Source organism: Steroidobacter cummioxidans, from assembly GCF_003104955.1.
Genome location: NZ_LSRW01000021.1, coordinates 57,672 through 115,342, shown reverse-complemented (window position 1 = coordinate 115,342; position 57,671 = coordinate 57,672). Strand labels below are relative to the sequence as shown.

Annotated in this window: 50 protein-coding genes (2 of these 50 cut by a window edge); 19 read left to right on the top strand and 31 right to left on the bottom strand. The window is 62.2% G+C overall.

Going from position 1 to position 57,671, the window contains the following annotated elements:
* From D0550_RS13205 to D0550_RS13185, 4 genes are all read right to left on the bottom strand, one after another.
* Nucleotides 1–1,554, bottom strand: the 5' portion of a protein-coding gene (locus tag D0550_RS13205; protein ID WP_116809656.1) for a TonB-dependent receptor domain-containing protein. It extends 1,041 nt beyond the left edge of the window; only the first 1,554 of its 2,595 coding nucleotides appear in the window; its start codon is at nt 1,552–1,554; its stop codon lies beyond the left edge, outside the window.
* Between the two features lie 233 nt (nt 1,555–1,787).
* Nucleotides 1,788–2,606: a hypothetical protein gene (locus D0550_RS13195; protein ID WP_116809655.1), complete on the bottom strand. Its 819-nt coding sequence runs from the start codon at nt 2,604–2,606 to the stop codon at nt 1,788–1,790.
* Nucleotides 2,607–2,625: 19 nt separating this feature from the next.
* Nucleotides 2,626–3,684, bottom strand: a complete 1,059-nt coding sequence (locus tag D0550_RS13190; RefSeq protein ID WP_153067146.1) for an MBL fold metallo-hydrolase — start codon at nt 3,682–3,684, stop codon at nt 2,626–2,628.
* A 30-nt stretch (nt 3,685–3,714) separates the two neighbouring features.
* Nucleotides 3,715–4,596, bottom strand: coding sequence for a hypothetical protein (locus D0550_RS13185; protein WP_153067145.1), 882 nt, complete (start codon nt 4,594–4,596; stop codon nt 3,715–3,717).
* Nucleotides 4,597–4,722: 126 nt separating this feature from the next.
* On the opposite strand from D0550_RS13185, the gene D0550_RS13180 reads away from it, so the two are divergent.
* From D0550_RS13180 to D0550_RS13160, 5 genes are all read left to right on the top strand, one after another.
* Nucleotides 4,723–6,057, top strand: coding sequence for a helix-turn-helix domain-containing protein (locus tag D0550_RS13180; protein WP_116809652.1), 1,335 nt, complete (start codon nt 4,723–4,725; stop codon nt 6,055–6,057).
* On the top strand, nt 6,041–6,970 hold the full coding sequence (locus tag D0550_RS13175; protein WP_161965807.1) for a peptidylprolyl isomerase: 930 nt from the start codon (nt 6,041–6,043) through the stop codon (nt 6,968–6,970). Before D0550_RS13180 ends, D0550_RS13175 begins: the two co-directional genes overlap by 17 nt.
* 35 nt (nt 6,971–7,005) lie before the next feature.
* Entirely contained in the window at nt 7,006–8,184 is a 1,179-nt protein-coding gene (locus D0550_RS13170; protein ID WP_206606254.1) for a HupE/UreJ family protein, read from the top strand.
* A 213-nt stretch (nt 8,185–8,397) separates the two neighbouring features.
* Nucleotides 8,398–11,070 carry a TonB-dependent receptor domain-containing protein gene (locus tag D0550_RS13165; RefSeq protein ID WP_116809649.1) on the top strand — a complete coding sequence of 891 codons (2,673 nt, stop codon included), beginning with the start codon at nt 8,398–8,400 and terminating at the stop codon, nt 11,068–11,070.
* Nucleotides 11,071–11,078: 8 nt separating this feature from the next.
* Complete coding sequence (locus D0550_RS13160; protein WP_153067144.1) at nt 11,079–12,890, top strand: CocE/NonD family hydrolase; 1,812 nt, start codon at nt 11,079–11,081, stop codon at nt 12,888–12,890.
* A gap of 2 nt (nt 12,891–12,892) precedes the next feature.
* On the opposite strand, the gene D0550_RS13155 is transcribed toward D0550_RS13160, so the two are convergent.
* Nucleotides 12,893–13,591 carry a GntR family transcriptional regulator gene (locus tag D0550_RS13155; RefSeq protein ID WP_116809735.1) on the bottom strand — a complete coding sequence of 233 codons (699 nt, stop codon included), beginning with the start codon at nt 13,589–13,591 and terminating at the stop codon, nt 12,893–12,895.
* Between the two features lie 81 nt (nt 13,592–13,672).
* On the opposite strand from D0550_RS13155, the gene D0550_RS13150 reads away from it, so the two are divergent.
* From D0550_RS13150 to D0550_RS13110, 10 genes are all read left to right on the top strand, one after another.
* The gene (locus D0550_RS13150) at nt 13,673–14,434 is read left to right on the top strand and encodes a CapA family protein (RefSeq protein ID WP_206606253.1); all 762 of its coding nucleotides are present in this window, start codon (nt 13,673–13,675) and stop codon (nt 14,432–14,434) included.
* Nucleotides 14,431–14,766 carry a hypothetical protein gene (locus D0550_RS35465; protein ID WP_206606252.1) on the top strand — a complete coding sequence of 112 codons (336 nt, stop codon included), beginning with the start codon at nt 14,431–14,433 and terminating at the stop codon, nt 14,764–14,766. The genes D0550_RS13150 and D0550_RS35465 overlap by 4 nt, the downstream gene beginning before the upstream one ends.
* Nucleotides 14,754–15,239 (top strand): TRAP transporter small permease, encoded by a 486-nt coding sequence (locus tag D0550_RS13145; RefSeq protein ID WP_153067143.1) that lies wholly within the window; start codon nt 14,754–14,756, stop codon nt 15,237–15,239. Before D0550_RS35465 ends, D0550_RS13145 begins: the two co-directional genes overlap by 13 nt.
* Complete coding sequence (locus tag D0550_RS13140) at nt 15,236–16,528, top strand: TRAP transporter large permease (RefSeq protein ID WP_116809734.1); 1,293 nt, start codon at nt 15,236–15,238, stop codon at nt 16,526–16,528. Before D0550_RS13145 ends, D0550_RS13140 begins: the two co-directional genes overlap by 4 nt.
* A complete protein-coding gene (locus D0550_RS13135) occupies nt 16,525–17,622 on the top strand; it encodes a 2-hydroxyacyl-CoA dehydratase family protein (protein WP_161965806.1) in 1,098 nt (365 codons plus the stop codon). The genes D0550_RS13140 and D0550_RS13135 overlap by 4 nt, the downstream gene beginning before the upstream one ends.
* Nucleotides 17,623–17,713: 91 nt before the next feature.
* Complete coding sequence (locus D0550_RS13130; RefSeq protein ID WP_116809645.1) at nt 17,714–19,888, top strand: CaiB/BaiF CoA-transferase family protein; 2,175 nt, start codon at nt 17,714–17,716, stop codon at nt 19,886–19,888.
* Nucleotides 19,885–21,180 carry a 2-hydroxyacyl-CoA dehydratase subunit D gene (locus D0550_RS13125; RefSeq protein WP_116809644.1) on the top strand — a complete coding sequence of 432 codons (1,296 nt, stop codon included), beginning with the start codon at nt 19,885–19,887 and terminating at the stop codon, nt 21,178–21,180. Before D0550_RS13130 ends, D0550_RS13125 begins: the two co-directional genes overlap by 4 nt.
* 29 nt (nt 21,181–21,209) lie before the next feature.
* Complete coding sequence (gene dctP, locus D0550_RS13120) at nt 21,210–22,217, top strand: TRAP transporter substrate-binding protein DctP (protein ID WP_206606251.1); 1,008 nt, start codon at nt 21,210–21,212, stop codon at nt 22,215–22,217.
* A complete protein-coding gene (locus D0550_RS13115; protein ID WP_116809642.1) occupies nt 22,214–23,425 on the top strand; it encodes a CaiB/BaiF CoA transferase family protein in 1,212 nt (403 codons plus the stop codon). Before dctP ends, D0550_RS13115 begins: the two co-directional genes overlap by 4 nt.
* A gap of 71 nt (nt 23,426–23,496) precedes the next feature.
* Complete coding sequence (locus D0550_RS13110) at nt 23,497–24,180, top strand: TetR/AcrR family transcriptional regulator (RefSeq protein ID WP_161965805.1); 684 nt, start codon at nt 23,497–23,499, stop codon at nt 24,178–24,180.
* Here the strand turns inward: D0550_RS13110 and D0550_RS13105 are convergent.
* Entirely contained in the window at nt 24,150–26,498 is a 2,349-nt protein-coding gene (locus tag D0550_RS13105) for a TonB-dependent receptor (protein ID WP_116809640.1), read from the bottom strand. The genes D0550_RS13110 and D0550_RS13105 overlap by 31 nt on opposite strands.
* A gap of 254 nt (nt 26,499–26,752) precedes the next feature.
* Here D0550_RS13105 and D0550_RS13100 point away from each other — a divergent pair, with 254 nt between their 5' ends.
* Entirely contained in the window at nt 26,753–27,955 is a 1,203-nt protein-coding gene (locus D0550_RS13100) for a cytochrome P450 (RefSeq protein ID WP_116809639.1), read from the top strand.
* Here the strand turns inward: D0550_RS13100 and D0550_RS13095 are convergent.
* From D0550_RS13095 to D0550_RS13050, 10 genes are all read right to left on the bottom strand, one after another.
* On the bottom strand, nt 27,952–28,734 hold the full coding sequence (locus D0550_RS13095; RefSeq protein ID WP_116809638.1) for an OmpA family protein: 783 nt from the start codon (nt 28,732–28,734) through the stop codon (nt 27,952–27,954). The two genes, D0550_RS13100 and D0550_RS13095, sit on opposite strands and share 4 nt — an antisense overlap.
* Nucleotides 28,731–30,350, bottom strand: a complete 1,620-nt coding sequence (locus D0550_RS13090; RefSeq protein WP_153067142.1) for a hypothetical protein — start codon at nt 30,348–30,350, stop codon at nt 28,731–28,733. Before D0550_RS13090 ends, D0550_RS13095 begins: the two co-directional genes overlap by 4 nt.
* A gap of 14 nt (nt 30,351–30,364) precedes the next feature.
* Nucleotides 30,365–32,539, bottom strand: coding sequence for a TonB-dependent receptor (locus D0550_RS13085; protein WP_206606250.1), 2,175 nt, complete (start codon nt 32,537–32,539; stop codon nt 30,365–30,367).
* 202 nt (nt 32,540–32,741) lie between these two features.
* Nucleotides 32,742–33,380: a LysR substrate-binding domain-containing protein gene (locus tag D0550_RS13080; RefSeq protein WP_161965804.1), complete on the bottom strand. Its 639-nt coding sequence runs from the start codon at nt 33,378–33,380 to the stop codon at nt 32,742–32,744.
* Nucleotides 33,341–33,676 (bottom strand): LysR family transcriptional regulator, encoded by a 336-nt coding sequence (locus D0550_RS13075; protein ID WP_116809733.1) that lies wholly within the window; start codon nt 33,674–33,676, stop codon nt 33,341–33,343. The genes D0550_RS13080 and D0550_RS13075 overlap by 40 nt, the downstream gene beginning before the upstream one ends.
* Nucleotides 33,669–34,955 (bottom strand): MFS transporter, encoded by a 1,287-nt coding sequence (locus D0550_RS13070; RefSeq protein WP_116809634.1) that lies wholly within the window; start codon nt 34,953–34,955, stop codon nt 33,669–33,671. The genes D0550_RS13075 and D0550_RS13070 overlap by 8 nt, the downstream gene beginning before the upstream one ends.
* A complete protein-coding gene (locus D0550_RS13065; RefSeq protein ID WP_116809633.1) occupies nt 34,952–36,064 on the bottom strand; it encodes a 5-methyltetrahydropteroyltriglutamate--homocysteine S-methyltransferase in 1,113 nt (370 codons plus the stop codon). The genes D0550_RS13070 and D0550_RS13065 overlap by 4 nt, the downstream gene beginning before the upstream one ends.
* A gap of 42 nt (nt 36,065–36,106) precedes the next feature.
* Nucleotides 36,107–37,957: a feruloyl-CoA synthase gene (locus D0550_RS13060; RefSeq protein ID WP_170134671.1), complete on the bottom strand. Its 1,851-nt coding sequence runs from the start codon at nt 37,955–37,957 to the stop codon at nt 36,107–36,109.
* A gap of 5 nt (nt 37,958–37,962) precedes the next feature.
* Entirely contained in the window at nt 37,963–38,835 is an 873-nt protein-coding gene (locus D0550_RS13055) for an amidohydrolase family protein (RefSeq protein WP_116809632.1), read from the bottom strand.
* Entirely contained in the window at nt 38,832–40,973 is a 2,142-nt protein-coding gene (locus D0550_RS13050) for a 3-hydroxyacyl-CoA dehydrogenase NAD-binding domain-containing protein (RefSeq protein ID WP_116809631.1), read from the bottom strand. The genes D0550_RS13055 and D0550_RS13050 overlap by 4 nt, the downstream gene beginning before the upstream one ends.
* A 106-nt stretch (nt 40,974–41,079) precedes the next feature.
* Here D0550_RS13050 and D0550_RS13045 point away from each other — a divergent pair, with 106 nt between their 5' ends.
* Nucleotides 41,080–42,045 (top strand): LysR family transcriptional regulator, encoded by a 966-nt coding sequence (locus tag D0550_RS13045; RefSeq protein WP_116809630.1) that lies wholly within the window; start codon nt 41,080–41,082, stop codon nt 42,043–42,045.
* Here the strand turns inward: D0550_RS13045 and pobA are convergent.
* The gene (gene pobA, locus D0550_RS13040; RefSeq protein ID WP_116809731.1) at nt 41,987–43,156 is read right to left on the bottom strand and encodes a 4-hydroxybenzoate 3-monooxygenase; all 1,170 of its coding nucleotides are present in this window, start codon (nt 43,154–43,156) and stop codon (nt 41,987–41,989) included. The genes D0550_RS13045 and pobA overlap by 59 nt on opposite strands.
* A gap of 144 nt (nt 43,157–43,300) precedes the next feature.
* On the opposite strand from pobA, the gene D0550_RS13035 reads away from it, so the two are divergent.
* Nucleotides 43,301–44,194, top strand: a complete 894-nt coding sequence (locus D0550_RS13035; RefSeq protein WP_116809629.1) for a helix-turn-helix domain-containing protein — start codon at nt 43,301–43,303, stop codon at nt 44,192–44,194.
* Nucleotides 44,195–44,220: 26 nt separating this feature from the next.
* Here D0550_RS13035 and D0550_RS13030 read toward each other — a convergent pair whose 3' ends face one another.
* The 14 genes from D0550_RS13030 to D0550_RS12965 all read right to left on the bottom strand — a co-directional run bounded on the left by D0550_RS13030 (nt 44,221) and on the right by D0550_RS12965 (nt 57,479).
* Nucleotides 44,221–45,219 (bottom strand): aldo/keto reductase, encoded by a 999-nt coding sequence (locus D0550_RS13030; RefSeq protein ID WP_116809628.1) that lies wholly within the window; start codon nt 45,217–45,219, stop codon nt 44,221–44,223.
* Nucleotides 45,220–45,275: 56 nt separating this feature from the next.
* Nucleotides 45,276–46,235, bottom strand: a complete 960-nt coding sequence (locus D0550_RS13025) for a Gfo/Idh/MocA family oxidoreductase (protein ID WP_116809627.1) — start codon at nt 46,233–46,235, stop codon at nt 45,276–45,278.
* A complete protein-coding gene (locus D0550_RS13020) occupies nt 46,232–47,077 on the bottom strand; it encodes a class III extradiol dioxygenase subunit beta (protein WP_116809626.1) in 846 nt (281 codons plus the stop codon). Before D0550_RS13020 ends, D0550_RS13025 begins: the two co-directional genes overlap by 4 nt.
* Nucleotides 47,077–47,469, bottom strand: a complete 393-nt coding sequence (ligA, locus tag D0550_RS13015; protein ID WP_116809625.1) for a protocatechuate 4,5-dioxygenase subunit alpha — start codon at nt 47,467–47,469, stop codon at nt 47,077–47,079. The genes D0550_RS13020 and ligA overlap by 1 nt, the downstream gene beginning before the upstream one ends.
* Nucleotide 47,470: 1 nt before the next feature.
* Complete coding sequence (locus D0550_RS13010) at nt 47,471–48,361, bottom strand: amidohydrolase family protein (protein WP_116809624.1); 891 nt, start codon at nt 48,359–48,361, stop codon at nt 47,471–47,473.
* Between the two features lie 8 nt (nt 48,362–48,369).
* Nucleotides 48,370–49,392, bottom strand: a complete 1,023-nt coding sequence (locus D0550_RS13005; RefSeq protein WP_116809730.1) for an amidohydrolase family protein — start codon at nt 49,390–49,392, stop codon at nt 48,370–48,372.
* Complete coding sequence (locus tag D0550_RS13000; protein WP_116809623.1) at nt 49,389–50,282, bottom strand: NAD(P)-dependent oxidoreductase; 894 nt, start codon at nt 50,280–50,282, stop codon at nt 49,389–49,391. The genes D0550_RS13005 and D0550_RS13000 overlap by 4 nt, the downstream gene beginning before the upstream one ends.
* Nucleotides 50,279–51,370 carry a 4-oxalomesaconate tautomerase gene (locus tag D0550_RS12995; RefSeq protein ID WP_116809622.1) on the bottom strand — a complete coding sequence of 364 codons (1,092 nt, stop codon included), beginning with the start codon at nt 51,368–51,370 and terminating at the stop codon, nt 50,279–50,281. The genes D0550_RS13000 and D0550_RS12995 overlap by 4 nt, the downstream gene beginning before the upstream one ends.
* Before the next feature lie 11 nt (nt 51,371–51,381).
* Nucleotides 51,382–52,065, bottom strand: coding sequence for a 4-carboxy-4-hydroxy-2-oxoadipate aldolase/oxaloacetate decarboxylase (locus D0550_RS12990; protein ID WP_116809621.1), 684 nt, complete (start codon nt 52,063–52,065; stop codon nt 51,382–51,384).
* Between the two features lie 96 nt (nt 52,066–52,161).
* A complete protein-coding gene (gene mhpT / locus D0550_RS12985) occupies nt 52,162–53,367 on the bottom strand; it encodes a 3-(3-hydroxy-phenyl)propionate transporter MhpT (RefSeq protein ID WP_116809620.1) in 1,206 nt (401 codons plus the stop codon).
* Nucleotides 53,368–53,520: 153 nt separating this feature from the next.
* Complete coding sequence (locus tag D0550_RS12980; protein WP_116809619.1) at nt 53,521–55,611, bottom strand: TonB-dependent siderophore receptor; 2,091 nt, start codon at nt 55,609–55,611, stop codon at nt 53,521–53,523.
* A gap of 83 nt (nt 55,612–55,694) precedes the next feature.
* Nucleotides 55,695–56,150: a tRNA adenosine(34) deaminase TadA gene (tadA, locus tag D0550_RS12975; protein ID WP_116809618.1), complete on the bottom strand. Its 456-nt coding sequence runs from the start codon at nt 56,148–56,150 to the stop codon at nt 55,695–55,697.
* A complete protein-coding gene (locus tag D0550_RS12970; RefSeq protein ID WP_116809617.1) occupies nt 56,140–56,757 on the bottom strand; it encodes a carbonic anhydrase in 618 nt (205 codons plus the stop codon). Before D0550_RS12970 ends, tadA begins: the two co-directional genes overlap by 11 nt.
* A gap of 92 nt (nt 56,758–56,849) precedes the next feature.
* Nucleotides 56,850–57,479, bottom strand: a complete 630-nt coding sequence (locus D0550_RS12965; protein WP_116809616.1) for a TetR/AcrR family transcriptional regulator — start codon at nt 57,477–57,479, stop codon at nt 56,850–56,852.
* Nucleotides 57,480–57,582: 103 nt separating this feature from the next.
* On the opposite strand from D0550_RS12965, the gene D0550_RS12960 reads away from it, so the two are divergent.
* A protein-coding gene (locus D0550_RS12960; RefSeq protein ID WP_116809729.1) for an efflux RND transporter periplasmic adaptor subunit crosses the window boundary here: on the top strand, nt 57,583–57,671 show its start. It continues 1,123 nt past the right edge of the window; only the first 89 of its 1,212 coding nucleotides appear in the window; it begins with the start codon at nt 57,583–57,585; its stop codon lies beyond the right edge, outside the window.

The window sequence follows — 57,671 nt, the reverse complement described above, 5'->3', positions numbered from 1 at the left end:
GTAGTGGCCGCCCAATGCCTGCCTCGCGCTGAGCCAAGGATCGAAACGAAGCTCGTTCGCGACCCAATTCTGACGCGTCGACCAGGTGCGATCGGCGTAGTAGTAAACGCCGCTGGTGCCGGTGAGGTGCTCACCGCTGTAGAGCAGTTGCAACTCTTCGCTCAGCTCCTGCCGGTCTTGCGCCGAGAATGCCTGATACAAGTGATACGGCGTGCCATCGAAGTCGTGCCCCATGTAGGAATCAATCTGCCGATAGCCGCTGATCGATTTGGCGTGCACCCGCTCGCTCACGTCCCAGTTCAATTCGAGCGTACCGCCGCTGGACACGTAGCTGTTTTGTCGAACAGGCCGATTGGCCGCCGATTTCCACCGCTCGGATGCGCCATAGCTCCACGCCGGATCGATAGGCATGCCGACCGCCTCGTAGATGCAAGGACTGTTCGGTGCCCTGCCGACGAAATTGTCGGGCGGCTGAGCTCCCGGGCACACGGGATTGAGTTGCCAGGTGACCCCCGGCGTGCCGTTGCTCTTTTGAACGGCGTACTCGCCGATCAACAACGCGTCGAAATGTTCATTCGGCCGCCACAGCAAATCCCCTCGGAGCACTCGATCACGCTGATCGCCGAAGGCGAAGTTGCCGTCGATACTATCGACGTAACCGTCTCGATTCAGCGTCGCCGCCGTGAACTTGGTCAGCAGTGTCTCGCTCAACGGCAGATCCATGTCGACCAGCAGATCGGTTCGATTCGCCGAGCCGGTGGTCGCCTTGATGCGCAGACCCTGCTCTTCACGCGGCTTGCGAGTGACGTATTGAATGGCACCGCCGATGGCGTTCTTACCGAACGTCGTGCCTTGCGGCCCGCGCAACACTTCGAGCCGCTCGATTTCCACCACGTTCATCAGCAGCCCGGCAGAACCGCTGCGGACGACGCCGTCTACGTACACCGCAACGCCGGGCACGCCACGAACGCGAAATGCGCCATTGGTGCGACCGAAGAAATTTCCGCCGTTCACCGCAACGCCGGGGGCGCGAGCGTTCAGGTCCTCGGTGCTTTGTATCCCGCGTGCTTCGATCTCATTGGCATCGATGGAGGTCACCGCCAATGGCACCTGCTGCAGACTCTCCTCACGGCGGCGGGCTGTCACGATGACTTCGGCAATCGACACGCTGCGCCAGATATCCTCTGTAGCAGTAGCGGCATCAGCCACCTTTTCCGTTACAGATACGAGGGTCGGTGGCTGCTCTGTTTTCACGGCTCGCGTGCGTCGACGGATGGCGACGCTGCCATGGCCATCGACCACGAACTCCAGATCCGTTTGATCGAGCAGCTGCGCCAACCCCTCCTCGACGGTGTAATAGCCGCGCAAGCTACGCCGCACATCGGCACCGATGATGTCCGAGGGATACAGCAGATGATGCTTGGCCTGACGCGAGAATTCGCGCAAGGCGTCGTCGAGACCTTGGGAAGGGATATCGAAGCGCAGCTTGCCCGCACTGTTGGGAAGCGCAATGGAACTCGCGGCCAGCAGCATCACGGCTGCCAGCGCACGCACGCTCCCTGCGCCGCCGGCCGTCCCGTGACGTGACCGATCGCCTCGACGCAACGTATCCCCCGACGTTAACCGGCGTCTGCGTTGCTTATGCAAAGTCGCGTGCAATCGTCAGCGGCGGCTCGAACGACAACATACACTCATTGGTCGGGCAACAGAACCCTCCAGCGCAGCGGGTCGAGCAACGCATTCGTAATGCGTGGGTCCACGGTTCGATTCTGCGCTGTCGCTATCGATCAAGTCTCGCCGCAGGCCGTTGGCCGCCACTTCGAGCCATCCGGCTCTTTGCGGAACTGCGTGCTCCAGATCAGCGGCTCGCGCAGATACTGCGGATCGTCGATCTGCGTCGTGACCACGATCCACGGTGTGCCATTGAGCTCGAACCGATCGAAGAACTCCGTCATCACTGCCTGCTCGCTGTAAGGCATGCCGTTCTTCTGTAAATAGCCGGGACGCATTTGCGTAGTAATCACGCGCAGTGCCGGCCGCCCTGTTCGGGCGGGTGCCGCGAACTGTCGCAGATGCACCGTTTCGTTCCAGCTGCCCACGGATTGACCCTGCCAGCTCAACTCCGAGTTGGGCGCGGCAGCCTTGAACGGGATCGTTCGCGTCTGCGTGCCGGCCGAGAAGTCGATCTGCAATGTGTCGTCGTTCTGCCAACTGATGTGCAGGCGACCGGGCGAGCGGATATTGCCAGCGGCGCCATGCGGTCGACATTCCTGTCCGGCCGCCTTGTCAGCGTCGAGATCGAACGAGGCCGCGGCCTTACGAGCTGCGTCGTTGACGGGCAAGCTGCCGATGAAATTCTTCGGCGGCATGGTCATGCGCTCGAGCCAATCTTCGGTCACCACGGACACCCAATAACCCGTGAGATCGAACGGAGCCGCTCCCCGTGCGGACTTCGGTGGCGTGGGCTGCCCCGGTGCGCCCGCGGGCGCGGCACCTCTGTTTCGATTCTGCGCGGACACATCGCCACTCGGCATCGCAAGCGCCAGCGTCAGCGCGCCGACACTCATGACCATCCAACCAGCGCCGCGAATCGGCATCGAGCTCATAACAATCTCCGTAGTCGTGTCAGGGCGACGCCGTCGCAGGGGCCGGGCTGGATTTGTCCGTCGTCGCGCTCAGCTCGCGATACACCGCTTCGACGAACTGACTCGTGGTCCAGCCGCGCGGGGCCGTGCCATAGATGCCGTCGTAATCGAGCGTGGGCCGCGCGGCTTTCACCTGCTCGAGCGTCATGCCGCGTTTGATCAGATCGGCGATACGGTCGCGGATGATCGTGAGCATGTCGCGATAGATGACGACGCTGTATTCGTCCGCAATCGGCCCGTACGCCGGCACCACCAACGTTCCACCTTGCGCATTCATCACGGGCACCGCGAGATCGATGATGCGGTTCAACGCATCGATCGTGCCCTGCAAGCTGCCGCCCCGCTCCTCCGGCTGGATCACGGGATAGCTGTCGGGCGTGAAGATCTCGCCGGCAACGACCACGTCGGAGCCTCGGAAGAATACGACGCTGTCGCCCTCCGTCGCGGCTGCCGGGTGATGGATCAAGATCACCGGCTCACCGTTCATGTGCAGATCCATGGTGCCGGTGTAATAAACATCCGTCGGCCAAGCTTCTTCCGGGCTGGTCGCATTGCCGATGACGCCGCTCATCCGATTGAGCACGCCTTCGTGTCCCTTGATCGATGCCACATTGATCTCGCCGCGATCGCCGATGAACTTGCCCACCTTGGTCACCGGCACGTTGCCGCCGGCATGATCCGGCAGAAAGCTGGTGTTCAGGATGATGCGAATCGGCTCAGGCGTGACTTTGCGAATCGCTTCGATCAGCTTCGCGCTGGTCGCAGACGTCTGTGTATCGACCACGACCACGCCATCGGGTCCGATCTGAAAGACCGCGTGTGCGCCGCCGCCGGCTGCACCGATCAGATATACGTTGCCTTTCACGTGCATCACATCGAGCTCGCCGGCGAACTCGGCGGGCTGAGCACCCTTCGCGTTTTTCGCCGTGCGCGCCTTTTGCGCGTGCGCAGGCAATCCAACCATGGCAACCGACAGCATCACCATCGCAGCCAGGCGACGCAGTCCGACCGCCGATGCAGGCTTGTTGTTACAACTCACAATGCGCTCCGTGATCTAACTGGGTCGCGGTCAGAAGGGATTTGCCGGCTCGCCCCACTGGGGCAACTGCGCGGGCAACAGTTTCTTTAGCTCCAGCTGATATTCCGGGTAGAGCTGGGCCGCACCACCGTTGGTGACCTGCGTCGGAAAGCCGGTCTTGTCGCTGAATTCCTTGAGCATGGGATTCATGCCCGGAGGCAGCCAGTGCGCGACGAAGCCTTGCGGGCGCTCCACTTCTACGCGCGCGGCACAGGTGTACGGATTGATCCACAAGCCCGGCGCGAGCACCCAATTCCAACTACGCACGTACGGCTCGGTGAGATAAACAGGATCCTCGACCGCGCTGACCCAGGTCAGCACGTTGTCGTGGCGAATCAGGAACTCGGTGAGCTTTCCGTTCGCGCTGCGCGGAATGCCGTTGCGACGGATCCAACCCTCCTTCAAATGCGTGGTCTTCACCACCAGCGTGTCGCCATCCCACACGCCCGTGGAAAACCCTTCCCACGTATGCGGCGCGTTCGGTGACGGATGCGGACGGCCATCGAGCCAGATGGTGCGCACCGGGTTCATCCACCCGAGCATGATGTGATACGCGACGACCTTGAATGAATTCGGATCGGTCGTGGTCCAGATACGAATGTGCGCCGGGCCGTGCGGACCATAGTCAGCCGGATGTGGCGCGCATTGATGCTCGGGCACGGACCATTTGTTTGCATCCCAGGTCTGGGCACGCAACAGCGCCGCCTCATTGATCGGCAGCGCCGTAAAGTCACCGATGTCCGGGCCACCGCCGCGATCGAGTCGGTCCTCGTGCATCTTCTGACCCCACGCGCCGGTGAGGTCGAGCTCCGCCGCTGCCGGTCCGGCCAGCAGCGCCAGCACCAGCAATCCCCCCGCCATTCTTCTCTGCATAGGATGGGCATCCACTGTCGTCGTGTCTTGCCGTTGAAACGCAGGGCATGCGGCACTGTCGACATTTAATGTCTGTGCCGGGCGCGTGCAACGTTAGAAGCGTAGGAACACGACAACCTCGCCCGCATGACCGCAGCCGACCCCATCCAGCAACTGGCCGAGCGCTTTCGCGCCGCCAACCTCCCAGGCAAGCCCAGCACGCTGAGCCGGCTGTTCGACTATCTCCTCGCGCGCTCCGTCGCCGGTACACCGCCGAAAGAAATCGAGATCGCGATCGATGTGTTCGGCAAGGACGAATCGTTCGCGGTCGCCCAGGACTCGACCGTGCGGGTGTATGTCCACAAACTGCGGCGCAAGCTCGAAGAGTTTCATGCGCAAGCGGGATGCGACGAAGCGGCACGGTTGGTACTGCCCAAGGGCGAATATCGAATCGTCCTCGAGCACTTGAATGCACCGCCCGCCGAAATCGTTGAGCCAGCAGAGCAGCCACCGCCGCGCGTTGAGCGCCGCGACTGGTTCAATCTGCGCAACTCGATGGTTGCCACGGCTGGATGTTTGTTACTCGCCTGCGCTGGCCTGCTCGGCTTCCATTTACGCGCCAGCGTGCCTGCGAGCGAGCTGGATACCGTGCGCGCAAATCCCATCTGGGCAAAGGTGCTGGGCGACAACCGGCCGATCGTCGTAGTCGTCGGTGACTACTACATCTTCGGCGAAACGGATCCCCGCTCCGGCGCAGTACAGCGCATGGTGCGCGAGTTCTCGATCAACTCGGCACGCGAGCTGGAGGAGCAACTGCAATCCGACCCGCGGCTGAACGGTCGTTACGAAGACCTGGATCTCGCCTACCTGCCAACCTCGACGGCATTTGCGATGCGCGATGTGCTCACGACTCTCGCCGCTCCCGGTCAACCTCAACAGCGAGTGCAGATGGTGCTCGCCTCGGATCTGACGACCGACATGCTGCGTTCATCGCACATTATCTATATCGGCTACATCAGCGGCATGCGTCAGCTGCAGGAGCTCGCTTTCCAGCGTTCCCGGCTGAGCGTGGGCTCGTCGTTCGACGAGCTCATCGACAAACGCACCGGTCGGCGCTACGTGAGTCAGGCCGGACGCCTGCCCGAAGCCGGTTCGACTTATCGCGACTACGGCTTCTTCTCCAGCTTTCCCGGTCCCACCGGCAATCGCTTCGTGATTATCGCCGGAACCCGTGATGTCGCGGTCATGGAAACCGCCGAGGCTCTGACGCGCGCCTGGCCGCTGGCGGAGCTGGCGCGCTCGATCCAAAGTGAATCGTTCGAAGCGCTGTATGAAGTCGCCGGGCTGAACCGCTCGAATCTCAGCGGCCGCTTGCTATTCAGTGCCGCGCTCGGCAGCACGCAGCGCCGACCGGCACACGACCCGGACACCCCCAAGAACAACTTCTTTCTGGCGGATCTGAATGATGAGCACGGTCGTTGAAGCACCCACCGTGGCGGAGCCTTCGGTCAGCCATGCCCGCTCGCTCGCCTTCAGCGCCATTGGCGCAATTGTTGGATTGTCGATCGCAGGCTATGGCTTGTTCACCGCCGCAGGCACCTCTACTCGATCGGTGCCGAATGAAGCCGTCGCATTGATCAATGGTCAGCCCATCCTGCGTGGCGACTTCAGCGCGCAGCTGGAAAATGAAACTGGCGAGACGCTCGCCACCAGCTCCCGCGACACGCAGCTGAAAGTCTTGAATGACATGGTGCGCGAAGAACTGCTCGTGCAACGCAGTCTGGAACTGAACTTTGGTGAGACGGACCAGGATGTCCGCAATGCGCTGGTGAGTGCGGTCATGCGTCAGATCACCGTGCAAGTCGCTACGGCGAATCCGGCACAGCAGCAACTGCGAGCGTTCTACGACCAGCACCCGGGTAGGTTTACGACGGAAGGAAAGATCGAGGTCCGGGACTTCCTCGTGAGCAATGCGTCGGGACGAACGACTGAGGAGAAGCTGAGGGCAGCCCGCGCCGCGGCTGAAGCATTGAGATCGGGATCGCCCGTTCAACGCATACTGCGTGATTTCGACCTGCAGGAGCCGCAGCGCCACGAAGAGGACTATTACTTTGCGGTGAAGTATCGGCTCGGCGACGCTCTGTTCGCCCAGGTCCGCGAGCTGCACTCTGGACAGGTCAGCGATCCACAGCCCGTCGGCTCAGACGTGCACATCGTGCAGGTCCTCAAGAATGAAATGCCCCAGCCACTCAGCTTCGAGGCCGCGGCCGATCAAGTGCTGACTGCGTACAAGGAGGCCGAGCAGATGCGCCTGATGGAGGCGACGATCAAGTTTCTGCGCAGTAAATCGAGCATCGTGATCGCCAAGGATTACGCGAGCGACTATCAGCCATGATGCGCTTGCTGCGACCGTGGTTGATGGTTGCGTGCATGGCGCTCCTTGCGAGTGGCGCATCAGCGCACACGCTGAGCGAAAGCCATTCCTCGTGGCAAGTCTCGGGCAACACGGTGCGCGTCGAAATGATCGTGCCCGAGCTGGAAGCGAAGCGCCTGTCGAGGACCGGCACCGATCTGCCGTCACGAGAAGAGTTCAGCCGCTACTTGGGCGAGCGACTGTCGGTCCTGTCCAACCACAAGCCTTGCGAACGCACCGCCGGTCCGACACCGTTGAGTGCCGTCCCAGGCTTCCTTCGCGACGAACTGGAGTTCACGTGCCCCGACAGCAAGGATCTGGCGATCCAATCGTCAGTCTTCTACGACATCGTGCCCTCACACACCAACTTCGCGCGCGTTCAGATCGGCGACCAAGACTTCTTCGAGCAATTGCTGACGAGCGAGCATCGCGAGGTCGAAATCACCGGCGGTGAATCCCACGGCACGTTGCAAGGTGCGGGACTTTTGAAGTTCATCGAGATGGGCATCATGCACATCTTCACCGGCATCGATCACATGGCGTTCATGCTCGGTCTGGTGCTGATCTCCCGCCGCGTCAAGGATCTGTTGCTCGTGGTCACCGGCTTCACGCTCGGTCATAGCCTGACCCTGGCGCTCGCAGTCACCGGTGTACTCCGCCCGGACGCGCAGTTCATCGATGCACTGGTGGCCCTGACCATCGTGCTGATCGGTGCGGAAAACGTCGGCGACTCAACTCACCGTCCGTTGCCCGTCGCCCTCGGACTGGGCGGCTTGTTGTTCGTAATGGCGATCGCGAAACATCTGGGTCTTGGCATCACGTTGCCGACGACGCTGCTCCTTGGCGGCGGTATGTTCGCGGCCGGCTATCTCATGTTCGCCGGGCAACTACGCGATGCCTCGCGCGCCCGTCTGCTGATTACACTGGTCTTCGGATTGATTCATGGCTTCGGCTTCGCGGCGAACCTGCTGGAGATGCGACTGCCGCCGCAGCGGCTGACCGAGTTGCTGATTGGCTTCAACATCGGCGTGGAGATCGGGCAGCTCGCTGTCGTGCTCGGCGCACTGGGCATCGCTGCACTGATTGGAAGGGTGCGACTGGCCATGCCGCGACCTTTGTTCACCGACCTCGCCGCCGCTGTGCTGATCGGTCAGGGACTGTACTGGTTCCTCGGCCGCACAGTTGCCCTCGGGTAACTGCAGAAAATTCCGCAGATATTTTCTCTCCGGGCGCTTCATAAGCAGAAGCGGTGCCCGGCATACGTCATTTTTATCCCGTGCAAACAACCACTTGAACAGGGATTTTCATCGGCCAAATTGTTGACAATTTCATCGGCACTTCCTAGTCTGGAGCGCATCACAAACAAGTCCGGCACGAGCCGGGCGCACTCGGACGGCAAGGGGGGATCCATGCGACGACGTCCAGTTTTATTCGGTGCTTGTGCATTGGTTGCAGCAACGGCGACGACGGCACAGCAAGCGGACACCGAACAGGTCGTGGAACAAGTGGTCGTCACGGGCACGAGTATTCGTGGCGTAGCCAGTGCGGGCGCACCGGTGGTTGCCCTGGATCGCGAAGAGCTCATGGCGACGGGCCTTGCGACCAGCAGCGATCTGGCCCGTGCCCTCCCCCAGGTTCTCAATCTCGGTGCCGACGAAAGCCGCCTGGGTGGTGCGCAGGATGGCGCGGCGAATGCCACTCGGGTCTCCGGTATCAATCTGCGCGGCATCGGCAATGAAGCGACGCTGCTGCTGATCAACGGTCGCAGACTCGCGCCAGCCGGCGTCATCAAGTCGCTGTACGACCCCAATGTCATCGCGTCCGCTGCGATCGAACGCCTGGAGGTCGTGGTCGATGGCGCATCCGCCATTTACGGCTCGGATGCGGTCGCCGGCGTCGTGAACATCATTACGCGCAAAAATTTCGAAGGCGCCGAAACCCTGGTGCGTTATGGCGTCGCGGACGGCACCAGCCAGAAGATCGTCAGTCAGAACTTCGGTTTCACCTGGGACAGCGGCAGTGTGTTCGCCGCGTACGAGCACAACGAACGCGATCACCTGTCAGGCGCCGACCGCGACTTTGCAACGAACGATCGTCGTGCACGCGGCGGCTCGGATGCGCGGCCAACGCTCGCGTCGCCAGGAAACATCGTGGTCGGCACGACGCGCTATCCCCTGCCCGCAGGCTCAGGCACTGGACTCAATCCTGCGCAACTCACCGCGGGCACCGCGAATCGTTTCGACGAAGGCTCGTTCGCCGATCTGCTGCCCAATCAGAAACGCGACAGCTTCTTCGTCGATGCGCGCCAGGAATTCGGCAAGCTGGACCTCTGGTATCAAGGCTGGCTTTCCGAGCGTGACTTCGACGAGCGCGTCGCGCCCGCCTCGGGCCAACTGCGTGTGCCAAACACGAATGCCTACTTCGTGGCGCCCGCCGCACTCGGCTCGCCGGCGTTCGTCAACGTCGAGTATCGTTTCCTCGCCGAGGACGCAGACCCACAGCTGTCGGGTTACGAGAATGCCCTGCAGAACGCCGTCGGCGCAGGCTACGATCTGGGCGGCGACTGGCGCATCGAAGGTTATGCCAATTTCAGCAAGAATCGCGGCTTTCAGCGTCGTGGCGCGATCACCAACGGCGCCGCGCTGACGGCCGCCTTGGCGAGCAGCAATCCGGCGACTGCATTCAATCCATTCGGCGATGGCACATTCAACGTCACCAACAATCCGGGACTGGTCGATGTGATCATCGCAAATCGCGACACCCACGCCACCAGCGAAGCACGCAATCTGGCGTTGAAGGCCGACGGCCCGCTGTTCTCGCTGCCGGGCGGCGACGTGCGAGTCGCCATTGGCATGGAACGTCATGACAACGAGTTCCGTCAGCAGCTGGACGCCAACAACGTGCTGGCCTCCGGCGCGGTCGTGACCAAGAAGATTCTGAACCGCCGCCACAACACTTCGTTCTTCGGCGAAGTGTTCGTGCCGGTGGTGAGCGAGGGGCAAGCTATCCCCGGCATTCACAGCTTGAGCGTGTCAGTGGCCGGACGCCGCGAGGAGTACTCCGACTTCGGCTCGACGACCGATCCGAAAGTCGGCGTCATCTGGCGCCCGATTTCGTCGCTCACCGCCCGCGCCACTTATGGCACGTCGTTCCGCGCCCCGTCGCTCGTCGACACCAGCGAACAGATCCACAATATCTTCATTCAGAACCTGACCGATCCGGCGGGTCCCGGCGGCATTACTCGCGGCATCTATCACAACGGGGGTCGCGCCTCCTTGAAGCCCGAAGAGGCGACCACTTGGTCGGTGGGATTGGACTGGGCCCCCACCGGCGCGCTGCAAGGGTTGACCGCATCAATCACCTACTATGACGTGGACTACACGGACCGCATCGACGTCGTCCTGAACACGGCGCTTACGAATGCGGACGTTTATGGTCCGTATGTAATTCGTCGGCCGCCCGCCAGCGATGCAGCGGCTACGGCCGCTTTCAATGCACTGGTGCAGTCCTTCCTCAGCAATCCCGACCTGCAGAGTCCAGCGGAGCCCGTTACCAACATCAACGCCATCATCGACGGCCGCCGCGCGAACCTCGGCAGCATGAAGCAGCAAGGCATCGATCTGAACCTCGGCTATAGCTTCAGCACCTCGTTCGGCGATTGGCGCCTGGGCTTCGATGCGGCGAAGATCCTCGACCTGACGCGCGCCACAGCGCCCGGCCTGCCCTTCGTCGATGTACTCGATACGTACAGCAATCCGGTCGACCTTCGCGCACGCGCATCGGTGGGCTGGCGATTGCACGGTTGGTCGGCGAACGCGTATGTGAACTACGTCGACAGCTATCTGAACACGGCAATCGCTCCCAACGTCGAGGTCGACAGCTACCGGACCGTCGATGCCTCGATCGTGTATGACTTCGGCGCAGAGCGCGGCGCGCTGAGCGGGGTGAGCTTGTCGGTGAACGGCCAGAACCTGCTCGACGAGGATCCGCCGATCGTGTTGAACGGCATCGTGTCCTGGGACAACCAGAACGTGTCGCCGCTGGGCCGTTTCGTTTCTTTCGTGCTGACCAAGCGCTGGTGACCATACGCATGCCAAAGAACACTCCGCGACTCGCCTGGGCAGCCTGCGTGCTGCTGCTGCCCTTCCATTCGCCTCAGGCAAGCGAGGCGAAAGAGTCGCGGCCCGGCGTGTATCGCGGCTATTCCGAAGCGCGTTTCAGCGAATGGCAGAAAACCTCTCAGTACGTGACGATGTCGGACGGCGTAAAGCTCGCTGTCGACATCTATCGTCCGGCCGAGAACGGCCGCGCGGTCGACGAGAAGTTTCCGGTCGTCTGGATCCATACGCCGTATCGGCGCGCCTATACGGACGCCAAAGGCGAGCTCGTCAATCCTCTCGAGCGCTTGCACCTCATGCCGTTGTTGAGCCACGGCTATGTGGTCGCTGCCGTGGACACGCGTGGGCGAGGCGCGTCCTTCGGCGCTCGCCGCGGTTTTCAAGATCGTACTGAAGCTCGCGACGCTTATGAGATGACCGAGTGGTTCGCCAAGCAGCCGTGGAGCACAGGGGCCATTGGCGTCGCCGGATGTTCCTATCTGGGCGGCACGACCTGGCATGCGGCCACGATGATGGCGCCGCATCTGCGAGCCATTGCGCCCGGCTGCACCGATTTCGACAAATATGGATTCGTCAGCCGCGGCGGCATCACGGCGCAGTTCAACACTCGTCCCGAGAATCCCGGCCAGGATTACGGCCAAGGCGTGGTGCCAGTGGAGTCCGACACGGACGGCAGGCAAGCAGCCAGCGCAATCGCCGAACACATCAAGGGCACGCCGATGGCGGAATTGTGGGCGGGGATGAGCTATCGCGATGACGTTTCGCCGCTGCTGCGTGTGCCGTTCTGGCGTGAATCCAGTGTCGCCAGCTACACCAAGGAGATCGAGCGCTCCGGGGTCGGCATCTTCATCTGGGGCAATTGGCTGGATGAAGGCAGCTTCGAAGCGACGCTCGCGTACAACAATCTCAACAATCCACGCAAGCTGTGGATGGGCGAATGGGGACATTGCGAGGTCGGCGACTTTCCCATGGCCACAGAATTCCTGCGCTTCTTCGATCATTTCCTGAAGAAGGTGGATAACGGCTGGCAGCGCGAAGCGCCGATCTACTATCGCACCGTCAACGCCCCCACCGGCAAGGAATGGAGCAGCACCGACCAGTGGCCGCTGGCAAACGCTCGCAATCAACTACTGCACCTCGGCGGCAGTGCCTCACCAGGCGTCACGGGTCGACTCACGAGCAAAGCAGACGCCACCGCGACAGTGAGCAATGAGTTCACGGTCAACTACGATCCCAAGTGCAGCGGGAAGGTCGATCTGTACTTTCTGATGTGGCCTTGTGGCGTGGAGCAGCACGGCCTCAGCTACACGACCCCGGCACTCAGCGCCGATGCGCACATCGCCGGCCATCCCATGGTCGACCTGTGGATCTCATCGACCACCCCTGACGCCGATGTTTTCGTTTACTTGGAGGATGTGGCGCCCGACGGTACTGCGTCCATCGTGACGCATGGTCGCCTGCGAGCCTCACATCGAGGCGAGCAGCCGACGCCCTATCGAAACTTCATGGGCCTGCCCTATCACCGCGGCGAACGGCAGGATGCCGAGCCGCTGATTCCTGGCAAACCTGCGCGGCTGCGGCTGGATCTGTTACCGACCTCTACGATCATCAAAGCCGGTCATCGCGTGCGCTTGACGGTAGCCGGCGCGGATCCGCGTCAGCGCTCACGCAATGTGCAATTCGATCCGCCGCCGACTCTCACGATCCATCATGACCGAGCGCACGCCTCACAGCTGACGCTGCCCGTCGTCGGGACATTCACCGCAAAGGTGCACGGCGAGTGAAGCTACTCGAGGTCCAGGTCCATCGCGGACAATGTTTCCAGACCCTCGGCGATATGGTCGCGCATCAGCCGCTCCGCATCCTTGACTCGGCCATTGACGATCGCTTCGGTGATCTTGCGATGACCGGCGTTGGCGTTATCGATGCGCCGGGCGCTGTAGAACGTCGTGATCAGCAGCCGATAGATCGGGATGCGCAACCGCTCCAGAAACATGCGGATGAACTGGTTGCCCGAGCCTTCGATGATCAGCTGATGCCACTCGTCGTTGAGCCGCGCGAAGCGCTCGTGATCGATGGTGTCCTCGATTTCGTTCAGCTCGGCCTGGATCTTCTGCAGCTTCCGCTTGAGCTCGGGCCGATCGGCCGCGGCGAAATCGGCCGCCGCCATGCCTTCGAGCGCCATGCGCGCCCGATACATCTGCCGCAGGTCGTCGTGCGTGAAGCGCTTCACTGACGCACCCCGGAACTCTTCGATGGTCACCAGCCCCTCGCTCGACAACCGCTGCAATGCCTCACGAACGCGAGTACGCGTCGCGCTCGGCTGCTCACGCATGATGTCCGCTTCGACCAGACGCTGGCCCGGCACGAAGCTGCCCCGGCGAATGCGCTCGCGGAGCCAATCCACGACCTCGCTGACGCTGCGCGGCTCAGCGCGGGCGGTTTTCGATTTGCTAACGGTGCGGTTGTCAGTCTTGGCTGGCATGCAGTCCTGCTGCCGCGACGGCGGCGTGGCCGACAATATGATCGATACTTTGGTCAACAATCAACCGGGGTCGATCGCAGCATGGAGCTGATCTTCACGGGTGATCTGATCCTCGACGAGCCGCAGCCCGATCACTGGCTAAGTGGCATTGCGCCCGCGCTGCGCACCGCGGATTTGACCATCGGACACTTGGAAGTCCCGCATACGACTCACGTGGCCGCAAGCGGCGACGATGTGCCCGCACCAGGCGCGGACCCCGCTCATCTTCCGGCGCTGGCGCGAGCCGGCATCGATGTCGTCACCTTGGCTGGCAATCACATCGCCGACCTCGGTCAGATCGGCATCGCCGATACAATTCGCGGTTTGGCCGAGGCCGGGATTGCATACACGGGCGCCGGAGCGACCCTGGGCGAAGCTCGCAGGCCCGCGATCGCTCAGCGCCGCGGCAAGCGCATTGCCGTGCTGAGTTACAACTGCGTTGGACCACAGAGCGCGTGGGCCGGGCCAACCCGCGCGGGATGTTCATACATTCGGGTCGAGCCGACTGACGGCAGTGCGATTCGGCCGGCAGCCGCACTCGAGCGCATCGATCCGGCGTCGTTGGTGACACTTGCTGAAGACATCGAGGCTGCCAAGGCCCGGGCCGATCTCGTCGTCGTCGCCTTTCATAAAGGCATCGTGCACACCAGAGCAAAGCTCGCGCCGTACGAACGTCCCCTCGCCCACGAGGCCGTCGAGGCCGGTTGCGACGTGGTCATCGGTCATCATGCTCACATCGTGCGAGGAATCGAGTTTCATCGCGGCGTACCGATTTTCCACGGCTGGGCAACGGCTGCGTCGTGACCCGTGCGCTCAGCCCGGACCAGGCTTCCCCCGAGCGCGCGGCGTGGGCTCGCAAACGTAAGCAATTGTTCGGGTTCGAGCCGGATCCTGCGTACCTGCTCGCCCCCTTTCATCCCGAAGCGGTGAATGCGCTGCTGGGTCGGATGTGCATCGACGCGAGCGGCAAAATGCGCGTTGGGTTCATTCCTGTGCACGTCGATCCGCCTGGCCGTCCGCGTCTTGCGCCGGATGCCGCACAACGCATCGCCGATTACATTCAAACCATCGGCATCGAAGCCGGCCTGCCGCCGCTGACCATGCAAATCACAAGTGAGGGCGTGTGGCTGAACTGATGGAACGTCACGGCGAAGGCCAGACGCGCGGGCCGCTGTTCTACATTGGCGCTGGCGGCCTGATGCTCGCCATGGCCGTCGAAGCACTCGCGGTGCTCGGCCGTCATGCAGGGATTCCTCTGCTGGGTGCGCTGGAAATCATCCAGGCGTGCATTCTGCTGATGGCGTCGGCGGCGATGCTGTCGGCCACGTTGAACAAGGGGCACGCGACTGTCACGTTGCTGACCGCTCGCGTAGGCCCGCGTGCACGCGACTATCTGCATGCCTTTGCGAACTTGCTGTCCGCGCTGTTCTTCGTGGGACTGGCATCGGGTGTGCTCTGGCTGGCGCTGGAGTCTTGGAACGACCACGAGCAAAGCGAGTTGCTGCACATTCCGTTCCGTCCGCTGCGCATCGTATCGCTGCTCGCCGCCGTCGCCATTGCGCTGGTCTTCTTGCGCGACATGTGGCGCTCACTGCGGGGGCGCTCATGAACGGCTTCCTTGGCGTCATCGCACTTCTGGTTTTGCTGACGCTCGGCGTTCCCATCGGCGTTGCGATGGGCGTGGTCGGCATGGTCGGGCTGATGTTGTTGTTGGGCCCCGAGCCGGCCGTCATCAAATCGGGCGTGGTGCTGTTCGAAACGATCACACGCTACGAGCTGGGCGTGCTGCCGCTGTTTTTATTCATGGCGCACCTGTGCTTTGCCGCCGGCGCGAGCCGCGACTTCTTCGAAGCCGCCGCGCGTATGGTTGGACATCGTCGCGGCGGGCTTGCGATCGCATCGGTCGCGGGTTGCGCAGGCTTCGGCGCGATCAGCGGTTCGAGTCTCGCGACCGCTGCAACCATCGGCTTGATCGGCCTGCCGGAAATGCGCAAGCGCGGTTACTCCGATGCACTCGCGACCGGATCGATCGCGGCGGGCGGCACGCTGGGCTCGATCATTCCGCCTTCGGGCGCGTTGATCGTGTTCGGCATTCTCGCCGAGCAATCGATCGGCAAGCTGTTCACGGCGGCGATCGTTCCTGGCCTGTCACAGGCCTTGTTCTACATCCTCACCATTGCGCTGCTATGTCGGTGGCGCCCTTCGATCGGGCCTGCGACCGCTCGCGCCCCCTGGTCCGAACGGCGCGCCGCGCTGCTGCGCATCCTCGATCTGGGCGCGTTGATCCTGATCGTGCTGGGTGGCATCGCGTTTGGTTGGTTCACCCCCACCGAAGCGGCTTCGGTCGGCGCCACGGGCGCATTGGTCCTGTGTGCGTGGCGTCGTAAGTTGAATCGCGATGCCTTGCGAGAGGCGCTGGCGCAAACGCTGCGTACCACGGGAATGATCTACGTCGTCATCATTGGCGCGCTGATCTTTGCCGTGTTCATGAGTTACACGGGCCTCGCCGAGCAGGTCGCCGATGTCATGGAAGGACTGCCGGGCGGCACACTGATGGCCATCATCCTCATGACCCTGCTGCTATTGCTGTTGGGCTCGGTGCTCGATGGCCTGGCGCTGATGCTGCTGACGACGCCCATACTGCTGCCCATCGTGACCGACCTGGGTCTGTCGCCGATCTGGTTCGGCATCTATCTGGTGCGCACCATGGAGATCGGCTTCGTGCATCCGCCCATCGGTATCAATCTGTATGTGATTCAAGGCATCGCCAAAGACGTACCGCTGATCCGCATCTTCAAAGGGGTCGTGCCGTTCCTGGCGGCCGATTTGTTACATCTGTCGTTGTTGATCGCCTGGCCGGCGATGGCGCTGGCGTTGCCGGGATGGTTGCATCAATGAGCTTGTCGACGCTGTTGAATAGCGCCTTGAGCGATCCATTGCACGCGGCACGCTCGCAGCGAGCGATTGGCCTTTTGGGATGGAATGTTCCCGTCGAGTTGCTGCTCGCTGCCGATGCGGTACCGGTGCAGTTGAATGCCCTGCCGCACTCGGACCATACGGTGCTCGCCGACAGATACCTGGAGCCCAGCTTTTCCGCTCAGAGTCGCGTCGTGGCGGATCGCTGGCTGGCGGGAGATCTGGATGGTTTGGAGGCCGTCATTTTCTCCCGCAGCGATGATAGCGCGCAAAGGTTGTACTACTATCTTTGCGAGTTGCAACGCGTGGGCGAATGCAAGGGACCCGAGCCCCTGCTCTACGACCTGGCGCGCATTCGACGCGAGACGAGTCTGGCTCACACGATCGAATCAACGCGCGCACTCGCCACCGCAGTTCGCGCGGATGAGTCGCGGCTGATGGCCGAGATTGAACGCGTTGTCGCGCGGGAACGGTTGCTTGGCGAGTTGACGAAATTGCGAGTGGGCGATGCGGTGCCGCTCGGATGCGACGCGTATCGGATCGTGCGCGGTGCTCGTACGCAATGGTCGACGGAACTCGATGAATCCTTACAGCAGTGGCTCAGCGGTCCCGCTACCGTCGAGCCGCGCAAGCGAGTGCTGCTGGTTGGCAGCGTGCCGTCGGACGATCATGTTCACCATGCGATTGAATCAGATGGCGTGGTGGTCGTGGGAGAGATCAATGAGGCCTCCTCCCCGGCGTCGCTCCCGGCATCTGCTGTGACAACCCGGTATGTGTCGCTCAGCAACCCGGTAGAAACCATCGCACGCCGCTGCTATGACCAGACCAATGCAATCGGCACTCTGTTGCAGTCGCCCGCCGATCTCGTCAAAGCCGCTAGAGCGCTGCGAGTCGACGGCGTGATCGTATGGATGCTCGCGACCGATACCGGTCTTGCCTGGGAGGCGCCTCAAATGGAACGCGCACTGCGTGAAGCAGCACTACCGACGCTCATGCTCACCTCGCAGCCTCAAACGTTGAGCAATGAGGCGCTCACTCTCATCGCACAGTTCAGGCGCGCGCTGGAGGTTCGATGAAATCGCTGCAGACCCTTCACGATCGCACGATCAATGACGGTACCGACGACCGCGAGAGCGGCATCTCGACTCATTCGGCGGCGGACGCTACATGAAACCTCTACTTGGCATGCGTGTGCTCGCGCTCGACAACGCCGCGGATGGCGCATTGGCCCGATTGTTTGACAGCTTTGGCGCGCAGGTATCGCCCGTTCAGACTCCTACCCTGGCGGACGAATTACCGCGCGCCGACTTTCTTATCGAAGGCATCGGCCTGCCCGCGTTACGACGCGCCGGCTTCACTCGCGAGCGCATCGAGCAAATCAATCCCCGCCTGATCCACGTTTCCGTCACAACTTTCGGCAGCCACGCCCCCCGTGCCGAGTGGACCGGCGGTGAGCTGATCGCATCCGCCATGGGCGGCACGCTTCGGGTAACAGGCGACGATGACCGTCCGCCAGTGAAAGAGGCCCTGGACGCCTGCTGGTTTCACGCAGACATGGTCGCCGCCGCCGGTGCAATGGCCTCGCTGGTGGAACTGGCAAATACAGGGCGCGGTCAGCACGTCGACATCTCCGTGCAGGAAGTCGCGTTCTCTCGCAACGTCAATGGCGTACTCGTGTGGCAGTTCGATCGCCGAAAGTTACATCGCGTCGGTGGAGCGCTGAACTATGGTCGCGCCACGGTCCGCTGCATCTGGCCGCTTGCGGACGGCTTCTGTTTTCACACCCTGATGACCGGCCGCTTCGGCGCCCCGGCGAATCAGGCGCTCAGTGACTGGATCGATGCAGCCGGCCTGCCCAATCCGCTGCGCGCCGTCGATTGGACCCAGTACAACCGCTCAACTCTCGACCCACAACTGAGGCGCGAATGGGAACGGGCCATCGAGACCTTCTTTGCCACGCGCACCCGACAAGAAATCTCAACGGAAGGTCGCCGGCGCGGCATCAATGCGACGGTCGTTGCAGAGCCGAGTGATGTACTCGCCGATCCTCACTTGGAAGCACGCAAGTTCTGGGCGAGCGATGCTCGCGGCCAGCGCAAGCCCAGTCGCTTCGTTGCAATCGTAGCCGGCGCGCAGCCTGTGCAAACCAGCGCCCGCGTCAGCGATCGCCCCGGCCCATTGAGTGGCCTGCGCGTGTTGGACTTCTCCTGGGCCCTCGTCGGATCGATCACGACCAAAGTCCTCGGCGATCTGGGCTGTGACGTGATCAAAGTCGAGACGCGCAGCCGCCCTTGTCTATCTCGCATCGACGTTCAGGTGAGCGCCTCGCGAGCCGACAGTTTCGACGACAAACCCTGGTTCGCGCACTTGAACACATCCAAGCGCAGCCTCGCCCTGGACTTGAAGTTGCCGGGCAGCCGCGAGGTGCTCGATCCGCTGCTCGAGTGGGCCGACATCGTGGTCGAGAATTTCTCGCCCGGCACGATGGCGAAGCTGGGACTCGACTATGCATCGCTGCAACAGCGCAACCCGGGCGTCATCATGGTCTCCGGCAGTGTGTTCGGACAGACCGGACCGCTCGCGGAATCGTGGGGCGTCGATGGCACGGGCGCCGCACTGTCGGGTCGCACGTTTCTCACCGGTTGGCCCGATCGCAACCCCGTCATTCCGGGCGCCGTGCCTTATGGCGACGTGATTGTTCCTTACGTGATGGCTGCCGCGACGTCAGCCGCGGTCGAGCAGCGTCGTCGCACAGGCACGGGCTGTCACATCGACGCGGCAATGTATGAGATCTGTGTCCAGCAGATGCACGACGCCATCGTTGCCGCCGCCCAAGGCAATCGCCCACAGCGCCACGGCAACGACGATCCAGGGATATTTCATCAAGGCGTCTATGCTGCCGCCGGCGATGACCAGTGGATCGCGATCTGTCTACCCTCGCGAGCGGATTGGGAGCGACTCTGCGCCCTGATCGGGCTCGATCCCAAGGGGTCGCCTCGCGACGCCGAGCCCGGCCTGAACGCATGGTCCCGCCAACATGCAGCGCATACCTTGATGGAACAGCTGCAAGGTGCCGGCATCGCGGCCGGCGTCGTACAGGACATCGAGGATCTCATTGAGCGCGACCCGCAGATCGCCGCCCGAAACGCGCTGATAGATTTGCAACATCCGCTGCTCGGCACCTTTGGTCACGTGCGCACACCGATGAGCTTCTCGGCATCCGTCACGGCGCCCTATCGTGCGCCGTCGATTGGCGAGCACAGCCTTGCCATCGCCAAAGACCTGTGCGGATTGAGCGCGTCCCGCATCGAAGAACTGGAGCGGCTCGGAGTGTTTCGATGAACACCGTTACACACAGCGGCGGACAACGCAGCCGCAAAGATTTGGAATGCACTGCCGCCGCCACAGCGTATCAACGCGAATTCGTGGCCGAACTGAAGCAACGTGTCATCGACGCCGGCGAGCCTTTCGCAATCGCGCAAGCCGACACGCCGCACGAGATCTTCCACGTCATGGACATTCCGCTGGTCACCAATCAATGGTGGTCGGCGTACATCTCCGCGAAGCAGCTGTCGAATCACTACGATCGGGTCCTGGGACAACTGGGCTATCCCGCCAATCGCTGCCGATACTGCTCGCTCGGTTTGGCTTGCACCCTCGACAACAACCCTCGCATCGCACCCTGGGGCGGCCTGCCGAAGCCGACCGTGCTCGTGGCTCGTCTGACCTGCGAGTGCATCGAGCACGTCTTCAGCCAATGGGCCAGCGCGCTCGGCAGCGAGTTCTTTCCCTTGGAAGCGCCCGGCTGGCAGCACAAGGATCCGCAATGGTTTCGCAACTCCAACGAGCGCTGGGATGAAGTGTTCGAAGAGCGACGCATCGAATTGCTGGTGCGCGAGATGCGCGAACTGATCGCATTGCTGGAAGATCGCACCGGTCGGAAATTCGATACAGACAAATTCCGGCAGCTCATGCTCGCGATCAACGAGCAGGAGGGTTACATCGCCGAAGCCGCCCAAATGATTGGCGCCGCGCGCCCCTGCCCGGTCTCGATCGCCGAGCAGATGCCGAACACGATGATTCCACAGTGGCATCGTGGCTCCCCCTGGGCAGTGGCGCACGCACGCCGCTTTCGTGACGAAGTGAAACAACGCATTGCCGACGGCGTCGGTGTCGGCAAGCGCGAACGCCTGCGATTGATGTGGATCGGTGCTGGACTGTGGCATGACCCGGGTTTCTACAGCGCCCTCGAAGATCAGTATGGCGCCGTGTTCGTATGGTCCATGTACATGCCGTTCGCGGGGCCGCAGTACATTCGAGCACTGCACGATCGGCCGTTACATGCACTAGCAAGCCGCATCTGCTCGATGAACGAAGTGCTACACCTTCCGCCATGGATGAATGAATGGATGGTGAGTGAAGCGCAGCGCTGTGACATCGACGCGGCAGTGATGTTGGTGCCGCCGGACAATCGTCTATCGCAGTCGGGCACGAAGCTCACCGAGCAAGCCCTCGCTCGCGCCGGCGTTCCGACGCTCGCCTTGTCCGCAGACATGGTCAGTGCCAAGGATTGGAGCCACGAGCGCATGGTGCAGCATGTCGCCGGATTCCTACGGCAGGAAGGACTCTTATGAGGTCTCTTGTTGCCCTACTTATTATATGGATGGCCGGCTGCACGCAGGCGACGCCGGGCGTCACCGTCCTCACCTATGCGAGCCCCTTCAGTCCCAGTCATCCGTTCAGCCGTGCCGATGTCGTTTGGATGAAATGGGTCGAACGCCACGCCGGCGGCAGCCTCAGGATTCAGCCGTATTGGTCGGGATCGCTACTGTCGTCCGAGCACTCGATGCACGAGTTGCGGCATGGCGTGGTCGATGTTGGCTTGATCACGCCGATCTATGCGCGCGGCGGCGCTCATTTGATTCGAGCACAAGCAGGCTTCTATGGGGGGCTCACCACGTTCGAGCAGCAGACGGCGCTGTGGCGCTGCATGGCGGCCGCGGATCCTCAGTTCGGACGCGAGCTGCACGAGCTGAAAGTCCTGGCGGTCCAAGGGGGCAATCTTCCGGGCATCGTCACTCGCGATCGTCCGATACGCACGCTCGCCGATCTGCGTGGCCTCCGACTGCGCGCACCGTCGGAGTTGCTCTCGGTGCTCAAAGATCTGGGCGCCGACCCGATCGATATGCCGATGGGCGAGGTCTATTCGGCGCTCGCCAAAGGCGTGCTCGACGGCGTGGTCGCGCCACCGGACACGCTCAAGTCACTGCACTTCGCCGAAGTGGCGAAGTATTTCAACACCATCAAAATTCCTCGCGGCGCGTATGCCGCTCGCGCCATGGGTGAACGCCGCTGGCGCAGCCTGACAGAAGCTCAGCGCGCGCTGCTCGAGCGCAGCACCGAAGTGTGGGAGCAAGCGCTCGCGGCAGAGCTTCTGGTCGCGAATGAAACCGGCCTCACCGCCGGCCGCGAGCATCACCTCGAATTCCACGACATGCCGGCCGATGAGCAGGCGAGATTCAATGCCATCTACGAGCGCGACGGCGAAGCGCGAGCCCGCGCCCTCACCCGCTTCGGCATCGATGGCATGCCCACGTACAGGCTGGCGCGCTCAGTCGCCGCGCAAGTCACGGACGACGCCGGCATTCACTGCAGCAGAGATCAATCATGAGCCTACCGCTGGAAGGAGTTCGAGTCGCAGATTTCAGCCACGTGATGGCAGGCCCCTTCGCCACGCATCTGCTGAGACTGCTCGGTGCTGACGTCATCAAGATCGAAGCGCCCGGTCGCGGCGATGCCATGCGCAACTACGGTGCGGACCGTCGCTACGATGGCATGGCGCCCGCGTTCATTGGCGTGAACGCGGGCAAGAAGTCCCTCGTGCTGGATCTCAAACAACCGCTCGCGCAAGAGGCTGCCCGGCGGTTGATCGCCACCTCCGACGTGCTGCTGGAAAACTTTCGACCGGGAGTCATGGCGAAATTCGGCCTGGACTATGCATCGGTGCGCTCATTGCGGCCCGAGCTGATCTATTGCTCCATCTCCGGCTATGGACAGAACGGCCCGCGTCGGGACTGGCCGGCGATAGATAACATCGTGCAGGCGACCACCGGCATGATGACGCTCGGCGGCGCGGCCGGCGATGCTCCGGCGAAGGTGGGCTTTCCCGTGGTCGATACGCTCACCGGTCAGACGGCCGCCTTCGCGATCCTCGCTGCGTTGTTGAGGCGACAGCGCGAGCGGCGCGGTGAATACATCGATGTCGCCATGTTCGATGCCAGCATGGCATTCATGACCTCGGCCGTCGTGCCGTATCTCGTGACAGGCAATCCTCCGGAGCGCACTGGAAACATCGGCTACAGCGGACAACCCACCTCGGCGGTGTTCAATGCCAGCGACGGACGGCAGATCTCGCTGGGCGTGGTACAGCAGCCGCAATTCGAGGCGCTGGCTCGCGAGGTTGGGCGCATGCGCTGGCTGGAGGATCCTCGTTTCCTGACGCCGGATCTGCGACGCAGACATTCGGTCGACATGCGCGCCGAGCTCGATCAAGTGTTCGGCGAGGCGCCGGCAGCACACTGGGAAACCCGCCTGAGCGCCGCCGGCATTCCCTGCGGCATGATCCGGGATGTCACGGAAGCCGTGTCTCTGCCGGCACTCGAAGCGCGCCGGCTGAAACTCGGCTTGAGTGTTCCTGGCCTGCCGGATCGCGAACGAGTTGAAATCGTGAACGCCGGCTTTCTGTTCAGCGAAGACCAGCCCGGAGTCGACTCGCCACCGCCGCGAATCGGTCAGCACAGCGCCGAGATTCTCCGCTCGCTTGGGTTCAGCGCTGCGCAGATCGGTGCACTTGCGTCGCAGGACACGCCGAGCTCGTAACACTCGAGCGCGGGCGCTTGCCAATTTTCGGCCAGGGCATACCATCCATCCATGACTTCTGAATGCCGCAGATGAGTACCAAGAGAATTACGGACGATAAGCCCGCGCCCAAGATGGATCGTCGTTGGGAGCGCACTCGCGCGGCGCTGATGAATGCGGGCCGCACGTTATTCGCATCGCGTGATGTCGAAGGTGTCACCGTCGACCAGATCGTCGCGACCGCGGAAGTCGCCAAGGGCAGTTTCTACAATCATTTCGTCGACAAGGACGTGTTCGCACGCGAAATCGCCAGCTCCGTGCGGCGGCAGGCGGAACAGGCCGTCAACGAAGCGAATGCCGCCGTGACTGACCCTGCCGCGCATCTGGCTCGCGCCTTGTGCGTGTTCATGCGCTTCGCCATCGAGCACCGCGAGAGCGCGCAAGTGCTGTGGCGTCTGAATTCCGGTGCCACGATGGTCGACGCGCCAATCAATCGCAATCTTCGCAAGGACGTGCAGGAAGGCATCGCTCAGCAGCGCTTCAAGCATGTCGACATCGAAGTCGCCGCGCTGCTGGTGATGGGCACCATCGTCATTTCGTTGCGCCACGCCCTGGAAGATCGGCTCGTGACGCCGCCCGTCAACATCGCCAAAGGCATGGCGGCCGGCTTGTTACGTTCCCTGGGCGTACCCGCCGCTCAAGCCGACCGTCTCGCCTGCGAAGCCGCCGACGATATCCTGGCCCCTCAGAAATCCACGCTCGCCGACAGGAAATAATTCCTGGGACGCGAGTAGATGACTTCCGCGTAGCCCGCGGATGTGGCGAAGGATGAGTTGCCGGCGACGCGATACTGCTCATCGGTCGCATTGTTCACACCGGCTCGCAACCGCCACGCCCCCAGCTCCAGCGTGAGCGAGGCATTCACCAGCGTCACATCGTCGAGCTGCGCGACTTCGACGGAGTTGGCCGCGTCGAAGAACTGCTCCGAGGTATAACTCAGATTGATGCGAGGCGTCAGCGTCGCGTTGCCGACCTCGAAGTCATAACCCACGCCGAGACTCGCCTGCCACTCAGGTGCGAATGGCAGCGTGTTATTCGGGCCGACCGTCTGCGTGGTGCCTGGCACGACTGCAATCTCATCGAACTTGTTGTGCAGATAGCTGGCACTGGCTTCCACCAGCAACCGACCCGGCGCATAGGTCAGTTCCAGCTCGCCACCTTCGATCGACGACTTACCGGCATTGAACAACAACGGCACGATGCCGAGCCGATAGGTCAGCTGCATGTTGTCGTAGTCGGTGCTGAAGATCGCGCCGTTCAAACGCAGGTTCGCGCCGAGCTCGGATTTGAAGCCCAGCTCGAAGGTTTCCGCCGTCTCCTCGTCGAACGCAACCGGCAGATTACCCGGCGGCGCCAGGTTGTAACGCTGATTGAAACCGCCGCTCTTGAAGCCTTGCGACCAGCTCAGATACGTCATCAGCGACGGGTTCCAGCGGTACTGAATGCTCGCCGAGCCGGTCGTAGACTCATATTTGTTCTCGAAGTGCCGCGGGATGATGTTCAGACCCGGGCCGGCCACCAGCGGCGTGTTCATCGTGCCCGGAATGACCACCGGTGCGGTCAAAGGCGTCACCGTAAAAGAAATGATCTGGATGCCCTTGGTCTCCTCGGTGTAGCGAACACCGGCGGTCAGGCTCAGCGCATCCGTGACGTTGTAGGTCCACTGCGTGAACAAGGCTAAGTTATCGTTCTGGATGAAGGCACGCTGATAGTCGAGCGAGCCTGGTACTGCACCGCTGGCCACCAGCGGAGGCGGCGCCGCGAATGGCACGAGCAGAAAATCGTCGATGCTCTCCTCGAAATAGAAAGCGCCGACCACACCACGCAGCCTGTCGGTCTCGATCAGTGCCTGCAACTCCTGACTGAACTGATCGCCGGCGCTGGAGTAGTCCGTGTGCAGCACGAGCAGCCCGGTGTTGTCCGCGTCGCGACTGCCGCTCCAATCCAACTCACGATAGGCAGTGATCGACTTCAACGCGAACCTGTCGGTCAGCTCCCAGCGCAGCGTGCCCGATACGCCCCAGTTCTCCAACGTGCTGGCAGCCGGCGCATTGCCGCCGTTGCGATACTTGCCGAGGTCCCAGGTCGCATCGTTCGCACAGCGCGGGTCCACGATGTTCTGCGGCACTGACGGGGGCGGAAACGTCGCGCCCGGACACCCGGAGCCACGACTGATCGCCGCTGGAAAGGCCTGCGTTCCGTTGATCGTGGCGAAGACGAACGGCGAGCCGTGTTCATCCTCCTTGGTGTAATCGCCTCGCAGCGTGAGCGAGAGACTGTCACTCGGCTGCCATTGCAACGAGGACTGGAAGGTGTAGGTATCTTCGTTGCCGAGATCGAGGCCATCGTAGACGCGTGTGACATAGCCATCGCGTTGCCGGGCGCCGACCGAGACCCTCGCGGCGAGGCTATCGGCGATCGGCAAATCGACGGCGACGAAACCTTCGTAGAGGTTGTCATCTCCCAAGCCGACGCGCGCCGTGCCGCCAAACTCCTTGCCCGGCAGCGTCGTGGTCAGCAGGACCGCCCCGCCAATGGTGTTCCGACCAAACAACGTTCCTTGCGGGCCCCGCAGGATTTGCACGTTGGCGACATCGCGAAAGTCGAGCACGCCGCCGACCGAGCGGCCCATATAAACGTCGTCGATATATAAGCCGACGCCCGGATCGACACCGGACGAGCCGTCGCTCTGGCCGATACCGCGAATATAGACCTGCGCAGCGGAATTGTTACCTGTGAGCGGGCCGTAGCTGGCGAACTGCAGATTCGGTGCGATTTGATCCAGATCTTCGGTGCTGCTGATTTGCTGACGTTGCAGCGCCGCGGCCGAGAATGCCGAGATGGCAATCGGCGTGTCCTGCAACGATTCCTCGCGCTTGCGGGCGGTTACGACCACCTCTTCCAACGCGCCCGCCTGGCGACCCTCCTCGGCGGCATTCGCCGCGAAGCCGGCGGGCGTAAACCCGAGGATGAATGGGATCTGCCATGCGCTCGCCCAGCGACGCGCGCCAGTGAATGTTACTTTCACAGCCATCGAGCCCCCCTGTCCCTGAACATCCCACGTCGTGGGTCCATCGAGTTATATTGGACCATTACGTCACTATTGAACTATTTCGTCAATAGCAACTCGGACCGGATTGGGGCAAGACAGCGGCGTATTCGGGGCGAGTCCATTGCCGCCGCTTATGACCGGGAGACACAGAAGGTGTTACCTCGAGGGACTCCTTCTGCCCTAGTGTGCCCGCTTCGGCCCACCGGGCCAGATGACCCTTTGCGCCAGACTGCACCATGTCCACCGATCCGTCGTTGCTCAACGAGTACGATCCCACGCTTCCCGAAACATTCGACAGCGTGCATGCCACTTTCGCCGACCTGCGCAGGCGCTGCCCGGTTGCCCACAGCACGCAGTTCGACGGTTTCTGGGCACTGGCTCGCTATGAGGACATCGTGAATGTCTTGCGTGATTCGGATCTGTATATCACCTCGGTGCGCAATGTGGTGCCCGGCTCTTCGACGACCGGGCGCCGGCCGCCGCTCCATCTAAATCCGCCCGAGCACACTCCTTATCGGCGAGCGATCGATCGGGCACTCAGTGCCAGCCGTGTCGCCTCGTTACTACCGACGACACAGCGCATTGCCTTGGAGCTTGCGACGCAGCTCGTCGCTCGCGGCGATGCAGATCTGGTCGAGCACTTCTCGGCCGTTCTTCCAGTGCGGCTGTTCGGCGAGTGGCTCGGCCTGACCGATTGGCAGACCACACATCTCGCCACGAGCTCACGCGCCTACATCAAGGCGTGGGAGGCCTTCGACAAGCCCGGTGTGGTCGCTGCAGGGGAAGGTTTGGCGGCACTGGCTCGCGAGCTGATCGACCAGCGTCGCGTTCAACCCCTGGATCCGACCGTCGACCCGACCAGCTCGCTGCTGTCGGAACGCGACGCCAACGGCAGTCCCTTCCCGGATGCTCTGCTGGCGGGCTGCGTGCGACAGGTGCTGGTTGTCGGGCTGGTCGCACCGCCCATTCTGTTGGGAAGCATCGCCGTGCATTTGTCTCGCGATCAAGAGCTGCAACAGCAGCTGCGCGCGGACCGATCGCTGATCCCGGATGCCGTCGAGGAATTCGTTCGTCTGTACACGCCCTATCGCGGCTTCGCGAGAACGGCCCGCGAGGACGTGACGATTCGGGGCCGAGCCATTCCCAAGGATGAGCCCATCGCGCTGTTGTATGCCTCGGCGAACCGCGACGAAGCGGTGTTCCCGGAGCCGGACAAGTTCATCCTGCGTCGACCCAACATCAATCAACACATCGCTTACGGCCGCGGGCCACACATGTGCGCTGGTGTTCCGCTTGCTCGTCAGCTGCTGCGCGTGTCCTTGGATGCACTGTTACAGAAAACCAGTCACTTCGAGCTGAGCGGCGAAGTGCGCATGAGCGGCATGCCCGAAGTGGGACCGCTGTACGTGCCGCTGCGAATGACACCCGCGACAGGCTAGCGCGAGACGATCACTTGTACCCGGCGCATGGCGGCGTCCTCGACGCCCTTGGCGCGCTGCGCCTCATCGCGCCACTTCACCTCGTAGCGCAGATCAGTGAGCCCGGCGCCGCGTAACAAATCGGCGACCTGTTCGGCACGACGGCGACCGATCTGCCGATCCTCTTGCATCAACTGCCCGTTGGAAAGCAGCGAGGCCGCGCGATAGCCAGTGATCTGCACCTTGGTCGAGTGACTCTGCCTGGCGTACTCGAAGATCTGTTGCAGCGGCTGCGCGTGACGAAACATCACCAGCGAGTCGAATTCATACCGCAGCTCGAATGACTTCGAGGTCTCGACCTGCTCGGACTTCGGCTGGGTCACGGGATCGCCGAATGCGAGCCGGCCCTTGCTCGGGCCCGGCGGTCGCGGTGGCTCGAATGGCAGGTTGTAGCGCTCTTCCGCCGGAAGCATCGTGTTGCAGGAGCCGTCCAACTCCTGCATCACCGACAGCGCGACCGGTTTGAGCACGATACCGCCGCAGATGCGCGGTTCATCGCTGACGGTGCCTTCGACCAGCACTTTGTGACCCAGCCACGGCGGATTCACCGGCGCACTCACATCGGTCTGGATCGTCAGGTAATAAGTCTCGCCTTCGTATTCTGCGAGCCAGCACGGCACCGTGCTCGTGTCACGCACGATCGGACACGCGACAAAGTTGCGGTGATTCGCCGGCGGCGTGGCTGCCATGACAGCGCCCACCGGGCTCGCAAGCACCAATGTGACGAGCAGCCGCTTCATAGCGCGCTCAGGAAATTGATCAGGTCGTCGCGCTCCTGATCGGTGTAGCCGATATTGAAGCGTCGGTCGTAGAAATCGACCAGTTCACGCAACGAACCCGCCGAGCCATTCGAGAAATACGGCGCGCGTGCGGCCAGGCCTCGGAACTGTTGCATGACGATGGCGCCCACGTCATTGCACTTGCCGGAGATCAAGGCACGGCCGGGATCCTGCGTGTAGAACACGCGCCCCAGGAACGGGTGTGGCGGCACGCCGGCGTTGCAGGTGATCTTGAACAGCGGCATCTGCGGCGTACGCTCGTTCCAAGGATTGAGCGGCTCCTCGCGCGCCCACGGCAGGTTCGTGGTGCCGAGGTCCATCCAGCCATTCACGATGTCCATACCCATCATGTGCATGCCGTGACAGGTGGAACACGTGCGCTTGGTCGGATTGCCCAGACCCACCGTATTCAAATGCATGGCATCCTTGATCCAGAACGTACGGAACATGAATACATCGTGGCCGCGGACAATGGATGCTCGCATCTCGTTGCGACGCTGGATCTCGGGATCGGACGACGCCGCCGGCTTCCGCCACTCCTCGCTCATCGGGAAGACGAAGTTCGTCACGTTGTTGCCGAGCAATCCCTCGCGCCCTTTCGCGAGGTTGTGAACGCCCAGGCCGGGCGGCGCATCCGCTTCGATCAGACTGCCGGCGACGCTATGCGAGACTTGCGCCGTGTACAGCTGACTTTCGAAGGCAACGATCTTGGCGAGCCGCTCCTCGTCGAGCTTGCCATTGAACTGCAGATGCGTGATGGCGGCTTCTACCGCTTGGGTCTTCAGCGTGGGCTGCCGCGCATCCGACAGAATATTCATGCCGGAAGGCAGCCCCGTCTCGGGATCACGCGTCGCCGGCAAGCCGTTCTTGCCGATGAAGGAGAACACGCCAAAACCGTTGTGCGTGAAATATTTGGTATTCGCTGCCACGCGCGGACGGCGATATACGGACACCATCGGATTCGCGCTCTTCAAACCATACTTCGGATGCAGGTTGCAGCCGGTCGGGTCGCGCACCACTTCGATGCTGAACTCTGGATCGATGCTCGAGCCGTCGGCGGCTTTCGGCGGCCACGGCAGGAAGATGCGGAACAGGCCCCGCTCGAGCAGCAGCGAATGTGATTTCGAATCGCCGGCTGGCAGGTCCGGGCAGTTCATGCCGTCGATGGGCGCGAAGATGGGATCCTTGCCCTGAGTCTCGTGCCAGCGCTGTCGAATCATCTCGACCGACAACGACATCGCGTTCGCCGGCTGATGACAACTCACACAAGCGCGGCCGTTCGCGCCGATCGGCTCGAAGAATGGATGACCTCGAGTGTCGATGACGCCGGCGGTATTCAACACCCCGACCTGACCGAAGGCGCTCGGATAGGGAACGAGCGGCGCGAGCGGCGTGCCCTCCCCCGGCGTCCACCAGCGATGCGCCGGCGGTGACTCGCTGTCACTGACCGGTGCTTGCTGAGCCTGCTGGCTCTGCTTGGGCACATGAGCGTCGATCTGATCGCGCGGTGCGCCGAGCACGGCGCTGGCCAGCAGGCCCGCGCCGATCCCGATCACAACGTTGATTGCCTCTTTCAACAACGCAGCGGAGCTCAGAAATCAAACTTGGCGCGCACCCCATACTGTCTCGGTGCGCCATACAGAATGCCGCCACGCGCGCTGCTCGCATCCTGCACTTGCGCCGCGATGTACTCCTTGTCGAACAGATTCGTCGCGAACGCTTCGATGCGCAGAGTATCCATCGGCATCAGCGTGACGCGCAGATCGGCGATCGTACGCGACGGCACCGTCGTCGCCTGATAGCGAAACGGCGTTGCCAGCTGCTCATCCAGGTAAGAGACCTGGAAACGCGGCGTCAGCGACATGCTGCCGAGCAGGAACTCGTACTGAATACCCGCATTCGCGGTGATCTCCGGCGCGAACGGCACGATCGAACCTTCCGGCACCACGCGATTGGAGTTGGTCTGTGAATCGGTCAGCACGGCGTCCTCGGTGAACTCGCTCTGCAGGGCGCTCAAGCCAACGTTGAAGCCGAAGCGACCGAATTGTCCGGTGAGCTCGAGCTCAGCGCCATAGATCTCGGCGGGCGCCGCATTCAACGTATTCGGAATCAGCGTCGCCGGCGTACCGAGCGGCACCAGCGACGACAGCTGAATGCCGTCGTACTTCGAATAGAACACCGCGCCGTTGATACGCAGCCGACCGTCGGCCACTGTCGACTTCAGGCCCAGCTCGGCCACTTGGTTGGTTTCTGGATTGTAGTTGGGCAGGCGTGGATCGAGATTGATGCCGCCGGCCTTGTAGCCGCGCGACACCGTGCCGTACACCATCAGATCGTCGTTCGCGAAGTACTTCAGGCCGACGCGGCCGGTGGTCTCGTTCGAGTCCACCTCAGTGGTGCACGGGAAACACCCCGGAGGCGGCGGACCGGGAATCAGCAAGCGCGTGTATTCCTGCTTGTCCTCGGAATGACGCAAGCCCACGTCCACGGCCCAGTGCTCGTTGAATCGATAATCGACCTGGCCGAATGCCGAGATCGACTGATTGGTGAGCTCGGTGTCGATGGTCGAGTTCGACTGCGTGTAGGTCACAGTGCTGCGATTGTCGCGATACACCTGCACCGGACTGGTCTCATCCAGGTAGAACCCACCGACCACCCACTGCAGCGGACCTTCGCCGCGCGACAGGAAATTCACTTCTGTCACGAACGTTTCCAGCTCCTGGTGCGTGAAGCCGACGCGGCCTGGAAACAGGTTGGTATTCGCGGTATTGGTCGGCAAGTTCGCCGGCACGGCCGGCGCCGTCGCGGTACGGTCGCCGTCCGCCTGATCGGTCGTCTCGGCATCGAAATAGGAAGTGAGTATGCGCAGCTGCGTGTTGGCCGGCAGATCGAAACGTCCTTCCAGCGACGCCCGGTAGCCCTTCTGATTCAGGAACGACAGCGCATCCTCCTCGATGATGAAGGGATCGCTGGTCACCAGATCGGCGCGGTTCTTCACCGCGTTGTTGTCGGTCTCACGCTCGAAATATTCGTAACGCAGATCGAACGTGGCACCTTCGACCGGCTGATAACGCATGGCCGCGCGTACTGCGCGATCGGTGCCGCTGCCCGGCTCGCTCGGGCTCGGGCCGATGTTCTTGGTGAAACCACCGCGATCGTCATAGACACCGGAGATGCGCACCGCCAGGGTATCTGTGACCGGCACGTTCAACGCACCGACCGTGCGATACCAGTCGTAGTTGCCGACGGTCTGATCGAGGTAGCCAGAGAAGCCGCCGAAGTCCGGCGTCGGCGTGCGCACGTAGATCGCACCACCGGTGGAGTTCTGACCGGTCAACGTACCCTGCGGGCCACGCAGCACTTCGATGGACTCGAAGTCGAAGAACGATTGCGCGATGAATTGTTCGTGCGGGATGAACACACCGTCGACGTAGTACGCGACGCCGGGATTGGACGTCGGCGCTGACTGGCTGATACCCACGCCGCGAATGTTGATGAACGTCGAGCGATTGTAGGTGTTGATCGAGACGCTCGGCGCCACATTCTGAATCTCGTTGATGTTGTCGACGCCCTGCGCGGCAAGCGCATCGGCACTCAACACTGTCGCGGACGCAGGCGTGTTCTGCAAGCTCACTTCACGACGCTCGGCGGTGACCAGCACTTCCTCGAGCACGGTCTGAGTGGGTGTTGCCGCCTGTTGTGCCAGCGCAGCCTCGCCCAGCACCGTGGCCACCACGACAGCCAGTGACGTCGAGCGTCGGAGCAAAGTGTGCGTCGATCTGCAATTGCCAACCATAATTCCCCCTGGGCAGTGATCCATCGGCCGCCGGCGCGCCGAGCTCGAGCTCTGTTGTCGCGGGCTGGCCACATACGCTGTACCGCAGGGCGAGTTTAGATAGCTTCCTCGCTACAGGAGTAACACCGAATTTGACTGATGGCATAAGCCACGTCGATGTCTCGAGCAATGCCTAATGCGTCGCTGGTTGCTCGATCTTTTGCGGCTCATCCACGCGCAGATCCGACGCGATTTCGCGCAGCACGTCATAGACGAACTGAGCCGGCCGCGACAAGGCGGGAGTGCGCCGGTGTGCCAGGAACATCGGACGCATCGGCGAAACATTGCCGAGCGGCCGGCATTTCACCGTGCCCGCATCCAGATCGGGCTTGACTGCATCAGTTACCATGGCGGCTACGCCCAGGCCACGCCGTACCGTTTCGATGACGTTCTGCAGCGAGTCGAGTTCGACGACGACATACGGCGACAGACTGGCCGCGGCGAACACACCATCGACGACCGCTCGAATCGAATGCGGACGCCGTGGCACGATCCAGGGCAATGCAGCCAGATCCTCCAGCGGCGCGTCATTGCCGATGCTCCAGCTGCCTGGATACATCAACATCAACGGATCGCTCAGCAACTCTGCACCGACGATCAGATCGTTGTCCGGACGCGTCGGAGAGATCGACAGCTCGATGCGTCCGTTGATCAGCAACTCGTGCAACACCGCACTGCCTTCTTCCCGAATCTGCAGATGCATCTCTGGATGCTGGCTGCAGACCTTCTCGATCAGCGGCAAGGCAAAGCGAGGCACCATGGTCGGCGACATGCCGAGATTTTTTTTACTGCGCCTGACAGCGGCTTGCATTCTTCCCGATGCACGGCATGTCGCATGTCTTCGACCTGTCGGAGAATGGTCTGTGCATGGGCGTACAGAATCTTGCCAGCAGGTGTCGGTGTCACGCCGGACACCGAACGGTCGAGCAACTTCACCTTGAGCTCGTTCTCGAGCACCGCCAGTTGCTGGCTCAACGCCGGCTGGGCGATGCCGGTGACGGCGGCAGCGCGCGTGATGCTGCCACTGTCCACGATCTGCACGAAATATTTGAGCCGTCGGCTATCCACGGATCGCCCTCCTCTCACTGAAGCGCAACGAGGCGAGCAACAGCGTGCCTGCACCCATGACCGCGGCCACGAACCAGATCGGCGCCGAGAACGAGCCGCTGTGCTGGAGAATGATGCCGATGACGTACGGCCCGGCGAGACTGCCGACATTCCCCACCAGGTTGATCAGCGTGATGCCGGCCGCGGCGGCCGATCGATGCAGGAATCCTGTTGGGATCGACCAGAACACGCCTTGAGCGCCTCCCAATCCGACGCCACCGACGAACAGCAGCAATAAAGACCACGGACTCGGCGGTATCGCCGAAGCCAGTAGCAACGCGACCATGCCCATCGCCAACGCAATGCCCAAGTGCCGATAGCGCTCCTGCGTCTTATCCGAGTGCCACGAGTTCAACACCATGCCGAGCGCAACGCCAACCCATGGCAACGCGGCCAGCGCGCCGACCGCCAGCGGGCTGAGCGAGGACATCGATTTGATCACCTGTGGCAACCAGAACATCATGCCGTTGGCGCCGATCAGGGTCGTACACCACACGCCCGCCGCCAGCCAGGCGCGCGGATCGAAGAGTGCCGTCTTGATGGAAGACTGCACCCGCGCGCCTGCCTCTTTCTGCTCATCGGCCAGCGCGCGCGCGATCCAGTCTTTCTCCGCGTCGCTCAACCAAGGCGCATCGCTGGGCTTGTCGACGAAGATGAAATAGGCGACCCCTGCCATCGCGACAGTCACCAGACCCTCGATGAGCAGCATCCAACGCCAGCCTGGCAGCTCCAGCGGGTTACTTACCCCCATCAGCCAGCCACACAGCGGTCCGCCGATGATCACGGATGCGGGAATGGCGAGCATGGTCACAGCAATGGAGTTGGCTCGATACCGCTGCGGCATCCAGCCACTGCAGTAGTAGACGATGCCGGGTGCAAAGCCCGCTTCGGCACATCCCAAGAGAAAGCGCAGAGCGAACAGCTCCTCGACGTTGCGCACGAAGGCCATCAGCGCCGCCACCGTTCCCCAAATTCCCACACAGCCGGCGATCCAGCGACGCGCGCCGATGCGTGTCAGCACCCAGGTGCTGGGGAACTGAAACAGCAAGTAGCCGACGAAGAACATGCCGACCGCAAGCCCGTAAGCGTGCGGATCGATGCCCAGATCGGCGTTCATCTGCAGGGCCGCGAAACTGATGTTCACCCGGTCCAGCGAGCTCAGCATGATCAGCAATACGATGGGCGCCAGTACGCGCCACTGGAACTTGGCGCGCGCGGACCATTCGACCGTGCCGCTCATCCCCAGACCTCGCGCGCCGTCTCGACGATCAATCGCAACTTGGCGATCTGCTCATCGACGGTCAGCTCGTTGCCCTCCTCGGTGGATGAGAAACCGCACTGTGGGCTCAGGCACAGCTGCTCCAATGGCACGAAGCGTGCCGCCTGCTCGATCCGGCGCTTCAAGTCGTCCTTGCGCTCCAGTGCCGCGCGCTTGGTCGTGACCAGGCCCAGCACCACGAACTTGCCCTTGGGCACGAAACGCAACGGCTCGAAGCCGCCGGAGCGCTCATCGTCGTACTCCAGGAAGAAGCCGTCGACGTTGAGCTCGTTGAACAGCGCTTCGGCGACGTGATCGTAGCCGCCCGAGGCGGCCCAGCCCGAACGGAAATTGCCCCGGCACAGATGCGTGCAGACGCGCATGCCAGCGGGTTTCTTCGACAACGCGCGATTGATGTTCTGAATGTAAACCCGATGCTGCGCATCCGGATCGCCGCCGATGCTCCGCACATAGTCGCGTTGCTTCGGATCGTTCAAATAGGCAAGGCTGGTGTCGTCGAGCTGCAAGTACGTGCAGCCTCGTTTGCCCAGCTCCGCCAGCTCGTCGGCGTAAGCGGCCCCCAGGTCGGTCCAGAACGCATCCATCTGCGGATACGCCTTCGTATCGACGGCCGCACGACCGCCGCGATAGTGGATCATGCTCGGCGATGGAATGGTCAGCTTCGGCGTGCCGCGCGTGACAGCATTGCGCAGAAACTCGAAGTGATCGCCGAAGATGCATTTCTCCAACCGCAGCTTGTCGATCACCCGCAAGCCGGACGGCGTGAAATCGACATCGCCCTTGTCGGTATGGAAATGGACAGTGAGATTGCTGTCGACCTTCTGCACGCCGCCGAGCTGGTACAAAAAATCCATGTGCCAGGAGGAGCGGCGAAACTCGCCGTCGCTGATGCCTTGCAGGCCGATGTCCTGCTGCATTCGAACGACGTTGCGGATCGCCTCGTCCTCGACGAGTTGCAGGGTCGCTGCGTCGATCTCGCCGCGCTTGAACTGCAGTCGAGCTTCGCGCAGCTCTTTGGGACGCAGCAGGCTGCCGACGTGGTCAGCCCGAAATGGTGGTTGAGTGTTCATCTGTCCCCCTTCACTCCCCGGCGTTTTACTAACGGTGCGCCGTTATTCGATCGGTGCCACTTCTGGCGGCGGTATCGCCGCATACAGCGCATCGACACAGGCCGCGCGATGACTCAGCACCGCGCGCTGATTGATCGATCCCTTATCGGTGATTTCTCCCTGGTCGAGCGACGGCGGCGTCGGCAGCAGCATGGCCCGGCGCACGCAGCGAGTGCTGGCCGGATTCTGCCTGGCGTGCGCCGAAAGTCGCTGCTGGATCGTGGCCAGCAAGTCGCGATTCGCAACGACAGCATCGTAGCTGGGACTCTCACCCATGCCTGACACCTGCGCGCAACCGCGCAGGTCGGGAATGATCAAGATCGCAAGATACTCGGCGTTGAGCCCGGCGATCACCACGTCCTGGGCCAACGGAGTCAGCGCGGCGATCAACTCCGCTCGCAACGGTCCGACGCTGACCCACGTGCCATTGGACAGTTTGAAGTCCTCGCCGATGCGGCCATCGAACGCCAGGCCACGGGTTGGGTCACTGTCATCGAGCAGGCGGACCGCATCGCCGAGCCGATAGAACTGTTCCTCATCGAAAGCCGCTGCGGTCAGCTCGGGGTGGCGCCAATAACCGGGAGTGACGTTCGGCCCACGCACGCGCAGTTCGAGCTTCTCTGCCACCGGCGCAAGCTTCACGAGATTGCCTTTTGCAGGCAGGCCGATGACACCGGCGCGTCCGGCAGCAGGCGTCGTGAACGTCACGGAAGGCCCCGTCTCGGTCGCGCCCAGCCCGGCGAGCATGGGAATGCGTACGCCGACCTCCTTCAATGCCGCCTCATCCAGCGCATCCCAGGTGTGTTGGGCAAGCGCAGCACCTCCAAAGAAGTACGCACGCAGCCGGCTATAGAAGTTACGACGAAGCTGCGCATCCTCACGCAAATGATGCGCTAGCATCTCGAAGCCCTTCGGCACATTGAAATACACCGTGGGCGCGATCTCGCGCAGATTGCGCAAAGTTTCCCGAATACCCGCCGGCGTCGGCCTGCCATCATCGATGTAGAGCGAGCCGCCATTGCTGAGCACCAAGCCAACATTGTGACTGCCTCCGAACGTGTGATTCCAGGGCAACCAGTCGACGATCACCGGCGGCTCATCGACCAGGAACGGCATGGGCTGCCTGAGCATGTGCGCATTGCTACACAACATGCGATTGGAGGTGATGACCGCCTTGGGCTGCCCCGTCGAGCCGGAGGTCAGCAGAAACTTCGCGATGGTGTCGGCGTTGGTGCGTGCATGGGCGGCCTCGAGTGCCGCAGTCGGCTCGACTGCCAATGCATCGAGCAAGGTCACTTTTCGATCGTCAGTATCGGCATCGCCCACCACCTCGATCGAATCCGGCAGCAGTTGCAGGGCTCGAGCGAACGCCGGTGTGTCGAATGCGGCGACCAGCCCCGGCGTCAACAGATCCAAGACGTACTGCAGCTTTTGCAGATCCGTGGAGACTTGCGAATACGACGGCGACACCGGGCAATAAGCTATTCCCGCCCACATCGCCGCGAACGCGAGCGTCAAGTGCTCGATGCTGTTGCCGGAGAGAATCGCGATGGGACGCTCAATGGAAAGATCACGCGTCAGCAAGCCCGCTGCAATCCGTCGCACGCGCGTCAGCATTTGCTGATAGGTGACGGCCTGCCACTCACCGCCTGCAACTCGGCGAGCAACCAGCACACGCTGTGGCGCCATCTTCGCCCAGTACTCCAGCGAATCCAGCAGCCGTTCCGGAAATGCCGACAGCGCCTCCACGGGGCGCAGATACAACGTGCCATCTGCACGTCGCTCCACTTCAGTGTGGAACGGGTCCGCCGTCCATGACAATTGACCGGGCAAGGGTTGAGCTTGCGTGGCCACGTGCGTCAATCCGATGACGCCAACCGCAGAGCGCGGATCGCGTTCTGTTTCAAGATCAGATCGTGCACCTCGGGCTTGAAGCCCGCTTCCTTGAAATCCTTGATCCAGCGATCCGGGCTGATCAAGGGATAGTCCGAGCCGAACAGCATCTTGGTCTTGAGCTGGGTGTTCGCATACTGCACCAGTTGCGGCGGAAAATATTTCGGCGACCAGCCCGACAGATCGATGTAGACATTGGGCTTGTGCAGACACACCGACAGCGCCTCGTCCTGCCATGGCCAGGACGGATGAGCGATGATGACGGTCATGTCCGGGAAGTCAGCCGCCACGTCGTCGAGGTGGATGGGATTGGAATATTTCAAGCGCAGGCCGCCGCCGCCCGGCATGCCCGTCCCCATGCCTGAGTGGCCGCTGTGGAAGATCGCCGGCAACCGGTGTTCGGCGATGACTTCGTACAGCTGATACGCCAGACGATCGTTCGGGAAGAACCCCTGCAGCGTCGGATGGAACTTGAAACCCTTGATGACGCCGTCTTTGATCAGCGCACGCGCCTCGCGCACTCCCATCTTGCCCTTGTGCGGATCGATGCTGGCGAACGCCATCATGATGTCGCTGTTCTCGCGCGCGGCATCCGCCACTTCCTCGTTGGGGATGCGCTTGGCGCCGATCTGGAACTCCGAGTCGACGGTGAACATCACCAGACCGATCTTGCGCTCGCGATAGTACGCAATGGTCTCGTGGATGTTGGGCCGCTTGCCGGCTTTGAAGTACTTGGCCGACGCGGCCTCGAACGGCTTCCATGCTTCGTCCGGCTCTTGCCGGCACGAGACTTCGGCGTGCGTGTGCACGTCAATGGCGATCAGGTCATCGATATTCATCGTGCCGCTCCTGACTGCTGCGCTTGCCCCTGCAGCGACTCCCATTGCGCGATGGTGAGCCCACGCTCTACCAACTCCAGCAGCAGCGGCGCCGGCTGCCAATGCATCGGACCGAAAATGTCCTGGTATCTACGCATGCCTGCCAGCAGCACGTCCAAACCGAGGGTCTCGGCGTAGAACATCGGCCCGCCACGATAGCGCGGGAAGCCGTAGCCCGCAGCCCAAACCACGTCGATATCCGACGCTCGCAGCGCCACGCCTTCACCCAGAATGCGCAGACCTTCGTTGAGCAGCGGATACAAACAACGCTCGATGATCTCCTCCTGCGTGTGCTGATGCTGCGGGACCTGCAGCTGTCGCGCGCGTTCGGCGATGATCTCGATCGCTTCCGGATCGTCGTAGCGCGAACGATCGCCCGGCTCATAGCGGTAGTAACCTTTGCCGTTCTTCTGACCAAGGCGCCCGGCGTCATGCAACGCGAAGTCCGCCTGATAGTAAGCCGGATCGGGCGGGAACTGCTCGGCATTCGCCTTGTGCACGTTCACGCCGACATCGATGCCCGCCATGTCGAACACAGCGAGAATGCCCATCGCCATGCCCCAGTGTTCCAGCGCCGAGTCGACCTGACGCGGCGTGGCGCCTTCCAAGACCATGCGCTCGGCTTCGCGGGCATAGCCTTCCATCATGCGATTGCCGATGAAGCCGTAGCAGACCTTCGCCAGCACCGGCGTCTTGCGCAGCGGCTTGGCGAGATCCATCACGGTACGAATCGTCTCGTCCGACGTCTTGGCCGTGCGCACCACTTCGAGCAGCGGCATGACGTTCGCCGGCGAGAAGAAATGCATGCCGATCACGTCCTGCGGCCGTTGGGTAACATCGGCAATCTGAGCGATGTCCAGCGTCGAGGTGTTGGTCGCAAGCACCGCACCCGGCTTCGCGACACGATCGAGCTCGCGGAAGATGCAGCGCTTGAGATCGAGGTTCTCGAACACCGCCTCGATGATCACATCCGCATCCTGCAGCGAGTCATACGACAGCGACGTGCCGATCAGCGCCATACGCCTGGCCTTGTCCTCGGCGCTCAGGCGGCCCCGATCCACCATCGATTGATAAATTTTGTCGAGATTCGCCAGACCTTTGGCCAAGGCTTGCTCGTTGGCGTCGAGCAACGTGACTTTCATGCCGGCGTTCGCGAAACAGATCGCAATACCGCCGCCCATCGTTCCGGCGCCGATGACGCCGGCGCTCTTGACCGGTCGCGCCCTCACGCTGTCTGACAAGCCCGGGATGCGACGCGTCTCGCGCTCAGCGAAGAACACGTGCACCGCGCCCTTGGACTCGACACTCTCCTTGCACTCGTTGACGCGCTGGGTCTCGTACTCCAAACCTTGCTGAAACGACATCCGCATCGCCGCCTGCACGACGTCGACCGCGACCTGAGCAGCAATGCGATTCGGATAGAGTTTGCGCGCCTGGGCACGCGCGCGTTCAAACGCCTCGGCAGTCGCACTCGCCGCCGGCACGGTCATCTCACCAGTGCGGCGTGGACCTTTGCCCGCACCGATCAGCGAGCGAAGATACGTGATCGCACCGGCCCGCAGGTCGCCTTCGATGATCGCATCGATGAAGCCGAGCTCGCGGCCTTTGGCGGCATCCACAGGACGCGCGGTCACGATCATTTCCAGCGCCTGGTCGGCCCCGATCAGACGTGGCATGCGCTGCGTGCCACCGCCGCCAGGGATGATGCCCAATGTCACTTCCGGCATGCCGAAGCGTGTACCAGTGGCTGCAACTCGGTAATGACAGGCGAGCGCGATCTCCAACCCTCCCCCCATGACGGTGCCGTGCATGGCCGCGACGACGGGAACGCTCAGCGCCTCGTAGCCGTTGAAGAGCTCTCGATATTCCTCTTCCTTGGGCGGACCGCTGAACTCGCCGATGTCGGCGCCGGAGAAGAACGTGCTGCCCTCACACAGCAGCAGCACGCCACGCACCTCGGTGCTGGCCTGGATCTGCTGCAGGGCCTGTTTCAGCCCCGTCCGGACCTCCGCGGTGATGGTGTTGACCGGCGGATTGTTGACGATGACTAGCGCAAGCTCGCCGTCGCGCTCGACACGCGCGACGCTGGACGATGACACGGTGGAACCCCCTGATTCGAGTCGCTGGTGACAGCTGTGAGGGCGATTTCGCCTGCATCACGCTCATTTGGAAAGAGCGGTGACAGGTATATAAGATATAAGCACCATGGATATCGCCGATGTCGATCTGAACCTGCTCGTGGTGTTCGACGCCCTGCTGCGCAATCGCAGTGTGAGCGGCGCCGCGCGTGCCCTGAAAATGAGCCAGCCGGCGACCAGTTTTGCGTTGAATCGGCTGAGAAAAATGTTTGGCGAGCCGCTGTTCGTGCGCACCTCGCGGGGCATTCACCCCACGCCCTATGCCGAGAGCATGAGCGCGCCGCTGGAGGCGATCCTGGAGCGGATCCGCACCGACCTGCTGCAACAGCCGACCTTCGACCCCTCGACCGAGCAGCGTTCAGTCACGTTCAACATGCAGGATATTGGCGAGCTGGTCTTCCTGCCGCGCATCCTGGCTCGCTTGAACAAAATCGCGCCGGGGCTGCAGCTGCGCACGGTGAACCTGCCGGCGCCGTTATTGGAGCCGGCCCTGCGCTCGGGGGAAGTGGATATCGCGCTTGGACATTTCCCCGATCTGGACAGCGCGGCACTGTTTCAACAACGGCTGTTCTCGCACTCGTTCGTCTGCCTGGTACGAGCCGACCATCCGACCCTCAAGAACGAAATGACACGCCGGCAATTTCTCGATGGCCTGCACGGGGTCGTGCATCCGGCCGGGCACATGAACGATTCGCTGGAGGCGGAGCTGCAGGCGCAGGGTCTGACCAGAAGGATTTCGGTACGCATCGAGCACTTCCTGGCCGTGCCCACCATCCTCATGCAGTCCGATCTGATTTTTACGGTGCCCTATGCGATCGGCGAGGGCCTGGCGAAACTGGCGGACATCAGGTTGGTGAAGCCGCCCTTCAAAGCCAAGCCACGCATCATTCGCCAGCATTGGCACGCACGATTGCAGCGCGACGCCGCGAATCGTTGGCTCCGCTCGGTGGTAGCGGAGCTGTTCATGGACCCGACTACAGCGGCAAGCCGACGTAGTTCTCGGCCAAGGAGCGCTGAGCGGCGTCAGACCTGAACAGATAATCCAGCTCGCTGCCGCGAATTCGCCCGAAGAAAGGGTCTTCGCCAGGGAATCGATGCAGCAGCGAGGTCATCCACCAGCTGAAGCGCACTGCCTGCCACACCCGGCGCAGTGCCCGCCCCGAGTACTGATCCAAGGCCGCACGCGACTCGCGCCTGTAATAGTCGCTCAGCGCTTCATACAGATAAAACACATCGCTCGCGGCGAGATTCAAGCCCTTCGCGCCGGTTGGCGGCACGATGTGGGCAGCGTCGCCAGCAAGGAACATCTGGCCATAGCGCATCGGCTCGGCCACGAAGCTGCGCAGCGGCGCGATGCTCTTTTCGATGGACGGTCCGGTGGTCATGCGCGCGGCCACATCCTCCCCCACGCGCCGCTTGAACTCGGCCCAGAACTGCTCGTCGCTCCAGTGCTCGACTTTGTCATCGAGCGAGCACTGCACGTAGCAACGCACGCGAGTTTCCGATCGCATGCTGGCCAGCGCAAACCCTCGCTCGGAGTCCGCATAAATCAACTCATCCCAGGCGGGCGGCACATCGGCGAGCACGCCCAGCCAGCCGAATGGATAGATGCGTTCGAAAAGCGACAGCGCTGCGGCCGGAATGGAACGTCGGCTGACGCCGTGATAGCCATCGCAGCCGGCGATGAAATCGCAATCCAGCCGTTGCTTTACGCCTTTGTGAACGAATGTCACCCAGGGCCGCGCGCTGCTGATGTCGTGCAGCTCGACTGATTCGGCCTCATAGATGGACGGTGCGTCACAAGCGGCGCGCGCCTCCATCAGATCGCGTGTGACTTCGGTCTGGCCATAAACCGTAACGACTTTACCGACCAGATCCTTGAAGGCGATGCGGTGACGATGGCCGCTCGCGCCGATCTCGACGCCGTCGTGTGTCATTGCCTGCGAATGCAGGCGCGCGCCGACGCCGGCCAGATCTAGGATATCGACCGTGCCCTGCTCGAGCACACCGGCCCGGATGCGGCCCAATACATATTCTGGCGTGCGCTGTTCGAGAATGACGGCATCGATGCCCGCTTTATATAACAGCTGACCCAGCAACAGTCCCGCCGGTCCCGCACCGATGATCGCAACTTGTGACCGCAACGCTTGTCCCCCTGACAACGCGGACAAGATGCCGCGCCGGGGCATTGCGTGACGATGGAGAAAAAACACAACTTATTGGATATTTCCCAACCCGCCTGCACCGGCACGCGGTAGGATGTTGTCGGCGCAGTCTGGGAGCGCAGTGTGGCGCGACGTGGCATTCCCCAATATTTCCTGTACGGCGAGGCGACTCACGACGTCGACGAGCGCTTTCTGCACATCGAGTCGATTGCCGAGCGCAGCCGCCTGCACGATTGGAAAATCAGCCCCCACGCCCACCAGGACTTGCAGCATTTCTTGCTCGTCACTCGCGGCGGCGGCTTCTTCCACGCCGAGGGTGAGATCCATTCGTTCAATCACGCCGTGCTGATCTCGGTGCCGCTGGCGTGCGTGCACGGATTCGATTTCAAGCCCGGCACCGATGGCTGGATTCTCACTGCCTCGGGCGCGCTGATCGAGCGCATCGCTCACGAAAACGCGGAGTTGCGGCCGGTGCTGTCGGAGGCGAATGCAATGTCATTGCCGCCGGACATCAGCGCGGCCCTGGTCGCGAAGTTTGAAGCGCTGATGCTGGAGTTTCGCAGCAACTTGCCGGGTCGACGCACGGCAGCCGAGGCGTTGCTGATCGGAATCCTGGTGGCGGCGCTGCGCCGGAAACTGCAGTTGCTACCGAACAAGGAGAGCAAGACCGGTGCGGACTCCGTGCTTGCTTCGAAGTACCGATCGCTGGTCGAAGAGAACTTTCGGACGACGCTGAAGGTGGCCGACTATGCGAAACGCTTATGCGTCAGCTCAGAGCGGCTGCGACAAGCCTGCGTGCGAAGTACGGCGAGCTCACCGCTCGCGCTGCTCAATGCGCGCCGATTGTTGGAGGCAAAGCGCTCACTGCTCTACACCGGCATGAGCGTTGGGTTGATCGCGGAGGCGTGCGGATTTCCAGACCCGGCGTACTTCTCGCGGTTCTTCACGCAGCGGACCGGCGTGTCGCCGATGGCATATCGGACCAAGCAAGGTCGATTGCACTTGCGAGATCACTAGGGCACTGACGCGACCGACGACCTTGCTCAGCCCGCGTTCGGCGTCACTTCGGTGTCGATCTCGGTCAGTGTTTCTGCCGGGTAGCGCGTTCCGCTGACTGTATCGGCATTGATCAATCGTTCCACTGCCTCGATGGTGCCGGCCGCGAGGCGAATCGTCGACGCGGCCACGTCCTCTCTCAGGTGTGCAATCGACGTCGTCCCGACGATCGGCAACACGAACGGCGCCTTCGCCAATAACCACGCTATCGCCAGCTGCGCGGGCGTGCAGCCTGCCTCCCAGGCCAGACGATTGAACTGATCGAGCAACTGGCGATTGCGCCCGAAGTGCGGCGGATTGAAGCGCGGCATCGCTCGGCGGATGTCTTTCTCGACGAAATCCCGTGGGTCGGCAATGCCGTTCGCCAGAAACCCGCGCGCCAAGGGCGAGAACGCGACGAGCGCGATGCCGAGGTCGCGACACGCGTCCAACAACGCGATCTCAGGATTGCGTGTCCACAATGAATATTCGCTCTGCACCGCCGCGATCGGATGCACCGCGTGCGCCTTGCGAAGCGTTTGGGCGGACACCTCGGACAACCCAATGGAACGAATGTGACCTTCGCGCACCAGATCGGCCAGTGCGCCGACGCTCTCCTCCACCGGCACCTGCTTGTCCCAGCGGTGCAGGTAGTACAGATCGATCACGTCGGTGCGCAGCCGTTGCAGAGCTTCCTTGCAGGTCTGCCGCAGAGTCTCCGGCCGCCCGTCGATGACTCGCTTGCCATCGACGCCCGTCATTCCACACTTGCTGGCGAGGAACAAACGCTGCCGAAAAGGCTGCAAGGTCTCGCCGACCAGCGCTTCGTTGCGGCCAAAGCCGTACAAGGCCGCCGTATCGAAGTGATCGATGCCGAGATCCAGCGCAGCATGAAGCAGCGCCTTGGCCACCGCCGGCTCGGGCGGAACGCCATAGGCGTGGCTCAGATTCATGCAGCCGAGACCGATCTCGGCCACGCTGTCGCTAGCAAGCTTTCGCTGGTTCATGAGCTCGGCGCCTTGAAGGCGGCACTCGCTGCAGCTCGGATGAATGGCACCGCCAGCTATCCCTGTGCCTGCAACTGCTGCTCGAGCTCATGCAAGGTGCGGTAGCACCCCAACACCTGATGCACGCTCGAGTTCGGCTCGCGCTGTTGGCGAATGGCCGCGAAGAACTCGCGATCCTGCAGCTCGATGCCGTTCATCGATACATCGACCTGCGACACATCGATCTTCTCTTCCCGGCCATTCACCAGATCATCGTAGCGAGCAATGTAAGTACCGTGATCGCAGATGTACCGGAAGAACGTACCCAGCGGACCGTCGTTGTTGAACGAGAGCGACAAGGTGCAAATCGCTCCGGACTTCGTCTTCAGCTGGATCGACATGTCCATCGCGATGCCCAGCTGCGGATGCTTCGGCCCCTGAATCGCGTGCGCAATGGTGACCTCTTCACCGGTCTGATAGCGGAACAGATCCACCGTATGCGCCGCGTGGTGCCACAGCAGGTGATCCGTCCACGACCGCGGCTGCCCCAACGCATTCGTGTTGGTGCGACGGAAGAAGTACGTCTGCACATCCATCTGCTGAATCTTCAGCTCGCCGGCTCGCAGCCGTTTGTTCAACCACTGATGCGACGGATTGAAGCGCCGGGTATGACCGACCATGCACACCAGGCCCGTCTGCTGCTGCAGATTGGCGACGGCCTGCGCGTCCTCCCAACGATCAGCCAGTGGGATTTCAACTTGAACGTGCTTGCCCGCCTTCATGCACGCCAGCGCCTGCGCCGCATGCATCTGCGTCGGCGTGCACAGAATCACTGCATCGACATCCGGTCGCGCCAGGCTCTCGGACAACTCCGTCGTCACGTGGCCAATGGAGAACTTGTTCGCGACCTCTCGCGTCTTGTCCAGCTCGCGCCCCACCAGCGACGTCACCTGCACGTCCGGAATGTTCCGAATGCCTTCGAGGTGCTTGACACCGAACGCACCGGCGCCGGCGAGCGCAACTTTGAGGGTGCTCATTGCGAATTCTCCAGAATCAGATGACCCACGGCCGTGTTACTGGCAGGCACGTGGTAAAAGCGGTGCGCCACTCGCGGCGGCTGGTCGCTCATCGCACCTCGCGCGATCAGCCACATCACCAGCTCGATGCCTTCGGATCCGGCCTCCTGCACGTACTCCAGGTGCGGCACATCGGCGAGCTTGTCGGGCTCCGCGATCAGCCGATCGAGGAACCGATTGTCCCACTCACGATTGATCAGACCGGCGCGCGGACCTTGCAACTGATGGCTCATGCCGCCGGTGCCCCAGATCTGCACCTTGAGCGGCTCGTCGTAGAGCGCGACCGCTTTGCGAATCGCCCGGCCAAGATTGAAGCAACGACGTCCCGACGGTACCGGGTACTGCACGACATTCACCGCGAACGGAATGACGGGACACGGCCACTGAGCAACCTGACCGCACACCAGCGACAGCGGCACCGTCAGGCCATGATCGACCTCCATTCGATTGACGATGGTCAGATCGAAGTCATCCTGGATCACCGAGTGTGCAATGTGCGCCGCCAGTTCCGGATGACCTTTGACGACCGGCACCGGCCGCGGCCCCCACCCTTCATCGGCCGGCTTGAACTCGGACGCGCAGCCGATGGCGAATGTCGGAATCATGTCCAGGCTGAACGCGGTCGCGTGATCGTTGTAGACCAGGAAGATCACATCGGGCCGGTGGTCCTCGAACCAGGCCTTGGAGGGCTCGTAACCGGCGAACAAGGGTTTCCAGTAATCCTCACCGCTTTTACCCAGATCCAGGGCCGCACCGATGGCCGGCACGTGCGAGGTATAAACACTGGCAGTGATCGTGGCCATCAACGCTTCTCCTGAGGATCGCGTACCGGACTGCCGGGCGTGCGGCCACCTTGCAACATCATCTTGGCGTATTCCTCCTGAGTCATGCCGGTCATGCTCGCCGCCATGAACTGGAAGCTCTTGCCGTCGGTGGCGCCGATCTTGGCGAGGAAATAAATATTGCCGCCCAGCTCGATGCAACGATTCAGATCGCGCGCCAGCACGGCCTGCTTCTGTGCCTCGCTCATCGGCCACTCATCCAGATAGGCGCGCTCGTTCGCCTTGAATCGCTCGCGGTTCTCCGCCTTCATCAGCGACATGCAGAACTGATTCAGGTGATAGCCCTGACGCGCCTGCTCGGCATCGAAAATGGTCGTGCCGGGAATGCCTTTGTACGGTTTGTCCAGCGCCATCTCAGCGACTCCAGTACAGCGCCATCGGATTGTCGACCAGCAGCTTACGCTGCAACTCGGCAGTGGGTGCGATACGCGGGATGAAATCGACCAGCTTGCCGTCATCCGGCATGTGCGACTTGATGTTCGGATGCGGCCAGTCGGTTCCCCATAGCACGCGATCCGGAAATGTCTCGACGATGCGCCTGGCAAACGGCACCACGTCGTCATAGCCCTCCGGCCCGGTCTTCGACAGACGTTCGGGACAGCTGACCTTGGACCAAAAATTGGTGTTGTCACGCATCAATCGCACGAACAGCTCGAACTCGGGTCCATCGACCGGCTGGGTGACATCCGGGCGTCCCATGTGATCGACGACCACCGTGGTTGGCAAGGAGGTGAAAAAGTCGTACAGCTCGTGCAGCTCCGCCGCTTCGAAGTAAATGACGATGTGCCAGCCCATCGGCTTGATGCGCTCGGCGATCGAGTACAGCACCTCTCGCGGCGTCGTATCGACCAAGCGCTTGACGAAGTTGAAACGCACGCCACGGACACCCGCCGCATCGAGTGCCTGCAACTCGGCGTCGGTCACGTCATGCTTCACCGTGGCCACGCCACGCGCTCGGTCATTGGACGCCTTCAGCGCATCCACGAGCGCGCGATTGTCTGCGCCGTGGCAAGTCGCCTGCACGATGACATTGCGCTCGAAGCCGAGGTAATCACGCAACTCCCACAGCTTCTCCTTCGGGGCGTCGCACGGGGTGTACTTGCGCTCCGGCGCGTATGGAAACATGTCACCCGGGCCAAACACGTGACAATGCGCATCCACCGCGCCCGGCGGCGGCCGGAACGTCGGCTTGCTTGGCGATGGGTGGAAGACCAGCCAATCGCGGTCCATTTGAAACGCTGCCATCGTTGTCTCTACTGTCCGCGCGACTTCAAGATCGCATCCAGGCGCGGGAATACCCGGCGCGCATTGCCTGCAAAAATGCGGCGCTTGTCCGCATCCGAAATAGTCAACGCGTCGATGTAACGCTTGGTGTCGTCAAAATAGTTGCCCGTCTCGGGATCGATGCCGCGCACCGCACCCACCATTTCCGAGCCGAACAGAATGTTGTCGATGTCGATCACTTTGACCAGCAGGTCGATGCCGGGCTGGTGATACACGCAGGTGTCGAAGAACACATTCTTCATCACGTGCTCGGCGAGCGGCGGCCGCTTCAGCATGTCCGCAAGGCCACGATATCGCCCCCAGTGATACGGCACCGCGCCGCCACCGTGCGGAATGATGAAGCGCAGCGTCGGGAAATCCTTGAACAGATTGCCTTCGATGAACTGCATGAATGCCGTCGTGTCGGCGTTGATGTAGTGCGCGCCGGTCGCGTGAAAATTCGCGTTGCACGAGGCCGATACATGGATCATGGCCGGCACGTCGAGCTCGACCATCTTCTCGTAGAACGGATACCAGTGCCGGTCGGTCAGCGGCGGCGCCGTCCAGTGGCCGCCCGACGGATCGGGATTCAAATTGCAGCCAATGAAACCCAGCTCCTTCACGGAGCGCTCAAGCTCCTGCACCGAGTGCGAGATCGGCACCCCCGGCGACTGCGGCAGCTGACACACACCGACGAAGTTCTGCGGGTACAGATCGACGACGCGCTTGATTAGATCGTTACATGCGCGCGTCCACTGCTGCGATACCGCCTCGTCGCCAACGTGATGCGCCATGGCTGAGGCGCGTGGCGAGAAAATGGTGATGTCCGCGCCTCGCTGCTTCTGCAGCTTCAGCTGGTTCTTCTCGATGGTCTCCCGGATCTCGTCGTCGCTGATCCTGGCCGGCGTCGGCGTCGGTGCCAGCGGATCCTTGATCTTTGCCAGCTGCTGATCCCGAAATTTCTGATGCGCATCGGGGGCGGTCGTGTAATGACCATGACAGTCGATAATCAGCATGAGGTCTTCTCCGCATCGACGCGACTCAGCACCGCGTCCAGCATCGCTTCCAATTCGTCGACCGAGGCAGCCTCACGGAAACTGGCCGCCCAGTCCTGACGCTCCGCACAGGCTGCGCTCATGTGAGGCTCCAGCCCCGCTTCGCTCACGGTCTGTGCGACTTCGCGCATCTCTTCAGCTCGGCGTCGGCCATGAATGAGCGAGCGCGAGATCATGTATCGCGCCAGCGTCGACCAATCCGTGCCAGGAAACAAATTGCGCAGCGAATCGACTACGGTCGACTCGACACCATAGTGGCGCGCCGACAGCAACGATTCGGTGAGCAGCGCCTCCATGCCCTTTATCATGACGCTGCGGCACATCTTGGCGGCCGAGGCGCGGCCGATCTGATCCGAGAACACTCGAGCGCCGCTGAATCCAAGCTGCTGCGCCAACGGCAAAAAGGTCTGCGCGTGCTTGCCTCCGAACAACATCGGCGAGCCGACGCGCTTCGGAGCGATTGGAGACATGATGGCCGCTTCGACAAAGCGCGCGCCGCTGCCATCGAGCAGCGCTGCCGCCTGTGTCTTCACACCCGGCGACACCGAGTTCACGTCGAGGAAATAGGCACCCGGCTTCATGGCGCCAACGACGGAGCGCGCGGCGTCCACATCCTGCGCTGCCGTCACCGCACTCACCACCAGATCTGCTGTAGCGACCGCCTCCGCTGCGTTGGCCCCGACACGAACATTCGCCGCAAGGGCTGCACGAGTGCATGCGCTCTCGGCATTGCTGAAGAGCAGGTCGAAGGCCGTGACCTGAGTGATGCCAGCTGCTTGAAAGTCGGCCGCAAGTATCTGCCCTACTTCGCCAAAACCGAGCAGGCAAATGTGCTCGATCGTGCTCATGATCCGCCCCACACGCGCCCCGGCACGAACACTTCGCCGCTCATGAGCTTGCGCGCCGTTCGCAACAACGCCGAGCGGCGCACCTCCACCTTGCCGTCCGCCACCGCGACGTCGATGTCCACTGTAAAGAAGCCAGTGGGATGCTCCACGTCGACTCGCTGCGCCGAACCCTTTCCAGCAAGCCTCGCGACCTGCGCGGCAACCGAACCCGGCGTGACGCAGGCCGTCGCAACACTGACGGCGCCGAGCACCCCGATAGACTCGTGCACACGATGCGGAATGAAGGTGCGTGTCGAAATCGCGCCTCCCTGCTTCGGCGGCGACACCAGACACATCTTCGGCACCGTCTTCTTGGTCACGTCGCCCAGATTCATGCGAGGACCGACCGCCAACCGGATGGCCTCGATCCGCTGCTTCAAGGTGGCATTGCTCTCGATCTGCTCGGGCGTTTCCTCGCCGGTGATGCCGAAGTCCTCGGCGCGCAATATCACGACGGGCATGCCGTTATCGATGCAGGTGATCGAGACGCCATCGATCTCATCGACCGCGGAGCCGGTCGGTAACAGCGCGCCGCAACTCGACCCGGCGACATCGAGGAACTCCAACGGAATCGCCGCCGCCGTTCCCGGAACCCCGTCGATGCGCGCATCGCCTTCGTATTCAACCGCACCGTTCGGCGTCGGCACGTAAGCCACCGCGATGCTGGCCGTGTTCAGCATGTGAATGCGCACGGGGGTGACATCGCCCGCAATCCGCACCAACCCATGATCGATGGCCCAGGGACCGACACCTGCGAGAATGTTGCCGCAGTTCTGGCTGTCGCTGACCTCGGCTTTATCGACGACCACTTGCAGGAACAAATAGTCGACGTCGGCATGCGAAACGCTCGAGCGGCGAATCACGGCCACCTTGCTGGTCAGTGGATGCGCGCCGCCGACGCCATCGATCTGTCGAATGTCGGGCGACCCCATGGCCGCGAGCAGCACACGATCCCGCAGTTCTCGATCGGCGGGAAGATCGGCCTCGTTGAAGTACAGGCCTTTCGAAGTGCCACCGCGCATCAACGTACAAGGAATGGACTTGAGCATGGCGGAGCGTGTCACTCCAACGAATCGACGTACTTCAGCCCCTTCTCCGCAAGGCGCTGACGCATGCCGTAGATATCCAGGCCCAGCTCGCCCGCCTTCAGGCGCGCGCGCACAGCCGCTTCCCTCTTCTCACGCGCGGTTGATTGCTCCAGCACGGTCGCAGCCTTCTCGCGTGGCACGACGCAAACGCCGTCATCATCCGCGATGACCACATCGCCAGCCTTGATCGAGGCGCCCGCGCAGACGATGGGAACGTTGACGCTACCCAAGGTTTCTTTCACCGTGCCTTGTGCCGAGACATACCGCGACCACACAGGGAAACCGATCGCGGTGAGATCTTTCACGTCACGCACGCCGGCTTCGATGATCAACCCGCGAACGCCGCGCGCCATTAGCGAGCACGCGAGCAACTCACCGAAGTATCCGGCGTCACAAACGGAGGTTGGAGAGACGACGAGGATGTCGCCTGCCTGACATTGCTCCGCAGCGACGTGGATCATCCAGTTATCGCCCGGCGCGATACTTACCGTCACCGCCGAGCCTGCGATACGCGCGCCGGCATAAATCGGACGCATGTAAGGCGCCAGCAATCCCGTGCGGCCTTGCGCCTCGTGCACGGTCGCGACGCCGCACTCGCCCAGCCCGTCGATCACCCGACGCTCCGCCCGCGGAATGTTTCTGACCACCACTGACACTTTCAAATCCTCCAACGCGTCATGGCAGTGTGACGCGCATCGCCGGGCCGGACCAATTCAATTTCACGTCGAGCTATTAGGCAACGCTATAGCGGCTCATTCACGCGGCCGACGGCAAAAGCTCAGGCCAAAGACCGCGGCACCGGCAATCACGGCGACCGGCACCATGTACCGCACGACACCGCTCGCACTCGTACCGCCACCGAGCAGCATACCGGCCAGCAAAGGACCGATGATCGAACCGACGCGCCCCACAGCGACGCTCGCGCCCGATCCCGTGCCTCGCACAGCCAGCGGATAATAGGTGGCTGCGACACCATAGAGCGCGTAGTTCGCGCCGAGCAGGAAGAATCCGGCGGCCCCGCTGAGCACCAGTGTCATGGTCAAGCCGCTCGAGGCGCTCAAGGCAATGAGCGCGATGATCAGGCCCACATACGCAAACGTCATCGGCCAGCGCGTGTCCATCCGATCCACCAGCGTACCGAAACACAGCGCACCGACCACGCTCGCGAAATTGAACGCGAGTGACGCTTGCGGCGCGACCGCGCGATCCAGACCGTTCGCGACGACCAGGGTCGGCAGCCAATTCAAGATGAGATAAAGGATCAACAGCGTCGGCAGGAATGCCAGCCACAGCAATAGCGTCGCGGGTGTGCGCCCGTCGGCAAACAATGCCGCGGTCACATTGGTACGTGGCGCGCCTGCAGGGCTCTTGGTCAACGTTTCCGGCATCAGGAAATAGATGGCTGGCGCGAGCAGCAACGGCAAGATGCCACCGATCTCGAACAGGATGCGCCAGTCGAAATCCGGTGGCAGCAACTGCGTCAGCAAGGCTGACGAGCCGCCACCCAGCGGCATGCCGCAAAACATGACGGCGGCCGTGGAAGCTCGCTTCTCCGGCGCGCTGACTTCAGCGGCGAGCGCCATCATGTTCGGCAAAGCCGCGCCAAAGCCAAGGCCCGCGCAGAAGCGCACCACGAACAGTGCCTCGAACGTGCCGACCAAGGATGTGAGCAATGTGAAGACGCCGAACGCGAGCACGGCACCGATGAACACCGGCTTGCGTCCGACCCGGTCGGCCAGCCAGCCCCCGAGGCTGGCACCGATCACCAGCCCGATGTTGCTGATCGAGAAAATCCAGCCCATCTGCTGGGGATCGAAGCCGAACTGCGGAGCCAGCTTGGGCGCCGCAACCCCCATGGCCTGAATGTCGAAGCCCTCGACGACGGCGACCAGAAAGCACAACGCCACGGTGATGGCCACGTTGGGCGTATGAATCAGCGCGGTCCGCTCCTCAAGCATGATCCCTCGCTTGACCCGTATGAGCCAGTTTGAGCCGATTGTGTGCCAGTGGCCGCCTCGCCGCCTAATTCAAATTACACCCCCGGCATTAGAGATTGCTATAGCCAATGAGACCCGGAGCGGCCGGACGCCGCCCCGCTGTCACGAACTTCGTTAGAATTTGTAGCCCACCCCCACCTCGTAATTGCGAGGCGCGGCATAAAAACCAATCTGATACAGGCTGGTGAGGTATTTCTCATCCGTGAGATTGCGCACGTTCGCCCGTACATGCAGCTTGTCAGTCACATTCCAGCGCGCGAACGCATTCAACGTCACGTAGCTGTCCTGACGAATCATGACGTTGGTGTACTCATCCACCTTGGCAATATCGCTCTGCCACCGACCGTTGACGCCAAATGACAGTGCCGTGAAATTTGGCAGCCGCGCGCTCAGCACGACATTCGCGGTTCGACGCGGCACCCACTCGTAGATATCTTCGCCCTGCGCACCTTCGAGCTGCAGCGATGTATAGCCGAGCACCAGATCGACGTGCTCGCCCAGGCGACCGACCACTTCCACTTCGACGCCCTTGGAATTCACATCGACGCCTTCGTAATAGTATTGCGCGTCCTGCGTCATGCCGGCATACGTCGACAGGCCTTCCTGCTCCGCCTTGAACAACGCCACGGTCGCCAGCACCCGCCGATCCAGCAACTCGGCCTTCAAACCGACCTCGTAGTTCAGGCCCTTCGAGGCGGGCAGATAGCGGTTGTTGATGTCATATTGATCCTGCGGCTGATAGATGTCGGAGTAGCTGGCATAGAGCATCAGCGGCTCGAGCAGCTGATAGGTGAAGCCGGCGTATGGGCTGATCTCGCTCTCGGTCTGATCGAACCGCTCACCGGTCTGATGACCGTCGCGGTGATATTCAGCGTAGTTGAAACCGACGATAGCTTTCAGCTTGTCGGTCACGCTGAGGCGCGTGGCGCCAAAGCCGCGCGTGAGCGCTTGATTGGTGATGCCATACTCCACGACCGGCCCCCACGCCGGCTCGGCAAACGCATTGCCTGGATACGGAAACGACGGCAGGCTGCCCCAGCTCGGATCGTTGTCATCGGCCGGCCGCTGCTGTTGCAGGTGATCGCTGCTGCCATAGCTCAGCCCCAGCATCGCTTCGTGCTCGCGGCCGAACAGCTCGAACGTGCCGTTCACCGACGCTTCGAACAAGTGCGCTTCGTCCTGCGATGACCAGTTCCCGGGGTAACCCAGCAGACCCAGCCCCGTGTCGCGATCGATGCCCGTCATCGAGAACGCGAAGAACAACTTACTGTCGTCTTGGTACTTGCGATAGTTGTAAGTGGCCTTCAGATCCCAGGCCTCGCTCAGCTTGAATGTATATTCCGCGAACGCCGTGGTGTACTTCGTATCCCAGAATGTCCAGTCGAGCGTGGTCGAGGCACTGCGGCCGAATTCAGCTTGCGTGCCGTCGCTGTACGCCAGTACCAGCGCGCCCCACATGTTCCCATCGGTGTTCGCTTCCTGATAGGACGCGCCGAGGGTCAGCGTGGAACGATCGCCCAGCTGACCGTCGATGACGCCATAAACGAACGTTCGATCGTTGCTCAGATCACGCAGGTACGAGTCCCGATCTTCGGCGGCGGCCACCAGGCGTCCCGCCCACTTGCCGTCGGCGGTAAACGGCGTCGAATAGTCCGCTTCGATGCGGCGCTGATCGAACGAGCCGCCGCTGGCCTCGATGCTGCCCTGGGTAACGTTGGTCGGACGCTTGCGAACGTAGTTGATCGTGCCAGAGGAGTTGCCAACGCCCGTGAGCAAGCCATTCGCACCGCGAATGACTTCCAGCTTCTCATAACCGAACGCGTCCATGGCGCCGGTGACGATGCCCCAGTCATTGGGCAGCCCCACGCCGTCGACCTGCGTGTTCTTGATCTCGAAACCGCGCGCCATGTAGTTGGTGCGGTTCGTTTCCCATTCCTCGACGTTGATGCCGGTGGCAAGTCGCAACGCATCATTGATGTTATTGGCGCCGAACTTGTCCATCTGCGCGCTGGTCACCACGCTGATGGATTGCGGCGTATCGGCGATGTCCAGGTCCAGACCAATAGCGCCCTTGCTGACACGGTCGTCGCGCTTGGCGGTGATCAGCACCGTCTCGAGGGTCTGCCCGGAAAAATCCTGCGCGTGTGTGGTACCGGCGGCGACGGCAAGCGCCAGGGCTACCGCCGTCCTCGAGGAAATTCGCATGTCACTCTCCCAGCTCTTTTGGTGTTTGGCTGGCTGGGTTCGAGTGAACCGCTTGCTGGCTTGGATGGACGCAGTTTATAGCATCAGCGGCGCGCGACGAAGAATGCCCGGAGCATGGCGGAGCACTCCTCCGCCCGCACACCGGATTCACAATCGAGCCGATGATTCAGCGCCGCGTGTTGCGTGATATTGAAGATGGATCCTGACGCGCCGGCCCGAGGGTCGGTCGCGGCATAAACCAAACGCTTTACGCGAGCATGAACCATCGCGCCCGCGCACATCGCGCACGGCTCGAGGGTAACGTACAGCGTCGTATCCAACAGTCGATAAGTAGAAAGGTTCTGCGCCGCCGCTCGCATCGCAACGATCTCGGCGTGCGCGGTCGGATCGTTGGTGCTGATGGGCCGATTCCAGCCTTCACCGACGATCACACCGTCCTTGACGACCACCGCACCGACCGGCACTTCGCCGGCACGTTCAGCTTCACGCGCAAGCTCGATGGCTCGCGCCATGAACGCGGCATCGACATCAGACGCCATCGAAGAATTCGACCACACCGGTTTCCAGGGAATATTCGGCGCCGACCACCATCAGGCCTTCGTGCCGGATCAGATTCTCCAGCAGCGCCGAGCCGTGCCGCAGGTGATCGACCGACGCACTGACATTCGAGCGCACGGCATGACCCACCAGCGTATGCAAATCGTTCTTGAGCTCGGTGCGCATCAGCCCTTCGACCGACGGCCGCACGCGATCGACGATGGAACGCAGATTGATGGACTGGTTTTCCTTGGGCCGTTGCAGCTCTTCGATGGTCGCGAGCACGGCGCCACAGCGGGAGTGACCGAGCACGACGACCAGGCGCGTATTGAAACGCGAGGCTGCGAATTCGACGCTGCCGACCTGCGACGGCGCGACGACATTGCCGGCGACGCGAATCACGAACAGATCGCCGAGTCCCTGATCGAACACGATCTCCGCCGGCACGCGTGCATCGGAGCAACCCAGGATGATGGCAAAAGGCTGCTGTTCCTGCGTGAGCGCCACGCCTTGGGCGAGCTGCATATGCACGTCGTTACTGCCGATGCTGGCAACGAAGCGACGGTTGCCGTCGCGCAGGCGCTGCAGCGCTTGTTGAGCCGGGATCATTCGTCCACGCCCTCCGCACCGGTCGTGAACCGGCTTCAATTCAATGTTGGGGTCGACGATTGTAGCGCGTGCCGGGCTGCCCGATCAGGGCTCTAACTCAATCCACGCTCCGTCATGCGGGGGAACAGCTGCTGGAGCACGTCGCGATAAATGCCTTCCAGCAGCGTCGGACAGCCAATTTGCTCGGTAACGCTGCGAAACGCGCTACCCTCCGACAGCACGGTCACGAATTCCACACGCGCAGCCGCCTCTTCCTCGGTAAGTTCGGGATAATTGCACCGAACCAGCTCCACCGCCGGCCCACGAAGCCGCCGGTCGGCTGCGCGCACGATTTCGGCGACCGCGGGATTGCGAGTGGCTTCCGCTGTGATTTCCAGCAGCAGGACGCGCTCGCTGCGCTCCTCTTCGGACGCATCGACATGACGCCGATTGGCAAACCAGGCCGCGAAATCGATCCGTTTCTCAGGATCCACCATCCATTCCAGCCGGCGGGCGACGATGCGCTCGACGATGGCGTGGACGATGGCTTCCTTGCTGGGGAAGTAGCGATAGATCTGTCCGACGCTCATCTGCGCCTCGGCGGCGATCTGCCCCATGCTGGCGCCGTGAAAGCCATGGCGAACCACGCACGCAAGCGCCGCGGAGACGATTTGGTCTCGTCGGAGCTGGTCTCGTAACTCCTTGACCGGTCGCTTGTTTTCCTTGGGCACAGAGATGTTCACATTGTTTTCACAATTAGACCCTGGGTCTTTGCCTCCGGGCTCGGCATAATGCTCGCGCTTGAGAATGAACGTTCACACTCAAACCTGGCCGCAGATTAGTCCAATGTCTTTCAGACTGTCCAGTCCGATCCCCGCCTCTGCCCCGCAACTGCGCACCGGCCTTGCCCTGTTGATCGCGACCGTCGCGCTCAC

Bases quoted from the DNA above. Each gene is read 5' to 3' on its own strand.
- D0550_RS13195 (WP_116809655.1), bottom strand. From the start codon at position 2,606: ATGAGCTCGATGCCGATTCGCGGCGCTGGTTGGATGGTCATGAGTGTC.
- D0550_RS13185 (WP_153067145.1), bottom strand. From the start codon at position 4,596: ATGCAGAGAAGAATGGCGGGGGGATTGCTGGTGCTGGCGCTGCTGGCC.
- D0550_RS13180 (WP_116809652.1), top strand. From the start codon at position 4,723: ATGACCGCAGCCGACCCCATCCAGCAACTGGCCGAGCGCTTTCGCGCC.
- D0550_RS13175 (WP_161965807.1), top strand. From the start codon at position 6,041: ATGAGCACGGTCGTTGAAGCACCCACCGTGGCGGAGCCTTCGGTCAGC.
- D0550_RS13170 (WP_206606254.1), top strand. From the start codon at position 7,006: ATGGCGCTCCTTGCGAGTGGCGCATCAGCGCACACGCTGAGCGAAAGC.
- D0550_RS13165 (WP_116809649.1), top strand. From the start codon at position 8,398: ATGCGACGACGTCCAGTTTTATTCGGTGCTTGTGCATTGGTTGCAGCA.
- D0550_RS13160 (WP_153067144.1), top strand. From the start codon at position 11,079: ATGCCAAAGAACACTCCGCGACTCGCCTGGGCAGCCTGCGTGCTGCTG.
- D0550_RS13155 (WP_116809735.1), bottom strand. From the start codon at position 13,591: ATGCCAGCCAAGACTGACAACCGCACCGTTAGCAAATCGAAAACCGCC.
- D0550_RS13150 (WP_206606253.1), top strand. From the start codon at position 13,673: ATGGAGCTGATCTTCACGGGTGATCTGATCCTCGACGAGCCGCAGCCC.
- D0550_RS13140 (WP_116809734.1), top strand. From the start codon at position 15,236: ATGAACGGCTTCCTTGGCGTCATCGCACTTCTGGTTTTGCTGACGCTC.
- D0550_RS13135 (WP_161965806.1), top strand. From the start codon at position 16,525: ATGAGCTTGTCGACGCTGTTGAATAGCGCCTTGAGCGATCCATTGCAC.
- D0550_RS13130 (WP_116809645.1), top strand. From the start codon at position 17,714: ATGAAACCTCTACTTGGCATGCGTGTGCTCGCGCTCGACAACGCCGCG.
- D0550_RS13125 (WP_116809644.1), top strand. From the start codon at position 19,885: ATGAACACCGTTACACACAGCGGCGGACAACGCAGCCGCAAAGATTTG.
- dctP (WP_206606251.1), top strand. From the start codon at position 21,210: ATGGCCGGCTGCACGCAGGCGACGCCGGGCGTCACCGTCCTCACCTAT.
- D0550_RS13115 (WP_116809642.1), top strand. From the start codon at position 22,214: ATGAGCCTACCGCTGGAAGGAGTTCGAGTCGCAGATTTCAGCCACGTG.
- D0550_RS13110 (WP_161965805.1), top strand. From the start codon at position 23,497: ATGAGTACCAAGAGAATTACGGACGATAAGCCCGCGCCCAAGATGGAT.
- D0550_RS13105 (WP_116809640.1), bottom strand. From the start codon at position 26,498: ATGGCTGTGAAAGTAACATTCACTGGCGCGCGTCGCTGGGCGAGCGCA.
- D0550_RS13100 (WP_116809639.1), top strand. From the start codon at position 26,753: ATGTCCACCGATCCGTCGTTGCTCAACGAGTACGATCCCACGCTTCCC.
- D0550_RS13095 (WP_116809638.1), bottom strand. From the start codon at position 28,734: ATGAAGCGGCTGCTCGTCACATTGGTGCTTGCGAGCCCGGTGGGCGCT.
- D0550_RS13080 (WP_161965804.1), bottom strand. From the start codon at position 33,380: ATGTCGCCGACCATGGTGCCTCGCTTTGCCTTGCCGCTGATCGAGAAG.
- D0550_RS13070 (WP_116809634.1), bottom strand. From the start codon at position 34,955: ATGAGCGGCACGGTCGAATGGTCCGCGCGCGCCAAGTTCCAGTGGCGC.
- D0550_RS13065 (WP_116809633.1), bottom strand. From the start codon at position 36,064: ATGAACACTCAACCACCATTTCGGGCTGACCACGTCGGCAGCCTGCTG.
- D0550_RS13055 (WP_116809632.1), bottom strand. From the start codon at position 38,835: ATGAATATCGATGACCTGATCGCCATTGACGTGCACACGCACGCCGAA.
- D0550_RS13045 (WP_116809630.1), top strand. From the start codon at position 41,080: ATGGATATCGCCGATGTCGATCTGAACCTGCTCGTGGTGTTCGACGCC.
- D0550_RS13030 (WP_116809628.1), bottom strand. From the start codon at position 45,219: ATGAACCAGCGAAAGCTTGCTAGCGACAGCGTGGCCGAGATCGGTCTC.
- D0550_RS13025 (WP_116809627.1), bottom strand. From the start codon at position 46,235: ATGAGCACCCTCAAAGTTGCGCTCGCCGGCGCCGGTGCGTTCGGTGTC.
- D0550_RS13020 (WP_116809626.1), bottom strand. From the start codon at position 47,077: ATGGCCACGATCACTGCCAGTGTTTATACCTCGCACGTGCCGGCCATC.
- ligA (WP_116809625.1), bottom strand. From the start codon at position 47,469: ATGGCGCTGGACAAACCGTACAAAGGCATTCCCGGCACGACCATTTTC.
- D0550_RS13010 (WP_116809624.1), bottom strand. From the start codon at position 48,361: ATGGCAGCGTTTCAAATGGACCGCGATTGGCTGGTCTTCCACCCATCG.
- D0550_RS13000 (WP_116809623.1), bottom strand. From the start codon at position 50,282: ATGAGCACGATCGAGCACATTTGCCTGCTCGGTTTTGGCGAAGTAGGG.
- D0550_RS12995 (WP_116809622.1), bottom strand. From the start codon at position 51,370: ATGCTCAAGTCCATTCCTTGTACGTTGATGCGCGGTGGCACTTCGAAA.
- mhpT (WP_116809620.1), bottom strand. From the start codon at position 53,367: ATGCTTGAGGAGCGGACCGCGCTGATTCATACGCCCAACGTGGCCATC.
- D0550_RS12980 (WP_116809619.1), bottom strand. From the start codon at position 55,611: ATGCGAATTTCCTCGAGGACGGCGGTAGCCCTGGCGCTTGCCGTCGCC.
- tadA (WP_116809618.1), bottom strand. From the start codon at position 56,150: ATGGCGTCTGATGTCGATGCCGCGTTCATGGCGCGAGCCATCGAGCTT.
- D0550_RS12970 (WP_116809617.1), bottom strand. From the start codon at position 56,757: ATGATCCCGGCTCAACAAGCGCTGCAGCGCCTGCGCGACGGCAACCGT.